The sequence below is a fragment of the uncultured Mobiluncus sp. genome, assembly GCF_902488535.1.
Lineage (GTDB): Bacteria > Actinomycetota > Actinomycetes > Actinomycetales > Actinomycetaceae > Mobiluncus.
In genome coordinates this window covers 1-57,671 of record NZ_CABTWO010000006.1, presented here as the reverse complement: position 1 = coordinate 57,671, position 57,671 = coordinate 1, and the positions used below count along the sequence as shown (strand labels likewise).

Here is a 57,671-nt window from a genome sequence, read left to right as displayed (position 1 = left end):
TCGCCAATGGACTGAGCAGCGATAATACCGACAGCCTCACCAATATCCACGCGCTTGCCGGTAGCCAGGGACCGCCCGTAGCAGGCGGCGCAGGTACCAATCGCCGCGTCACAGGTCAGCACGGAACGCACCTTAATCTGGGTGATACCGGCCTTCAAGAGTTTCTTAATCGCCACGTCACCGACATCTTGACCGGCTTCAAGCACCACGTTTCCGGCTTCGTCCACCGCGTCAACAGCCAGGGTCCGCGCAAAAGCGGTGGTCTCCACCAGCTCGTTGGGCTCGACTTGGCCATCGTCGTTGACCGAACCGATGGTGATGTTCAGGCCCTTGCGGGTGCCGCAGTCTTCCTCGCGGATAATGACGTCCTGAGACACGTCCACCAGACGACGGGTCAGGTAGCCGGATTCTGCGGTACGCAAAGCGGTATCCGCCAGACCCTTGCGGGCGCCGTGGGTCGCGATGAAGTATTCCAGCACGGACAGACCCTCGCGGTAGTTCGACTTAATCGGGCGCTCAATCAAGCGCTGCTTCGGGTCGGACACCAAACCGCGCATACCGGCAATCTGTTGAATCTGGGACCAGTTACCGCGCGCCCCGGACTTCACCATGCGGTACACATTGTTGCGTTCGGGGAAGTTATCGCGCATTTCTTCGGCCACTTCATTCGTGCATGCCCGCCACAGGTCAATCAAGGCGCTGTAGCGTTCTTCCTCGGTGATGGCACCCAGGTCGTAGTCGGCTTGCACGTCAGAAGCGAGGTTTTCGTACTTCTCCAAAATCGCGGGCTTGGTCGAGGGCGGCACCACGTCCGTGAAGGAAATCGTAATGCCAGACCAGGTCGACCAGTGGAAACCGAAGGACTTGAGCGCGTCCAGGGACACCTCAATATCGGCCTTTTGGTACAGTTCCGCCAGGTCATTGACGATTTTCCCGAGTTTCTTTTTCTCTACCACGTAGTTCACGAACGGGTAATCGCGGGGCAGCGAGTCATTAAAGATAACCCGCCCCAGCGAGGTTTCCAACTCAAAGCGGTCTCCCGGCTGCCACCCCTCGGGCATTGTCATGTCCTCCGGCGGTAAGTCGCCGGGTTCCATGCGGATTACGCAGGTTTCCTGCAAGGCCAGGTCATCGTTGTCATAAGCCAGGCGGGCTTCGGCGGGGCTGGAGTAGTACTTCAACACCCGATTGCCGTCAGGATCAAACCGCGGGTTATGCACCATTTCCGGATCTTCGTCCGAGGTCAGGTGATAGATACCGATAATCATGTCCTGGGAGGGCATGGTCACCGGACGGCCGTCCGAGGGCTTCAGAATGTTGTTAGACGACAGCATCAGCACGCGCGCCTCAGCTTGGGCCTCGGCAGACAGCGGAACGTGGACAGCCATTTGGTCGCCGTCAAAGTCCGCGTTGAACGCGCCACACACCAGCGGGTGCAGCTGAATAGCTTTACCTTCCACCAGCAACGGCTCGAAAGCCTGGATACCCAAACGGTGCAGGGTTGGCGCCCGGTTCAGCAACACCGGGTGGTTGGTGATGACCTCGTCCAAAACGTCCCAGACCTGGGGGTTTTGCCGCTCCACCATCCGCTTGGCTGCTTTGACGTTCTTCGCGTCTCCGTTTTCCACCAACACCTTCATCACGAAAGGCTTGAACAGTTCCAGAGCCATCGTCTTGGGCAAACCGCACTGGTGCAGCTTCAACTGCGGACCGACCACGATGACGGAACGACCCGAGTAATCCACGCGCTTGCCCAGCAAGTTCTGACGGAAACGTCCCTGCTTGCCCTTGAGCATATCGGACAGGGACTTCAACGGACGGTTGCCCGGACCCGTCACCGGCCGACCACGCCGACCGTTGTCAAACAAGGCGTCCACGGCCTCTTGCAGCATCCGCTTCTCGTTGTTGACGATGATGTCCGGAGCGTTCAAATCCTGCAAGCGGCGCAGACGGTTGTTACGGTTGATGACGCGACGGTACAGGTCGTTCAGGTCAGAAGTCGCGAAACGTCCGCCGTCCAGCTGCACCATCGGGCGCAGGTCCGGGGGAATGACCGGAATCGAGTCCAACACCATCGCCGAGGCCGGTTTGCCGGTCTGGAGGAAAGCGTTAATGACTTTCAAACGCTTAAGGGCGCGGGTTTTCTGTTGACCGGACTTGCTCTCCACGACCTCTTTCAAGGCCTCGGCTTCAGCTTCCAGGTCGAACGATTCCAGACGATCCTTCACCGCCTGGGCGCCCATGCCGCCCTTGAAATAGGTGCCGTACAGGGCATACATTTCGCGGTACACCAGCTCGTTGCCCTCCAGGTCGCCGACCTTCAGGCTCTTAAACCGTTCCCAAACTTCGTCATGCAGTTTCAGGTCAGATTCGGCCTGGTGGCGAATGGCGCGCATTTCCTTTTCGCCGTTGCGCTTGACCTTGTCGATTTCGGATTTCTCGGCGCCGTCCTTTTCCAGCGCCGCCATATCCTGTTCCATCTTTTGGGCGCGCTTTTCGACGTCCAGGTCGCGGTTCTTTTCGAGTTGTTCACGAGCCAGGTCGGATTCCTTTTGCATATCGGCAAGGTCCTTGTGGCGACGTTCCTCGTCAACCTCGGTAATCATGTAAGCCGCGAAGTAAATGACCTTTTCCAGGTCCTTCGGAGCGATATTCAGCAGGTAACCGAGCCGGGAGGGCACGCCCTTGAAGTACCAAATATGCGTCACCGGGGCAGCCAGCTTGATGTGGCCCATCCGCTCGCGGCGCACCTTGGAACGTGTGACTTCCACCCCGCAGCGTTCGCAGACAATGCCCTTGTAACGCACGCGCTTGTACTTGCCGCAGGCGCATTCCCAATCGCGGGTCGGCCCGAAAATCCGTTCGTCGAACAAGCCGTCCTTTTCCGGCTTCAACGTCCGGTAGTTGATGGTTTCCGGCTTTTTAACTTCGCCGTGGGACCAGCCGTTGATGTCGTCCTCGGTCGCTAAACCGATGTGCAACTTGTCAAACTTGTTTGCATCCAACATTTGTGTTCTTTCCTCTTCTTCCGGTCCGTCTTAGGCGTTGATGAATTCTTCGGTTGTCAATAGGCCGGGGGCGTTAGGCCGTTTGCCCAAGTCGAAGCCGAGGCTGTTGGGTCCGCGGCCGGCTTCGTCGTCATCGTCACGCAAGTCGATGGCGTTGCCGGCAGCGTCCAAGGCCTCAACGTTCAGGCACAGCGAACGCATTTCCTGCATCAACACGCGGAAAGATTCCGGAATGCCCGGCTGGGGCAGGTCCTCGCCGCGCACGATAGATTCGTAAACTCGCACACGTCCTTGCACGTCATCGGATTTCACCGTCAACAGTTCCTGGAGGGCGTAGGCGGCGCCGTACGCCTCCATAGCCCACACCTCCATCTCTCCGAAACGCTGGCCGCCGAACTGAGCCTTACCACCCAGAGGCTGCTGGGTGATCATGGAGTACGGGCCGGTAGAACGGGCGTGAATCTTGTCGTCAACCAAGTGGTGCAGTTTCAGCATGTACTTGTAGCCGATAGCAATCGGGTACGGGAAAGGTTCCCCGGAACGGCCGTCATACAGTTTGGCCTTGCCCATTTCGTCGATGAGCGGGCGGTCGAAGTCGTCGCGGACGCGAGTGTTGCGCAGCAGGCCGGTAATCTCGTCTGCCTCCGCACCGTCGAACACGGGGGTCGCCACGTGCTGTCCCGGTTCGCAAACCTCCAACGGAACCTCCTGAGCCCACTTTTCACCGGCCTTGCGAGCTTCGCTGATGTCCCAGCCCTCGTGAGCCAGCCAACCCAAGTGGAACTCGAGTACCTGACCCAGGTTCATACGACCGGGCACACCCATCGGGTTCAAGATAATGTCTACCGGGGTACCGTCCTCGAGGAACGGCATGTCCTCCACCGGCAGAATCTTAGAGACACAGCCCTTGTTGCCGTGACGTCCAGCCATCTTATCGCCGACCGTCATCTTGCGGCGCTGGGCGATAAAGACGCGAACCATGTGGTTTACGCCGGGTCCCAGTGCGGCGTCTTCGCAGTCACCGGCCACGAATTCCTTGACGCCGATAACGATGCCGGATTCCCCGTGGGGCACCCGCAGCGAAGTGTCGCGAGCCTCCCGCGCTTTTTCGCCCAAGATGGCCCGCAGCAGGCGTTCCTCACTGGTCAGTTCGGTTTCGCCCTTCGGGGTCACCTTGCCGACCAGGATGTCGCCCGCGCTGACTTCGGCGCCGACACGGATAATGCCGCGTTCGTCCAGGTCTTTGCGGGCAGCTTCGGAAACGTTGGGAATGTCCCGCGTGATTTCTTCCTCACCGAGTTTCGTGTCCCGAGCATCGATTTCGTGTTCCTCAATGTGAATCGATGTCAGCAAATCTTCGGAAACGACGCGTTGGCTCAAAATGATGGCGTCCTCGTAGTTCAGCCCTTCCCAGGACATGTACGCCACCAGCAGGTTCTTGCCCAAAGCCATTTCTCCGCCGTCAGTAGCGGGACCGTCAGCCAGAACGTCGCCGGCTTCGACCCGGTCGCCCTCGTCGACAATAACCTGCTGGTTATAGCAGTTGCCTTGGTTGGAACGCTTGAACTTTTCCACCGCGTAAATGCGGGTTTCGCCGTCGTCTTCCTGGACTCGTACCAAATCGGCGCTGACCTCGGTGACGACGCCACCCTTCTTCGCTACGACCACGTCGCCGGCGTCAATTGCGGCGCGTTTCTCGATGCCGGTGCCGACCAGCGGAGCCTCGGTCTTCAGCAGCGGCACTGCCTGACGCTGCATGTTGGCCCCCATCAGGGCGCGGTTCGCGTCGTCGTGTTCCAAGAACGGAATCATCGCGGTCGCGACCGACACCATCTGGCGAGCCGAAACGTCCATCAAGTCGACTTCTTCGGGGCTGACCAACACGGGGTCGCCGCCGGTAGAGCGGCATAGCACCGCAGATTCCACGAAGTGTCCGTCTTTCGTGAGCTGCGCGGAAGCCTGGGCGATGTTCTTGCCTTCTTCATCGTCCGCGGTGATGTAGTGGATTTCGTCGGTGACGACGCCTTTCTTAACCACGCGATAGGGGGTTTCTACAAACCCGTAAGGGTTAATCCGCGCGAAAGTCGCCAGCGAACCAATCAAACCAATGTTCGGGCCTTCGGGAGTTTCCACCGGGCACATCCGCCCGTAGTGCGAGGGGTGCACGTCACGGACTTCCATACCCGCCCGGTCACGGGACAGGCCGCCCGGACCCAAAGCCGACAGACGGCGCTTGTGCGTCAGACCCGCCAACGGGTTGTTTTGGTCCATGAACTGCGACAGCTGAGAGGTGCCAAAGAACTCTTTGATGGCCGCCACGACGGGACGAATGTTAATGAGCGAGTTCGGGGTGATGGCTTCGACGTCCTGAGTGGACATGCGTTCTTTCACCGTGCGCTCCATGCGGGACATACCCGTGCGCACCTGCATCTGAATGAGCTCGCCGACCGGACGAACCCGGCGGTTGCCGAAGTGGTCGATGTCGTCGGTCTTGATGTGCAGTTCGGTTTCTTTGCCGGCCGCGTCTTTGACTTTGACCGTGTCGTCCCCGGCACGCAGCGCCAACAGGTAGCGGAACGCGGCGACAATGTCGGTCAGGTCCAGGGTACGCTCGCCCATTTCCCGCTCGACACCGAGTTTCTTATTGATTTTGTAGCGTCCCACCTCGGCTAGGTCGTAACGCTTGGGGTTGGTGTAAAAGTTATGCAGCAGGTTACGTCCGGCCTCCACGCTGGGCGGCTCGCCGGGACGAATCTTGCGGTAGATATCCTCTAGGGCCTGATCCTGGGTTTCAATCGCGCCGTCTTTTTCCAGGGTTTCCAGCATCAACGGGAAATCTTTGAAGGCCTCGCGGATCTCGCCGATGCTCATGCCCAGCGCCTTGAGGAAGATGGTGGCGGACTGCTTGCGCTTGCGGTCGATACGCACCCCGACCGTGTCCTTCTTATCAATCTCGAACTCGAGCCAAGCGCCGCGGGAAGGAATGACCTTGCCCAGGTAAATGTCCCGGTCCGAGGTCTTGTCAGCGGTCTTTTCAAAGTACACGCCGGGGGAACGCACCAGCTGGGACACGACCACCCGCTCGGTGCCGTTGACGATGAAAGTCCCGCGCGGGGTCATCAACGGGAATTCTCCCAGGAACACGGTTTGGGTCTTAATTTCGCCGGTTTCGTAGGTAATGAATTCGGCCGTCACGTACATCGGCGCATTGTAGGTCAGGTCCTTGTCCTTGCATTCGTCGATGGTGTAGTGCGGGCTTTCCAACGTGTAGTCCTTAAAGGACAGGCTCATAGTGCCGCCGTTGTCCTCAATCGGGCTCATTTCGTTCAGGATTTCCTGCAGGCCCGAAGTGCGGGGAACGTGCTTATCACCGGTTTTGTCGGCTTCCTTGACGCGTTCCTGCCAGGCTTCATTCCCCAGGAACCAGTCAAAAGATTCGGTCTGGAGCGCCAACAGATTCGGCGGTGCCATGGGTTCATCAATTTGGGCAAAAGACACCCGGAAAGGGTGAGTGGAGGATTCTTTGGATTTCGTAGCCAAGATTTCCGTTTCCTTTATGTTGTATGGATGGTCGAGAATTCAGGGCGGGCTCGACCGCGCACACTACCGCGGCAATCAGCCTTGAAAATCTCGATGCGCTCCGGCGTTTGAACATCTCGCCCCTCGCTGACCTGCCCTGATATTGCCGGCGCATACTTACGCAATATCAACGGTTTTAGGTCGCCTCGGACAAAGAACACGCAAATATCCACTCTATAACTTTTCCCACCCTCACGCAATTTTCCACTGTTAAAACCTGGCAAAGTGGTGGCTGCTCACGAACGCGCCGCATTGAGGGCTCGTAGCCCGAAAGTGAAGGAACGCGATTCTCCTGACGCGAGTACCAACAAATCCTGGTTGCGGTTCAGGGCGTTGGGCGGGCAGGTCATCGGCTCGACGGCCAGGGCGCGCCCGTCACGAACGCCGGGGAAAGCCTCCTGGTGAGCAGGGTCGGCGCTATAAATCTGGAGCCACCGACACCACGGTCCGGCACTGAGTTCAGTCCCTAGACCATCGGCACGGCACAAGGCGGCCCGGACTCGCCCGTCTGGCTCGGGTTGCGTCCGAAACGCGTGGTCAAGCCACAGTCCGTGCAGCGCTACCGGCCGCGCTTGACCCAAAACGGTGTCCGCGGGTCGCTCCAGACCGGTCGGCAGGTTGCGCACCGGGTCCAGCACCAGGTTGTTGCCTACCGAGATACTCAGGGTGCATTCGTCCAGGCTCGCGCCCCCCGCACTTAAATATGGATGCCACCCGAAGCCAAACGGGCAGGGCGCAGCGCTGAGGTTGGACACCCGCAGTTCGCCGCGCAGCCCTTGGGTCGCATCAACACTCCAGTTCATCACGTATTTGAGTCCCCACGGCCAGCCTAGTTGCGGTTCCATTTCCAGCGTGAGGCGTACCGCCGCGTTGTTGTCGGACGTTTCGGGATCGAGTTCCCAAGGCCGTTCCCTGACGAAACCGTGAATGGCGTTGCGGCGGTCGGGTTCGTTGATTTCGATCTGATACGTTTCGCCTTGAAAGGTGAAATTCCCGCCGTCTACCCGGTTGGGCCACGGCGCCAGCAGACATCCCGCCGCAAACGGAACCGGGGACACTCGTGACAACCCCTGGTGCGGCACAGGAGGGGTCACCACCAGCGGCTTTCCCGCACAAGTCAGCGACCACAAACCCCCACCGAAAGGGGAAATCTGGGCGCGGTATTGACCGGCACAAAGTTCTATAAAGTCATTGCTCGAGGTCATACGCCGATTTTAGCAAGGGTGGGGTCACCAGGGCGGGTCATCGTGTAGCGGTCGGCGCTCAGACTACGCGGTGGCTAATTTCTGTACCAGTTCACAGATTTGTTCCGCTTTATCTTTCGACACGTCGGTCGGTAGCCCCAGACTGCGCTTGGTCAAGGACACGGTGTGCGGGTAGGACTCCAGGGATCCGACCCCGTAAGGCTCGAGGCTGTCCACCCCGGGGAAGAGTATCGAGTTGTACCAGCGACGCGAATAAACGTGAGACTCCCGAAGTTTAGCGTGTACCTCGTTTACTGCTTGCGTATCCCGTAGCAGAATCGGGAAGATGAGCAGGGGTTGGGGTGCAGCGCAGGCTATCTGCGCTGGAATTTGCAGGTATTCCAACCCGCTCAGCCGGTCTTGATAGATAGCGACCGCCTGCCGGCGCTGCTCCTGATTCAACTCGAGACCATCCAAAGCTTCGCCCGCTTTATTTGCGATGAAGGGGCTCATTCCATAGTTGGGGTACTCGAGCGCGCCTTGCCGCTCCGCAGGGGCGATAGCCGGTTCGAACAGGCGCATCCGGCGCAGCACCCGTTTCAGCGCGCTCGCCAGCGCCTGGGGAAGCCTGGAAAATACGCGAATCTGATTGAGATACAGCCGCGCCGACAGGTCCTGGAGCCACGGCAACCTGCCTACGTTTTCAAGTGCGGACTTGATGGCTGCATAGAGCGGGGAATCGGTGGTTTCGAGGCGAGGGTTTACCCAGATGAGACCGCCGAATCTGGTGGCGGTCAAGATTTTTTCCACCCCAAAAGAATGCACGGAAACGTCCGCTAACGGCTCGCCCTGGGAGTCTCGCGCCATACGACCTACACAGTGAGCGGAATCCTCGACATAGAGCAGCTTGCGGGCGGTGGCGAAGTCTCGCGCCGCGAGCGTGTCGGCGTCAGAAATAAACCCGAAAGTGTTTTGCATCACCAGCCCTACCAGCTGGCTTTGCTCCGTTTCACCGCCAGTCTGCACCTGCGCCGTGAGGGAATCGGGGTTGACATCGGCATATACGCCCCTCAGTCCCGCCGTCAGAATCGGATCCACCGCGGTGCAGCAGGTATAGAGCTGGGTGAGGACACCGGGTTGGCGCTGACCCTCAACGGTCGAAGCTAGGCTTGCTAGAGCGCTGAAAACCGCGTGCATACCGTAGCGGGCTTTATAAACCGGGAACCAATCCTCAGCGCAGGTTCCGGTCGCCTGCGCCATTTTCTGTCTCAGGTTCACAAGGGCGGTCGTGTTTTGCGGGTTAGCCAAGATTGAGTCCTCGTCGGGTGGCGTAATACACTGAAAGAGTATCAGTTTATTCGGTTCGTAAGCATCTTTCCTCAGCGCTCCTAACGCTGTTAACCACTGCGGAAAACGTTTCTGAGTCAAGGATATTGAACCGTCACGACCGCCTAGAAAGATTACCCAGTGCCTATCCTCACCAATCAATCCCCAGCCTCGGAGCTGGCAGAATACGAACACTTCGTTGCGACCAGTCCCCACGGACACATGATGCAGTCGGTGAACTGGTCCCAGGTTAAGAGCAACTGGGGAGCGGACTTTGTCTATCTGCGCGCCGCGGACGGGTCTATCAAAGCGGCGCTCTCGATTCTCTCCATTGCCAACGACGGGCAGCACTCGTTTCTCTATGCTCCGCGCGGTCCCGTGTGCGACCTAGCGGACGTTGAACTCGTCAGCGCCCTCATCAAAGAGGCTCAGCCGGTCATCGAGAAACACCACGGATTCTTGCTGCGTATGGATCCGGAAGTGACTTATAGTCCAGGCCTGGTCCAGATGTATGCCCAAGCCGGATTCGCCGTGCGGTCACACGAGATTGCAGATCCGCACGCGTTTTCCAATCCGCGCATCAATATGGTGGTCAATCTTTCGGGACGCACCGAGGAGAACCTATTCGAAACCTATCCGAGCAAAACGAAGAACAAGATTCGCAAACCGTACAAATCCGGGATTACGACCCGCTTGGTCTCTGTCGATGACGACAACTTTTTAAAGTCCCTGGACGAGTTCTATCACCTCACCGAGATCATGGCTGAGCGCCAGGGCATCACCTACCGTCCGAAGGAATATTTCATCCGACTGCTGCACGCTTTTGAGGACGCTAAACTCTTTGTCACCTCTTGCGATGCCGACGGGGAGAGAGAAGTCCTCTCCAGCTGCATAGTGGTTTCCTACAATCGGAAATCTTTTTATATGTACGCCGCGTCATCAAACGAGAAACGCAACCTGCGACCCAATGACCAAATGAATTTTGAAGCGATCAAGTATGCCATCTCGCGGGGGATGAGCGAATACGACATGGGTGGGGTTTACAGCACAGAAACCGATGACGGTCTATACAACTTTAAACACCAGTTTGCCGGCGATGAGGGGATTCGCGAAATGCTCGGAGAAATTGATCTCGTGATTGACGAGGCCCGCTACCGAGATTTCGTGGCGAATCACTGAAGCGCGCGTTTTAATGGCTCAGCGAGAAAAGAAACTCGTGAATAGGGATTGCGGTTTGCGTTTGTCTTCTGGGCAGGTACACCACTGATCGGCCGGGACGCTGGCCTTGACCGCCTCAATGTGTTGGCCACACCCTGTCCAAGTGGTCTTTCCGCAGTTCGCGCACTTTACTGGAGAGCACATATTTTTCCCTTTCCTACAATCCGGGTTCATAATCGGCAGCGGCGCTACATTTCCAGCACCGCGCCGGGGTTATCAAAGTAGTAGGCGAAAACCGTATTGACGCCGCCGGATAATACTTTAGCATGAATCCCTGCGGGTTCCAGAATTCGCTGGGCCAGCCAGGCGTTAGCCCCGCTGTCGTCGCTCAAGTACACGGTTTTCCCGTCGGCCCAAGTCCGCACCTCATCGAGCCGCGAACGCAGTTCCGTCAAGGGGATGCACCTGGCACCTCGCAAATGTCCGGCATTGAACTCGGGGACGGGGCGCACATCAAGGATTGGGGTGGCGGGGTCTAGGTGAGCCGCTTCCTCGGCGTACCACAGTTTCAGTCGGTCGCGCAGCACATTTTCCGCCACGTAGCCCAGGAAATTCACCGGATCCTTCGCTGCGGAATACGGGGGCGCATACGCCAAATCCAAGTCAATCAAATCGGGGGCGCACAGCCCGGCCTTGAGAGCTGTGGCAATAACATCGATACGCTTATCCACCCCGTTGCCCCCAATTCCTTGAGCGCCGAGAATTTTTCCGTCCGCGGCCGCGAAATGCAGCATCAGCTGCATCGGTTGGGCGCCGGGCAGGAAAGTGCCGTGGTCGGTGGGGTGGGTGTGAATCGTGCGGTAGGCGATGCCCCTCGCATCCAGTTCGGCTCGGTTGGCTCCGGTCTGGGCCACAGTCATGGGTCCCACCCGGAAAATTGAGGTAGAGATGGGTTTGGTCAGGGGCCGAGCCGTTTCTGGGTCAGCAATAAAGTCCGCGATAAGCCGGGCCGCACGGTTGGTCGGACCGGCCAACGCAACCGGCCGCGCTTGTCCAGTCACTCCGGTCTGCTGCGTAACGGCGTCACCGCAGGCGAACACGTCAGGCAAACTGGTACGTCCGTGCTGATCAATTACCATAAAACCCCGCTCATCAGCCTTGACCCCGGCTGCCACGAAAGGCTCCGTAGCGGGGGTAACGCCCGCAGCCAGCACAATCAGCCCCACCTCCAGGCGCTGCCCGTCTGACAGTTCCGCCAGGTCGTGAGCGGGGAAATGTTGAATCTTGGTGACGCGAGTTTTCGCGATGACGTTAATATTGAGCGATTGCAGGGCTCCGGTCACCAGGTGAGCCATCTCCAGGTCCAGCGGGGGCATGACATGGTCACTACCCTCGACGATTGTTGTGTTGATGCCGCGGCGAGCCAGGGCTTCCGCCGCTTCGATACCGATGAATCCCCCGCCGATAACCAGCGCTGATTTCGCGGATTCAGCTAGGTCCACAATCCGCTGCGCATCATCCACCGTGCGCAGCGTTTGAACCCGCGGGGAATCCAAGCCCTCAATCGGGGGACGCGCAGCCCTCGCTCCGGGAGAAAGCATCAGCTTGTCGTAGCGTTCCTCGAATTCTTGCCCGTCCGCGCCGCGCACCTGCACGGTTTTCGCGTCCGCGTCCAGGCCGATGACCTCGTGGTTCACCCGCACATCCAGATTCAGTTTCGCTTTCAGGCCCTGGGGCGTGTTCAGCAGCAGGCTTTCCCGCGTGGGAATCTCCTGGCCGACATAAAAAGGCAAGCCGCAGTTAGAGAACGAGGGGTAGGGCCCCTTTTCAAACACCACGATTTCAGCTGATTCGTCCAACCTGCGCATCCGCGCCGCAAAAGACAGGCCGCCCGCAACTCCGCCGACCACTACCAGTTTCATGTTTTACCCTCTTTTGCCGTTGTAATCAGAAGGTTCTCCGGGGGCTTTCCCGGTGAACCTCAGAATACCATTAACATAGCACGGGATGGTGCGCTGAGGTAAACCGACCACCGACACCCGAGGCAAGTTGCCGCCCACCCGCGCTTGTGCGCGATTCTGAAAAACCGGCGAAAATGGCTAGAGCAGTGCAAACAGCAGACCGAGCAAGCCGCCATAAGCCAGGGTGAGGAAACCGGTGTTGCGCAAAGCCACAATCAGAGCCTTGCCGGTCAGGTGTGTGCGCACCGGACGCATCGTCAGCAAAGCCCCTAGCCACAGCAACAACTGCACCACGAAACCGCCGGTCCACTGGACAAAACCGCCGGGGAAGATTTCCGGCCACGGCACAAACAGCACCGCCAGCGACAACAGTAGAGCGACATAGATGAAAAGCTGATAAATACGTCGTGACCAGGCATCTCCCAAACGAACGGCCAGGGTAACTTTGCCGGATTTCTGATCCGTGGGAATGTCGCGCAGGTTATTGACCATCAGCAGTGCGCAGGACAGCAACCCCAGGCCGCTGGCCAGCGCCCAGGACTGCCACGGCAGGGCTTGGGCCTGGACCCACAAGGTTCCCTGCACCGCCATCAGCCCGAAAAAGACAAAAACCAGCAGCTCAGACAGGCCTATCCCGGCATAGCCATAGGGGTGCTTGCCCCCGGTATAGAACCAGGCAGCCGCGACTGCCGCCACTCCGGCGCCGATGAGCCACCATGACTGGGAGACGATGGCGACGCTCAAGCCCACGATGCTGGCCAAAGCGAAACAGCTCAGCGCCACCGCCAAGACTTTGCGCGGATTTTCCCCGCCTCCGACCAGGCGCGGCGGACCGACGCGGTATTCATCTGTGCCCCGAATCCCGTCGGAATAGTCATTAGAGAAATTCACCCCGATTTGCAGCAGCAGCGCCACCGCCAAGCAACCCAAGGCCAACCAGGGATCCATCTTGCCCAGTCCAGCGGCGATGCCGGTGCCGAGCAGGACGGGTGCCGCCGAAGCCGGGAGAGTACGCAGCCGCGCTCCTTCGATCCAGGCTTGAGCGGTGGCCATCGGGGTTCCTTTCTTTGCGTTGCAATCGTTGCGGCACCGGGTGTGAGGTTTCGCGCTTTCACAAGGTTCTGGGGTCGCCCAGCGGGTTCCGGCCGCAAATTGCCTTAAAAGTCTAACGCGGTTTTAACCTGAAATTAACCAGTTAATTTGTGACCCCGGGTGTGGGGTTTCGAAGTGTGCGTTGATTAAAGGTGAAAATAGGGTCGTAGCTGCCAATAATGGCAGCTACGACCTAAATCCCACCTTATAACCGCAACCCAGCAAGTATCCCTATGATTATCCCGTCCTGTTATCCATCGTTTTTTAGGCGTTTTCCAGGTATTGTTTGGTTGATTTGGTGCGGGGCGTTCGCCCCGGTATAGGGATTCATCGCGCAGTGCTCGGGTTTCAAAACTCGCGATTTTTCACATCCGGGGGTTGTGAGACGATGGAGTCATGGCGAAAGAAAAAACGGTTTACGTGTGCTCCAACTGCGGGGAAGAATGGCCCAAATGGGCTGGCCAATGCCGCGGTTGCGGCCAGTGGGGCACCCTGGAAGAAAACGTGGTCCTGGCGAAAAGTTCCGCTCGGGCGGCGGGGGGAACCGCGGTGCGCAGTTCCGGCGGATACGGGCGCCCGGCGTCCCCAGCCAAACCTATTGGCCAGTACTCCACCGAACGGGCGGTGCGCCTACCGACCGGAGTGGGCGAATTCGATCGAGTCCTCAGCGGCGGTATTGTCCCCGGTGCGGTCATCTTGCTGGCTGGTGAGCCGGGAATCGGGAAGTCAACGCTGCTGTTAGAGGTCGCCGCCCGGATTGCCCAAGGCGCGGCCCCGCACTCCCCCGGTGCCAGTGAGAAAAAATCCGGGCTACGCTTGGTTTCCCCCGATTCACCTGCCCCCGCCGCTGCGGATACTGAGGGCAAAACTGTCCTGTACCTCACCGGCGAGGAAACTGCCGAAGCGGTGCTGTCCCGCGCAAATCGTATCGGTGGAGTAGCGGAAAACCTCTATCTGGCAGCGGAAACCCAAGTCTCGCAGGCCTTGGCCCAAATCGATACTATCGGCCCGGATTTAACCATCATTGACTCCATTCAGACCCTGACTGATCCCACTATGGACACCTCTATCGGCGGCCCGGCTCAGGTTCGCGAAGTCGCGGCCCGGCTCATTGACGCGGCAAAAAGTCGCCACATGGCACTGATCTTGGTGGGGCATGTTACCAAGGACGGGGCGGTGGCCGGCCCGCGTACCCTGGAACACCTGGTGGACGTGGTCTGCCAGTTCGAGGGCGAACGAACTGGGGAACTGCGGCTGTTGCGCGCAGTGAAAAACCGCTACGGGCCTACGGACGCAGTCGGTTTCTTTCAAATGGTCGAATCCGGCATCGAAGGCATCGAGGATCCCAGCGGCCTGTTCCTCAGCAAAACGGCCGAGCCGGTGCCCGGAGCCTGCGTCACCATGTCGCTGGAAGGCCGGCGCGCCCTGCCTATAGAGATAGAAGCCCTGGCCACCCCCATTGCGGGCGGTTCACCGCGGCGCACCGTTTCCGGCTTGGATTATTCCCGCACCGCCATGATGCTGGCCGTCCTGCAAGCTCGGCTGAAACTGCCTTTTGGCACCTTGGACGCTTACGTCTCTACAGTGGGCGGGGCCAGAGCGGTCGAGCCGGCAGTAGACTTGGCGGTTGCGCTCGCGGCGGCTTCAGCCGTAACAGGTCAGGTCATCGACCCTGGTCTGGTGGCTTTTGGGGAAGTCTCGCTGACCGGAGAAATCCGTTCCTGTACCTCGGTGTCTCGCCGGGTGGCGGAAGCGGCTCGACTGGGATTCACCGGCGCTATTGTGCCTGCCGCCGCCGCGGGGGGCCTGAAGGCTCCGCGAGGATTCAAAATTCAGGCTGCCGCAAACCTGCGCGAAGCGATGAGCCTAGCTCTGCGCCGCGTGCCGGCCTCCCCCAAAGACCACGAAATCTGAGTTACCCCGAAACGGAACTTTTCGTATGCCCGGTATGTCACAATAAATACACCCCGACTACCGAAAGGACCTGATATGAACCGGAAACATTTCATTGTCGCGGTTTGTGCTCTTGCTTTGACTGGCGCGTCTACCATCACCTGCGCCGCTGCTAACGCTGAGGGTTTCAACCAGCTCGCGGGCTCTAACCGTTACGAAACTTCCGTGGCGATTTCACGCCACGCTTATCCCTCCTCCGCGGAAAATGTTTACTTGGCACGCGGCGACGTTTTAGCCGATGCTCTCTCAGCAGGGTCCCTGCCGGGAGGCCCGATTGTTTTGGTCAACCCAAACGGCAACAATAATGCTGCCGCCCAGTATGTGTCCGGCTTGAAAGTCAGCGGTAAAGTCATCGCTCTAGGTGGACCGGGGGTGGTTTCCGACGCTACTTTAGCCCGAGTAGCTGGGAATAAGCCTACCGCCCGAATCTTCGGAGCCACCCGCTATGAAACCTCAGCAAAGATCGCCGCTACCGCCTTCCCCAGCGGCGCAACCGTGACTTATATCGCCAGTGGCGCCGGGGACGGCTCCCCCGACGCGGTAGCTGGTGGGGTTCTCACTGACGGTCCGGTCATTTTGGTCAATCCCAACGGAAATAATGCTTTCGCCGCCAATACCATTAAGGCGCTTGGAGTCCACAAGGTCATCGCCTTGGGCGGGCCGGGGGCCGTGTCCGCCGCGGTGCTTGGCGAAGTTTCCCAAGGGATAGCCACTGACCGTCTGCAGGGAGAGAACCGCTACGTCACCTCCCTGGCTATTGCCAACCACGCTTTCCCCGGTCACAAGGGAACCTTCTACGTGGCTCGCGGTGACGTGCTGGCTGATTCTGTTTCCGGGGGAGCGCTCCAGGACGGCCCCATCATCCTGTCCTCTATCTCGCCGAGCTCCGGGATAAATATCGCCGCAGGTTACACGCATAATAATACGGCTTCCCCCATTTTCTTGGGTGGCAGCATCTGGAATCCGCAGGTCATGCAGATGATTGCCAGCGGTACCGAATTTACTCCGCCGGCCCAACCGGCCAAACCAGCCCAACCGAATAATCCCAGCAATACGGCAGCCTCGATGGAGCAAGCCGCCGCCCAAGAGGAAGCGGCTATCCATGCCGGGATTAATGCACGACGAGCCCAGGACGGTATCGCTCCCCTGACTCGCAACCCCACCATGGATGCCATGGCTCGCGCCTGGTCAAAACATATGGCTGAAACCGGAGAATTCGAGCATTCCGACGGAGCCCCAAACGGCATCAACTCTATCTTTGGCCATCCTTGCCGCATGATAGGTGAAAACATTGACTGGCACATGGGCTTCTTCCCCGCTGGCCAGGGCGGCGCCAAGCACGTCACCAACTGGATTCACTCACCGGGGCACTTCGCGAACCTGATGGAATCCGGCTTCACCACCACCGGTATCGGGGTGTGGTTCGACGGGCCGAATTCGTCCTACGCGACCCAGATGTTTTGCCGGTAAAGGGTTCTTAAACAGGCAAAACACCCAACTGAATAAACTTTTCCTAACTTAATAAACTTTTTGGGGCTGGCGTGTGCCAGCCCCAAAAAGCATTAATCCAAAAAACAGCGCCAAACTGGCGGATTCTCAGTCTGAGAACTCGATGGCTGTACCACCGCGAGACACGGCCTCGACACGACCCGTCTGCGAGTTGCGGCGGAACACGGCGTGGGAAACTCCTGCCAGCTCCTCAGCCAACATCGTCTTTGGCTCGATAAAGAACCCGGTATCACCAGGCATAACACCGCCGGAAGGCATGTAGTAAACCTTGGTGTCGCTGTTCAAATACAAGCCGCCTTCAACAACGCAGTCGTCTCCCAGCGGAATCGCCAAACCGGAGTTCGCCCCCATGTGACACTTCTTACCCAGGGACACGCGCTTGTGCGCTCCCACCGCCAAAGTACCCGCGGTAGAAGCTCCACCAGCCAAAGTCGTGCCTTCGTCCACAGTCACGCCCTGCGACAGCCGCCCCTCAATCCGGGCCGCTCCGAGGGTCCCTGCGTTGTAGTTCACGAATCCGGTATAGCCAATCTCGGTGCCTGGATGCAGGTAAGCCCCCAACCGCACGTTTTCAGTATTGGCAATCCGCACCCCGTCCGGAGTCACATAGGTGGTCATCCGGGGAATCCGATCCACACAACGGATATTGGCGCCGATGCCGTACTTGGTCATCAGGCGCAGACGGGTTTCCTCGAAGTTCTCGTAATCACAAGCTCCGCGGCTGGTCCACGCCACCAGGTTTAGTTTGTCGAACAGGCCTTCCAAACTCAACGTGTTGGGTTTCACTATGCGCCACGACAGGGCGTGCAAACGCAAGTACCCATCAGGAGCGCTCTGGACATCGTCCTCCAAATCGGCGGTCACGGTAATGACCTTGTTAACGATCAGGCGAGCATCGTCCTTGCCCTCCAGGTGCGCCAGCTTCGCGGTCAGCTCTTTCGCCTTCGCCTCGTCCACGTCGCCCTCGAAAATGTAAGGGTACCAGGTGTCCAGCGACTTTCCGCTCTCAGTTTCGGCCGTCAGGCCGACACCCCAAACTTTCTTAACCATGTTTTTCCTTCTCTCTAAAATAATGTCAACAATTTTGCCTCGCCTCACCGCCTGCGCCGGAGCGCATTACGCGCCGCCGGTAAACAGGCGGGGCAGGGAGACACAAAAAGCCGCTTACCTGGCAGAACGGGAACGCAGGTTCTCGTAGTGACGCTCGGTGTGTCCGATGTAAACCTGACGCGGGCGAGCAATCTTGGTGGCCGGATCGGCAACCATTTCGCGATACTGGGCAATCCAGCCCGGCAGACGGCCCACCGCAAACAACGGGGTAAACATCTTCATCGGGAAGCCCATCGCGCGGTAAATCAAGCCAGTGTAGAAGTCCACGTTCGGGTAGAGGTTACGGGAAACGAAGTAGTCGTCGCTCAGCGCGATGCCCTCCAGCTCCAGCGCCAAGTCCAGCAGCTTGTCGGCCTTGCCCAAACGGCTCAAGACTTCGTGGGCGGATTCCTTCACTAGGGCGGCGCGCGGGTCGTAAGCCTTGTACACACGGTGACCAAAGCCCATCAGCTTGATACCGTCTTCCTTGTTCTTAACCTTTTCGACGAAAGTCTTAACCGTCATATCCGTGTCCCGCAGCTGAATCAGCATTCGCAGCACTGCCTCGTTAGCCCCGCCGTGCAGCGGACCGGCCAACGCGCCCACCCCGGATGCCACCGAAGTGTAAAGGTTCGCATGAGAGGAGCCCACGAAACGCACCGTCGAGGTCGAGCAGTTCTGTTCGTGGTCGGCGTGCAGAATGAACAGGCGGTCCAAAGCGCGAACCATCGCCGGATCGATATCGAAGGACTGGTAGGGCAGCCCGAAACACATCCGGATAAAGTCCTCGGTCAGGTCACGAGACGCATCCGGGTACAGCTGAGGCAGACCGGCGGCACGCTTCGCGATGGTCGCGACCATGACGGAGAGCTTGGCAATCAGCTGAATCGTGGCTTCTTCGAGCTGTTCGGGGTCGAGGGGGTTCAAAGTGTCCTCATAGTAGGTCGCCAGACCGGCAACGCCCGCCTGGAGCATTGACATGGGGTGACCGTTAGAGGGGAAGGCCGTAAAGAAGGCCTTGAAGTCTTCGGGCAACAGGCGGTTGCGCTTGATTTTATGGGTGAAAGTTTCCAGGGACTTCGCGTTGGGCAGGTCACCATAAATCAAGAGGTAAGCGACCTCCACGAAACTGGATTCACGAGCCAGTTCCTCAATCGGGTAACCGCGGTAACGCAGCACCCCTTTGGCGCCGTCAATGTAAGTCACCTTGGATTCACAGTTGGCAGTGTTGCCAAAACCGTAGTCCAAAGTGACGTTGCCAGTGGTACTCAGCAGTTTGTTGATTTCAAGACCGCTGTTGCCTTGCGTGGCTTGGTGGAAAGGGGTATCCAATCGCTTCTGGTCAGATTGAATAAAGTACTCTCCGTTTTTCTCACCCATGAGATTCCTCCTCGATCATTTTGATTTTCATATAAGCGCTGGTCCGGCAGCATTGCCAGGCTTGGGAGCTTTGGGACTTAAGTCCTTAGAAATATAGTACTCCCCTACCCGTGTTTCGTCCAATGGTTTTACCATCAATAATTTATATGGAAATCACAAGAGCGATGCCGTTGCGATTCGCACCGTCTCGTACGTTGAGGGGGCGTTCTGTCAGCCGAGGGAAAATACACCGAACGGTACAGAAATCAACCCTGGGGAGGTAGCGCGGCGACCATCGGGTCGTCCTTGTCGACCTTGCCCACTACCGAGGCCCCTCCGGGAGTCGGGTTTTCAAAGTCGGCGAAAAAGTCCCGGTTTGCCCGCAAGAAGTCCGTCCACGGCGCGGGCAAGTCGTCTTCATAATAGATTGCCTGCGGCGGGCACACCGGCTCGCAAGCTCCGCAATCCACACACTCCAGCGGATTGATGTACAGGGTGCGTTCACCTTCATAAATGCAGTCCACCGGGCACTCGTCAACGCAAGCCTTATCTTTCACATCTACACAAGGTTGAGCTATCACGTAAGTCATAGGTCTATCCTACCCCGTGTCGTCTCAGGTTCACCTGTCGGCTAGTCGTCTGTGTCTTGGGACGGGGCTGCGTCTTCACTAGCTTGTTGAGCGGCTAAATCCTTCGCGCACACTACCGCATTATCCGGCGCGTAGGTGTGAGTGTAAGTTTTGGAATCTACCTTTTTGCCGTTCAGGTAGCGGGTCCGCGTGTTGCTGATAGTAAAACCGGGCTGACCTGCTCCGGAGGGCACACACTTGGACCAATTGTTGACAGTAGTCTTGGGCTGTACATAGTTCGTCCGGGGACTTTGCGTTGACTCCACGGTGTAATACTTGGTGCCCCAGATACGCATATGCAACTGGCCTCCGCCAGTCCACCCTTGCAGCACAACAGGAGTCGGGTTCGGGTTTTTCCACTTCAAATCCAGGGAACCGGTCCACAAGGTACATTCCCGCCCGGCCGGGTACCTGGTGAAGTAAACTCCGTGAGGATTGAACTCAATCAAATCCATACCCGCGAACCAAGCCGCATTCAGGGTCGTGACACACATCTGCGACAAGCCACCGCCGAGGGCTTGGGTGTGCACGCCGTTTTCAAAAACCCCGGAGTAATGCCATCCATTCTCGGCCGTAATCGGACCTAAGTCTCGCTCTAAGGAAAAGTCCTTATTCGGCAAGTAAACTTTCCCCGTCAAAATTTGGGCGGCTTTGGTCAAGTTGCCGGTTCTGATGCCATCAGGAGTCAGCGGGGTGGCGAACTCGCCAATAATCTCTGTCACCCCGGCTTTATTCGCATCATCGGTGCTAAACGCCGGAGGAATCGGGGTCAAATCCACGATCACCTCACGGTTTTCCTCCGAAGTCGCTCCCAAGGTTACGCGGTCGGCCAATTTTTTCGGATCAAGTTTTGTCCCGTCGTGAGACGCCACTACCTGCGGGGATCCGGACGCAAAGCTGAAACTAGCGTCAACCGGCTCGGTTTCTAAGCCTTTGGTGTTCTCCAAGGTGAACTTCTTTAGTTTCTCTCCGTCTAAACTGGCCTTCAGTTCATCATCGCGCAGGGACCAAGTTACGTCCTGACACAGTTCCGCAGTAGGAATGTCCAGGCTTTGCCCGCCCACGTTGAGCTTCACCGGGGCGCTCATCAGGGTTTTCGCCTCGCCCTTAGTGGCTTCGTCCAGATGCGCCTGGGTCGACTTCGGCGCACTAGATTTGCCGGGAAGTTCCAGGGGGTCTCCTTGCTTCCACCACGAGGTTTGCAGCAGGGCGGTTGCGGCTTTCAGGTCCAGATCCCGCCCCGGACCGGGCTTGACCGGTTTCAGCTGACCCGCCTGGCAATTAAAACCAGCTTCCTGCGGCGGGGCCTTTAAATCCGCGGCCGCCGCGGAAACGGCTTTGTCCAGCGCTTTCTCGTCAATTTTCGATTTCAAGTCCAGCGCTCCGGCACCCCCGAGATGAGCGATAATCTTCACCGGATTCAAGGAGAAATCGGCGACCTCATGCACGGAAGAGGCGAAATCGGGCTGCAGCCCCGCCACGGCCGGATCGATGTTCGCTGTCTTGGCGCCCAGTTTCACCGGGAAAGGTTGCTTCAGCTTGTCCCCCAACTCGGAATCGAGCTTCTTGATGGCGGCATCGGGGGTCATCTCACCAACAGAAACCCCCGCAAAAGACGATCCTCGGGGCATACTGCCCGACACGGCTAGTGCCAATCCGACGTAGGCCAAGGCCAAAACCCCAATAACCACGCCGATGGCCACCGGAACCTTGCCGCTACGTTTCTTGTCTTGTGCGAAACCAGGGAACATTTCGGCGGCGTTGGCAGCTCGCACCCCGCCCGGCGCTTTTCCTGCCGGCTTTGCGGGGCGGGAAACGGGTCGGGAAACAAATTTGGGCCGAGCGGGACGCGACCCCTTGGGGGAGGCACCCGGCCCCGCACCGTTATTCACGTCTGGTTTACCCATCGATTCCCCTCGAGGTATACGCTCTTGGTTTTTCCGCCGAGTTACTGCTCGCGGCGACGACGCGCCGCATCTTTGTAGCGTGTTTCCGTATCTAAGATTACCTTACGAATCCGCACGGCTTCGGGAGTTACCTCCACACATTCATCATTTCCGGCAAATTCCAGGCTTTCCTCTAAGGTGAAGTTCATCGGCGGGGTCAGGCCTTCAAAAGCGTCCTGGGTGGAGGAACGCATGTTGGTCTGCTGTTTTTCCTTGGTAATGTTGACAATCATGTCCTCGCCGCGTGGGTTCTCGCCCACGACCTGGCCTTCATAAACCTGCGAGCCGGGCTGGATGATGAAGTTGCCGCGCTCCTGCAGTTTAATCATGGCGTAAGGACTGGCTTTCCCGGCGCGGTCCGCGATGAGCGAGCCGGTCGCGCGCCCTTCGATGTCGCCCTGCCACGGCGCCCACCCGGAACTGACCGAGGAGGCAATCCCGGTGCCGCGCGTCTCGGTCAAAAACCGGGTCCGAAAACCAATCAAACCGCGGCTCGGCACGGTAAATTCCAGACGCACCCAGCCGGTTCCGTGGTTGGTCATTGTCTTCATCTGACCTTTGCGCGCCGCCAGCAGCTGTGTCACCGTTCCCAAGTGTTCCTCCGGGACGTCCACGGTCAGGGCCTCCATCGGCTCCATCAGTTTGCCGTTTTCCGTTTTCGTCACGACCTGCGGTTTTCCGGCGGTCAGTTCGTAGCCTTCCCGGCGCATCTGTTCGACCAAGATTGCCAGAGCCAACTCGCCGCGCCCCTGTACCTCCCAGGCGTCCGGTCGCCCAATATCCACAATTCGCAAGGACACGTTACCCACCAGTTCTCGCTCCAAACGATCCTTGACCTGGCGAGCGGTAACTTTTGCGTCTTTCACCCGCCCAGCAAACGGCGAAGTGTTGATACCAATCGTCATGGAAATTGCCGGTTCGTCCACCCGAATCAGCGGCAGGGGACGCGGGTCGTCCACGTCAACCAAGGACTCTCCGATAGTGATGTCCTCGATGCCGGCCACCGCCACAATATCCCCGTATTTTGCCGACTCGGCGGGGACCCGTTCCAGGCCGTGCGTGGCCAGCAACTGGGTAATCTTAACGGTTTCTACCATGCCGTCCTGACGAGCCCAACCCACTGTCTGACCTTGCCGGATGGTTCCGTTGTGAATCCGCAGCAGTGCTAGGCGGCCCAGGAATTGAGAGGCATCGAGGTTTGTGACGTGCGCCTGCAGGGGGGCTTCCGGATCATAGGTGGGTCCCGGAATATGTTGCAAAATGGCCTCAAACAGGCACTCCAGGTCGCCGTCAGGGACGTTGCCGTTGCCGGGATTTGTCAGTGAGGCCGCCCCGACCTTGGCCGAAGCGTAGATAATCGGCAGATCCAGCAGCTGGTCCAGGTCCAAACCTTCCTCACCGAGTTCCCCGCTGGCTTCCAAGTCAGTGGCCAACGTCAACAACAGGTCGGTCGCCTCGGAAACAACTTCATCGATACGCGCATCGGGGCGGTCGACCTTATTGATGACCAACACGACCGGCAGACGCGCCGCCAACGCCTTGCGCAACACGAAACGAGTCTGGGGCAGGGGACCTTCTGACGCGTCCACCAGTAGCACGACCCCGTCCACCATCGACAGGCCGCGCTCAACCTCTCCTCCGAAATCAGCGTGACCAGGGGTATCGACCACGTTAATGGTGACGCCCTGGGGACATCCGCTATCCACAGCTGCCGGACCGGAATACTTGACCGCCGTGTTTTTAGCCAGGATAGTGATGCCTTTTTCACGCTCCAAGTCGCCCGAATCCATGACCCGTTCCGGGCCGTCCGCCCGGAGTCCCTCGGCATGAGCCTGTTTCAACATGGCGTCGACCAGGGTCGTTTTCCCGTGATCGACGTGCGCGACGATGGCGACATTTCGGATATCTTGACGCTGTGCCATAAACCCTTTTCTGTAGTTACCGGTTTTCCAAAAACAACGCCCTATTGTAACGCCGCTTACTCGCCGGTGAACAACGGAATCTTGGCGCCGGGAATCGCGTCAATCAGATCCCTGGTGTAAGCCTCGGTCGGGTGATCAAAGATTTCGTCAGTCAAACCGGTTTCCATGACCCGGCCTTCCTGCATCACCACCACGTCATCAGCCATCTGACGCACTACCGCCAGGTCGTGGGTGATGAACAGGTAACTGATGTGTTCCCGGTGCTGAATCTCAGCCAACAGTTGCAAAATCTGTTCCTGCACCAACACGTCCAGGGCAGAAACGGCCTCGTCCAAAACGATAATCTCGGGATGTAACGCCAACGCTCGGGCAATCGCGACGCGCTGACGCTGACCGCCGGACAGCTCTCCGGGGTAGCGGCGCATCGCCGAACGCGGCAGGGCTACCGCGTCCAACAGCTGGGCCACGCGCTCTTCACGAGCCTTCCGGTCGCCCTTTCGATGCACCAGCAACGGTTCCTCGATACAGCGGTACACACTGAACATGGGGTCGAGTGATCCGTAGGGGTTTTGGAAGACGACCTGCATTTTCGCCCGCATATCGAACAGTTCGCGTTTGTTCAGGGTCGACAGGTCGGTGCCTTCGTAATAAACCTTGCCCGAAGTGGGGTCGAGCAGGTTCAAAATAATGTTTGCCACCGTGGATTTCCCGGAACCGGATTCGCCCACCAGCGCCAAAGTCGTGCCTTTGCGCAGGCCAAAGGACACATCGTCGACCGCCTTGAGCTTCTTGGCCGCGCCTTTTGCCCCGCGCACGTCGAAAATCTTGGTCAGGTTTTCGACCCGGATGATTTCGTCCTTGTATTCCTCCCGGCTGGCTCCGAAAGTCAGCAGCTCGTCAGAAACTTCGCCGCGTTGCTTAGCCGCTTGGATGCGGTGCGAAGCCAGGGACGGCGCGGCACTGACCAGGCGCTTCGTGTAGGGGTGCTGCGGCTGTTTCAAAATATCCAAGGCCGGGCCAGATTCCACCACGCGCCCCCGGTGCATGACGACCAGGTGCGAAGCCCGTTCCGCGGCCAGACCCAAGTCGTGCGTGATAAACAATACCGAAGTCCCGCGCTCGTGCGTCTGATTCTGCAGGTGGTCGAGGATACGCCGCTGCACCGTGACGTCCAGGGCGGAAGTCGGTTCATCGGCAATCAACAGCCGCGGATCGGCAGCCAAACCAATGGCGATAAGGGCACGCTGGCGCATTCCACCGGAAAATTCGTGGGGGTATTGTTTCGCGCGCCGTTTCGCGTCCGGCAGTCCCGCTTCCTCCAGCAGTTCCACCACGCGCTCGTCCTCGCGACCCTTGGCTTTACCGTTGGCCCGCAGGGCTTCGCGCACCTGGAAACCGATTTTCCACACCGGGTTCAGGTTCGACATGGGGTCTTGGGGCACCATGCCGATATGCGAACCGCGCAGCTCAACGTATTGGCGCCGACCCAACTTGGTGATGTCGTGACCCTGGAACAGAATCTTGCCGCCCACGACCTTGCCCGTACCGGGAAGCAACCCGATGATGGCGGAGGCCGCCGTAGACTTACCTGACCCGGACTCGCCCACAATAGCGATGGTCTGGCCGGGATAGACACAGAAGTTGGCTTTGCGTACGGCGGGAACCATGCCGGTGGAGGACTGGAAAGCGACTTCCAAATCGACGACTTCCAGCAGGGGCACGGTCGAGCCCGCTTTCACGGCGGCGTAAGATGCCGAACGCAGAATCAGCTCATCTTTAGTCGCTTCCATCTCGGCGGCGGTAGCCGGCTGATCAGCGCCTTCCAGCTCCTGAGTTAAAACCGGCATCCCCGAGGCTTCGGCTGCGGCCTCGCTGAGGTTCTTTGCACTGTCACTCAACGTTACTTCCTCGCTTTCGGATCGAGGGCATCGCGAACCACGTCACCCATCATGATGAAGCTCAAAACGGTCATGGCCAGCGCGCCAGCCGGATAGAACAGAACTGACGGGTTTTGACGCAGCGCGGACTGAGCGCGGGAAATATCTCCGCCCCAGCTGACCACGTCAGAAGGCAAGCCGACACCCAGGAAGGACAGCGTCGCTTCTGACACAATGAACGTCCCCAGGGCCACGGTGGCGTAAACAATCATCGGAGCGGTCGCGTTAGGCACGATGTGGCGCAGGATGATACGGACCTTACTTTCGCCCAACGCCTTGGCGGCATTGACGAATTCTTCGTTCTTGGTTTGCATCACGGCTCCGCGGGTAATACGCGCGATTTGCGGCCACCCGAACACCGCCAACACCAAAACTACCGTAAAGATGGTGCGGTTTTCCCTGAACATCTGCATCACCACGATGGCTGCCAGCAGGAATGGTACCGCGAAAATAATGTCAGTGATACGGGAAAGGACCGAGTCCAACCAGCCGCCAAAGAAACCCGCCAAGGTTCCAAACGTGCCGCCAATGAGCACCACCACCACGGTGGTCAAGATTCCCACAATCACGGAGGCGCGCGCCCCGTAAACGGTACGCGCCATAATGTCGCAGCCCTGCCGGTCAAATCCGAACGGGTGTCCGGCACCGGGTTGACCGTAAGAGTTCTTTAGTTCGCAAAACTTCGGATCCACGCTGGTGAACAGGCTGGGAAAAGCCGCCAGCATGACAGCGAACAAGATAATGGCAGCCGCCACCCAAAACAGGGGACGTTTGCGGAGGTACTTCCACGCCTCTCCCCACATGGAGGAAGGAGCGCGGTCGTCAGCTACGGCATCTACCGCCCCCAGACCGGTTTCGTCGATTTCCGAAACGTAGTGGGACTGTCCGGGCAAAGTTTTCGTTTCCACAGTGTTCTCGTTTTCGTTTGCCATGTTCCCCCTCCTTTACTCGTAGCGAATCCGCGGGTCCAGGAGGGCGTACATCAGGTCGACGATGAGGTTCGCCAAGATGTAGACCATCACCAGTACGGTGGTAAAGGAGACGACTGTGGCAGGTTCGCCTTTGATAATGGCTTGGTAAATATTGCCGCCCACCCCGTTGATGGCAAAAATACCCTCGGTCACGATGGCTCCACCCATCAGCGCTCCCAGGTCAGCCCCCAGGAAGGTCGCAACCGGAATCAGCGAGTTACGCAGGATGTGAACCCGGATAACTCGTCCGGGACGCAACCCCTTGGCGTAAGCGGTACGCACATGGTCCGCCGACACGGTCTCGGACACGGACTGGCGGGTCAAACGCAGCACATATGCGAAGGACACCGCCCCCAACACGATGGCAGGCATCAGTAGCCTTTCGAAGGACGTGTTTGCCCCAACGGTAGTGGGTAGCCACCCGAGCTTCACCCCTATGAGGAACTGCATCACAAAACCAATGACGAAGGTCGGCACGGCAATGACGAACAGCGAAACTACCAAAACCGTGGCATCAAAAATACCCCCGCGCTTCAGACCCGCAATCGTCCCGAACACAATCCCAAAGATTGCTTCGAACGCCAAAGCCATCAAAGCCAGCTTAATCGTCACGGGGAAAGCCGAAGCCATAACTTCGGTAACTTCGCGCCCTGAGAACGTCAGCCCGAAGTCCAGGGTAAAGATGCCTTTCAAATAGAGCAGATATTGAACGATGAATGGCTGATCCAAGTGGTAACGCCGGCGCATGGCGGCGGCGGCAGCCTCGCTCAAACCACGATCGCCGCCCAGGGCTTGAATCGGATCGCCTGGCATCAGGAACACCAGCGCGTAGATGAGCAGCGTCGCACCCAACATCACTGGAATAATCTGCAGGAGCCTGCGGCCGAGATATCGTCCCACGGCGCCTCCTTGTCAAAATCGAAATAACCCAATGATTCTACCCCGATAAGGTAGTGAAAACGTAACTGCGGCCTGGGAGTGATATTTCCCACCCAGGCCGCAGTCGTTCAATTTTCAGGCTTTTATGGCGGTCTTTCGACGCGTCAAGTCAAGCTCAAATTATCGCCAAATTACTTGGTGATGTCGAAGTACAGCGGCTTGGAGTGCCAGTCGAACTGGACGCCCTGCACGCCTTCTGCCCAACCGCCGTTGACGTTGGAGTACCACAGCGGAATCGTCGGCAATTCCTTCATCAGGATTTCCTGAGCCTGATCGTAAATCTTAAAGGCTTCCTTCTGATCAGAGGTGTTCAGAGCCTGTTTGAGCAGATTGTCGAAATCCGGGTTGGAGTAATCGCCGTCATTGGAAGAACCACCGGTGCCGTAGAGAGGTCCGAGGAAGTTGAAAGGCGAGGGGTAGTCCGCCTGCCAACCGGTACGGAACGCCGTCTTAATGGTGCGGTTGGTGACTTCGTTACGAATGGACTTAAAGTCGGGGTAAGGAGCACCCTTGGCTTCAATACCCAAAGTGTTCTTAATGGAGTTCATAACAGCATCAACCCAGGCCTGGTGTCCACCATCAGAGTTGTATGCCAGTTGCAAATCGCCAGTCCACGGTGCAATCGCGTCAGCCTGCTTCCACAGTTCCTTAGCCTTTTTCGGGTTGAACTTCAGAACCTCGTTGCCCTTCAACGAATCGTTGTGACCGGGGATAACCGGGGCAATGAAGTCGGTAGCGGGGGTACGAGTACCCTGGAAGATGGTCTTGCAAATCTCTGCACGGTTAATCGCCATCGAGATAGCCTGCAAGCGCAAGGCTCCGGCCTCGCCCTGGAAACGGGCGTCAGACTTCGGGAAGGTGAAGGACTGGAAGATAGCGGAAGGCTCGTTGACGGAGCGGTCGCCCAACTCATCCTGGTAGGTTCCGAACGCGGAGTCCGGAATAGCGTCCAACACGTCCAAAGCGCCCGACTGCAAATCGTTGTAAGCCGCATCCTGGGTGGAGTAGAACTTGAAAGTCACCCCGCCGTTCTTCGGCATGCGGTCACCCTTGTAATCCGGGTTCGGGATCAGCTCAATCTGTTCATTGTGCTTCCAGGAATCCTTTTTCACCAGGTAAGGACCGTTGGTAATGGGGTTTGCACCGTAGGCCTTGACCTTGGCTCGGTCGCCGATACCAGCCTCAGGCAGCGGGTAGAACGCCGAGTAGCCTAAACGCAGCGGGAAGTCAGATTCCGGCTGGTTCAAAGCCACGGTGAAGGTGGTGTCATCCACTACCTTCAGGCCGCTCATATCCATGTCGCCAACCCCATTCTCTTTGTCAGCTTCAATGGCGGCTTCCGCAACTTTCAGCGCTTCGTCATAGCCCTGAATGGACTCAAAGAAGCTGGCGTTGAGCATGCTTTGCTTCACAGACTGGTTCCAGGCGTCCACGAAAGACTTGGAAGTCACCGGAGTGCCATCCGAGAACTTGGTATCGCCCTTAATCTTAATGGTCCAGTTCTGGTTGTCTTCAGACTCAATAGATTCAGCAACTTCCATCTGAGGGTTGCCTTTGACATCGTAGTATTCCAGGCCAGCAAAAATGTGGTCCAGAATCAAGCCGCCACCGGTCTCATTAGTGTCAGCCGGAACCAGCGGGCGTTGAGGCTCGGAATTATTACCAACGATTACCGCGTTGGGATCAGTTTTGCCATCAGCGCTGCCGCCGTCCGAGCCAGAGCTGCAAGCAGTCATCGTCAATGCCAGGGCTGCCGCAGCAGCGATGGCAGTTAGTTGCTTCTTCACGAGGTTAGCCTCCAAAGATATCCTCAGCTTGGCGCCATCAGCACCATTGCTGAACTTTCTGGTTATACCACTTTTGTGGCACGAGGCTAGTTTACAGGCAAAACCTAAATATAACTAAAAACATACCCATCTTTTACCTTTGATGCGGCTTTGGTGCGGCTTTGATTCAGCTCTGATCCGGCTCTGTTTCGCGCTGATAGTGCGTTAAACCTATTTAAATGGGTCGGTGTGCCATATATGGCATACCGGAACGTTTAAATAGGTTTTATTTGGGATTTTTTTGGAAATTGGGCTTTCGGAACCGGTCCCCCTGGCGATTTGGTCGGCGGTTTGTTGGTGAGTTTCGGGGTGCGCGTATTTGTAAGGTGGGATATGGGCTGCAGCTGCCATTATTGGCAGCTGCAGCCCAAATCCCACTAGTTATCCGCAACCAACCGAGTATCCCCTGATTTCCGCCAACGTTTGCAAGTTGCTGTTTGGCTAGGCGCGGGGTGAAAAACACAGGGGGGCGACAGATTCCCCACGCGAAACCGCTGGCCGTCGAGGGTCTCCACCGACCTTGTGCAAATGAAAATGACGCCCGGCACAAGCCGGACATCACCACCAGCGGAGGATGGGGGATTCGAACCCCCGAGGGCTTGCACCCAACACGCTTTCCAAGCGTGCGCCATAGGCCACTAGGCGAATCCTCCAGGTATTTGGTTATTCTGCAAAAAGCAGCGCCTACCATTCTACATATTTCCCCGCCGAGCGAAAAATTTAACGGACAGGATTTTGCTCTAGGCGATACTCCGCAGACAGCCCGCGTATGCTCGGATAGAATCAAGCCGTCGGGTCAATCCGGATCTGACTGCAACAGTTAGGAACAAAACATGGCGGTTTACACCCTCCCCGAACTCCCCTACGATTACGCTGCTCTCGAGCCACATATCTCCGGCAAAATCATGCAGCTGCACCACGACAAGCACCACGCCAACTATGTGAACGGCGCAAACACGGCTTTGGAAAAGCTCGAAGAAGCCCGCGCGACCGGCAACTTTGCCACGGTCAACCAGCTCGAAAAGGATCTCGCTTTCAACCTGGGCGGACACGCGAACCACTCCGCTTTTTGGAAGATGATGGGTCCAGCTAACGCCACCCCCGACCGGCCCAGCGGCGAGCTCGCTGCAGCGATTGATGAATACTTCGGTTCTTTTGAAGCCTTCCAAAAGCACTTCACCGCGGCCGCTACCGGACTGCAAGGCTCCGGCTGGGCGGTACTGGCTTGGGACAGCGTGGCGGGTCGCCCCGTCATCTTCCAGCTGTTCGACCAGCAGTCGAACATTCCGATTGCTCAGATTCCGCTGCTCATGCTGGATATGTGGGAGCACGCTTTTTACTTGGATTACTTGAATGTCAAGGCTGACTATGTCAAGGCCTGGTGGAACGTGGTGAACTGGACGGAGGTCGAAGGCCGCTTCGAGTCCGCCGCCAAACATCACGGCGTGCTCTGAGTCTCTAAGCTCCATATTTCTCGCGGTGGCGACGCAAGGCGTCGTCGCCGCCGCGTTTTTTACACCATCAGCTCCGGATTGGGCCCGCCTCTCCCAATTTCGGGACAGCCAGATACTGCCCCAGCCGCGGCTGTAATAAAAGTTAGAGCCAGTCCGCACCTTCCGCGCTCCGGTTTCCACTGTTGATGCAACTCAATCATTCGATTTGCTATTACATTTCCAGAACTATTGATGCTGATGCAGATACAATTTGTCCTGTAAGAATGCGGATTTTCATTGGTTGGATTAGACAGGTGATTTACTTTGTTTCGCGGCACACACTCACCGCGTGCTTTAGCTAGCACATTAACCTGCTTCGCCGTTGCTGCCAGTTTGATAGCTGCCACAGCGCCCGCTTACGCAGACGAAGACACTACTGACCCGTCCCCAGCCCCGCAGGAAACGCCCATCACTGAGGAGCCAGTCAGCCCCGACCCGCTAACCGACAGTTCACCAACCCCGCAGAGTAACACTCCCGATATTACGGGTGCTTCCAGCCCAGATTCCCCGGCCTCACCCGACAGCTCAGTTCCCGTCAATGGACTGAGTTTGGTTCCCACCCTTGCTGGCACGGCTCCCGCGGCCCGCCCAGATGTGTCCAGGTTGGCGGGGCCTAGCAGGTTCGAGACTGCCATCACCATCGCCCGGCAGGCTTTCCCCACTCCCCCAAAGACTGTCTATCTGGCAGAAGGGTGGAAACTCGCCGACGCGATGGCGGCCGGTTCGCTTCAGGATGGTCCCGTCGTTCTCACTGCCAGCCAAAACTTACACGAGGCCGTCAAAGCCTATTTAAATGAAATCAAGCCCGAGAAAGTTGTCGCGCTGGGAGGCACGGGGGCGATTCCGCAGGAGGTCCTGGAACAGGCCAAAGTCTCCGAGACGACCGAGCTGGGACGGATAGCGGGAGCTGACCGTTTTGAGACTGCTAACGAGATTGCCAAATACGCCTTCCCTTACGGTTCGGACATAGTCTACGTTACTGATGGCACTGGTGCACAAGGCGTTATTGGGCCAGATTCCCTTGCCGGTGCGTCTATGCGTAACGGCCCGATTCTGTTCGGTTCGCGCGAATATGGGCTCTCTGACGCCACCATGGATGTCATCTCGAGTTTGGGCGCCAAGGAAATCGTCCAACTCGGCTACAACCAGTTGGGAACCTACAAACCCACCAAGTATCTAGCGGGTCCGAATCGTTTCGCGACCGCGGTGGAAGTTTCCAAACAGGTTATGAACAACCGCCCTGATGTACATATTGCCTACCTGACCAATGGTTTCGTTTTGGCCGACAGCGTGGCCGCGGGAGGCCGTCTCGATGATGGCAGCTTGCTGTTTACCGAACGGGATTGGTTGCCTTACGCCGTGTGCGAACATATCCGCACCAGCGCCATCAACAAAGTCATTGCGCTGGGGGGCGACGGCGCTGTTAGCACCGACATTCTCAACGCAGCCAATGAATATGCGCAAAACCCTGCCAAGCCCTGCCCGCAGACACGACCCATCGTGCGGGGATGGGTCGCTCCTGGCTCCTTCCTGCAGGCCGTGGAGCGGATTACTCCCCCGCCAGGTACCGTGGTACCTCAAGCGGGATGGAACGGCACCAAGGTGCGTGAAGTTCGCGCTCGTCTAGGGGTTGGGGTTCCACTGACTGCCAGTATGACTTTTGATGGCAGAACCAGGAATGCCGTCATGCGCTTTCAACGTCGCATCGGGTTGCCCGCCTCGGGCGTGGTGGACTATGGAACCTGGGTCAGGCTGACCACACGCCCTTGGGATATGGATAATTTCCAGATGCAACCGCTGCCGCTAACAGCAAACCGTGACCAGCGAGTGAACGCCATGCTTTCCTTTGCCCGCAGTCAGGTTGGCAGCCCCTACACGTGGGGTGGAGCCGGCAGTTACGGAGATGGATACGATTGTTCAGGGTTGGCTTTGCAAGCCCTCTATGCTGCTGGCATTGACCCGCAGCCGATCAATGTCATCGCCCACGCGGCGCCCACCTATCGCAGTTCCAAACAACTTTACGCACACCCCGGTTTACAGAAACTTCCATTCGCCTACAGAAGTCCTGGTGACCTGGTATTTTGGCAGGGACGCGGCGGTATCTATCACGTCGCGATATATCTGGGATCAAACCAAATTATTGAGTCCAACTATGGCTACGCCAGACAACGAGCCCTCTATAACTGGCGCAGTATCGCTCCTTATGTGGTTCGCCCTCTGGCTACTTAGTCGGGCGCTCCGCAGGATAAACCTTAGGCAAGGCAGGTGGGTTCAGTGTCATTTCGGGTTAACCGCACGAGCGGTTTCGTGATTCTAATCGTTGCCATACTGGCTTTGGCACTAGTGGCAGGAGGGTGGCTGTGGCGGTCACGTTCCGCCGGGGACGGCGAGCCGAGCCCGGCTGGTCCGACAGTGAAATCTTCGGCCGGGCCCAACACCAAGCTGCCACCGGTGAAGGCCGGCTCTCAAGGCTGCGCAGCCATGGATGCGGTGTTGAGCGACCTCCTGGAGCAGACCCCCCAAGGAAAAACGTTTACGCAACGAGTAGCTCAGATTCAATCCCAACAGACCGACCCGAATTCGGGAACTGTCAACGCAGCTCCCGAATGGGCGCAGTTCTTGCAGATTCTTCCCAAGCACTATGAAGAATTTGCCACAGCTGCCGGAACTGATAAAGCCGCGAAAGAGGCGTTGGATAATCTGCACCGGATTGTAAAGATAGAACCACAGTTGATATCCGGCGAAATCCCGGAGTACACGGACCTGGAGGCCGCGCAACGTCTCCTGGAAGAGGGCACACCCCCGGCACAGAACCCGAAGTACGTTGAAAGCCGCACCCAGCTCGATAAGGCCCTAGACCAAGTGACCTGGTGTATGCCGACCTGGCCGGTTATTTTCGGCTAGCGAACCCGCCTGCGGTCGTCGCAGCGCGGTGCGCCCCGGCAAGGTATCGCGCCTCGCCAAAAGTGCGGGCCTAAAAATAGTTTTGGCGGAGGAATGTGATTCCTCCGCCAAAACTAGGGTCAAAACCTCACAGGTTCTTGATGATTTCCTCCACGGAGGCCTTGGCGTCACCGAAGAGCATGTCCGAGTTCTCGTTAAAGAACAGCGGGTTTTGCACCCCGGCGTAGCCGGTCGCCATCGAACGCTTGAAGATAATCACGCGCCCCGCCTCCCAGACGTGGAGCACCGGCATCCCCGCAATTGGGGAGCCCGGCTCGTAGGCGTCGGGGTTCACGGTGTCGTTCGCGCCTATGACCAGGACCACGTCCGTGTCCGGGAAGTCGTCGTTAATCTCGTCCATCTCCAGCACGATGTCATAAGGCACTTTGGCCTCAGCCAACAGCACGTTCATGTGACCGGGCAGACGGCCCGCCACCGGGTGAATCCCGAAGCGAACCTCGACGCCCGCTTCACGCAGCTTCTTGGTCAAGTCCGCGACCGCAAACTGCGCGCCGGCGGTAGCCATGCCGTAGCCGGGAGTGATGATGACGGACTTGGCGCCCTTCAAAATCTCTGCGGCTTCGGGAGCCTTGATTTCGGTGTGTTCGCCGTAATCCTTGGCTTCCTGCTTCGGGCCCGCACCCTCGCCGAAACCGCCGAGGATAACGGAGATAAACGAGCGGCCCATGCCTTTACACATGATGTAGGACAGGAACGCACCGGAAGAACCGACCAGGGCGCCGACGATGATCAACAGCGGGTTGGACAGCATAAAGCCCGCCGCCGCCGCCGCCCAGCCGGAGTACGAGTTCAGCATGGACACGACCACCGGCATATCTCCGCCGCCAATAGCGGCCACCAGGTGCAAACCGAGCACCAGGGAAATCGCGGTCAGAACGCCCAAAGCAATCCACTGCTGCTGGAGCAGGGCGGCATCGGCACCGGCCGGATCAGTGCGCTTGGCCACAATCATCCACACAATCATGGCGATAACCGCCAAAATCATCAGGATATTGAGGAAGTTACGCGCCGGCAGCATCAACGGCTTACCTTTAATCTTTGCCGACAGCTTCAGGTAGGCAATGATGGATCCGGTGAAGGTCACCGCGCCGATAAAGATGCCAATCCCGACTTCGCCGAGGTGGAAACCCATGTCGCGCACGGTTTCCGCGTTGTCGGTGGCCGAAAGTTCCATGAAGGTGTTGAACCCGACCAGCACCGCCGCCAGACCCACAAACGAGTGCAGCAGGGCGATGAGTTCGGGCATTCCCGTCATCTTCACGTTCTTGGCTTTCCACAAGCCGATAATCGCCCCCAGCAGCATACATCCTGCCAGGATAGAGGCGGTTTGACCGACGTGGGTCACGGCGTTTGCCGGGGGGGTGGCCGTCAGGGCGACAAAGATAATCGACACGAGCGCGATGCTCATGCCGGCGATACCGAACTTGTTGCCGCGCAGGGCAGTGGTCTGGTTAGACAGACCCGCCAAGGCCATGATGAACAGCAGGGCAGCAATGAGGTAAGCGAAGTATTCGACGTGATCGCTCCAGTAGGCGAGGGTGGTCATGTCGGCGTGGTCAGTCGCGTTAGCGGCAAAATTCACAAGTGTGTGCAACATGGCTTAGTCCTCCTTCTGGAACATCTTGAGCATTCGGTGGGTCACAAAGAAACCGCCGAAAATGTTGATGGAAGCGATGAGGATGGCCAGGCCCGCCAGACCCGTCACAATCCACGAGGTCGATTGGGCCAGCGACAGAATCGCGCCGACCAAGATGATGCCCGAAATCGCGTTCGTTTCACTCATCAGCGGGGTGTGCAACGAGTGCGTCACGTTGGTAATGACGTAGAACCCGGCCACAATCGCCAACGCCAAAATGATGTAGTAGGGCAGCATCGAGAACGGTGTCACCGCGACCAAGGCAATGCCCAGCACGGCGGCCACGAAAATCCAGAAGTTCCGCATGGCGTGGGACTTTGGCTTTTCCGGCTCCGGCGCTGCGGGCGCCGACGCGCCGGGGGCGGGCTTGGCCGGGGCCGCCGAGACAGAAATGGGCGGCGGGGGCCACAGTACGTCCTTTTCGTGGGCAATCGTGATGGCCCGCACGACCTCGTCCTCCAGGTTAAAGACGATGGTGCCGTCCTTTTCCGGGGTCATGAGTTTCATAAGGTTCACAATGTTTTGCCCGTAGAGCTGGGAGGCCTGGCCGGGCAGGCGGTTGGCGAGGTCAGTGAAACCGATGATGGTCACGCCGTTGTCGGTGACGATGACTTCCCCGGCCTTGGTCAGTTCGCAGTTGCCGCCAGCCATGTCCACGATGACAGAACCGGGCTTCATGCCCCCCACCGCTTCTGCAGTGAGCAGCAACGGGGCGGGACGACCCGGAATCTGGGCGGTAGTAATGACGATGTCAGAAGCGGCCGCCTGCTCGGTATAAAGTTTCAGGGCCGCTTTGGCCTGATCCTCGTTCATTTCCTTGGCGTAGCCGTCGGAGGATTCCTGGGCTGGCGCCGGGATCTCCACGAACTCGGCTCCCATAGACTCCACCTGTTCGGCAGCGGCGGCACGCACGTCGGTGGCCTGGACGATAGCACCCATCGAGTTTGCGGTACCAATCGCCGCCAAACCGGCGACACCAGCGCCGATAACGTAAACCTTAGCCGGAGGCATCTTGCCGGCGGCGGTAACTTGACCGGTGAACAAGCGCCCGAAAGCGTTGGCAGCTTCGATAACCGCGCGGTAACCAGCGATGTTTGCCATTGAGGACAGCACGTCCATCGCCTGAGCGCGGGTAATCCTGGGTACGGCGTCCATCGAAATCGCGGTCACGTTGCGTTTAGCGAACACTTCGGCGATTTCGGGGTGGATGCGCACCCCGAGGCGTGAAATCAGCACGGTATCTTCACGCAGCTGGTCAATTTTGTCTTCCGGCGGGGTGTCCAAAGTCGTGACAATGTCTGCCTGCCAAACTTCCTGCGGTCCCACCACTTCGGCACCGGCATCGCGATAAAGCTGGTCAGGGTACGATGCATCGGAGCCTGCTCCGGCTTCGACGATTACCTCATAGCCCAACTTAATCAGTTTGCCTACGGTGTCAGGTGTGGCGGATACCAGTTTTTGCCCTTCAGTGGGCTCTTTCGGTATTCCTATACGCACGTATAACTCCTGAATGTCAACAGTTTCCGGCCCTCGAACGGGCCGGGGCGGGATGGTCCCCGTGACGGGTTTATCCTATCAGTAACCGAGGCTTATCCCTTTTCGTGGGCAGCTTCGATTTTTTCAGTAGCTTCCAAAATCTTGGTGCTGTTTTCAGCCACGCGAATCAGCGCGACAATGCTCTCTAGCGTGACGCGCCACAGAAGTACATTGAGGAACAGCACCAGAGCTACCGGAATTCCCACCAAGAACGCAAAAACACCTGGTGTACCCATGCCGACCAACGCGCTTGCGAGGCTCCCCCAAACAAACAACGCGGTGAGACCAGCGACTAATAAGCCAACGGCATAGACGATTCCCAACAAAGGAATGGTGATGAATTTGTTGAATCTCAGATCAAAAAGGCCCTCGAACGGATTACTGCGTTTTACCGCGGGACCGGGCTGCTGATATTGGGCATAAGGCCCAGCGTTTCCGGTCGGTGCCCCTTGGGGAGGGTAGGGCTGAGCCCCTGGCATCTGTTGGTAGGGCTGAGGTGCCGGTGTCTGTGCAGGTATTGCCCCGGTGGGTGTTCCGGCCTGAAGGGGGGTGAAGCCGGGTTGCATCGGTTGGCTAGGCTGCGCCGGAGCGGGGGGTTGAGCCGGGGCAAAACCGGGCTGTTCCGGCTGGCTAGGCTGAGCGGCGGGCTGCACGGGAGGTTGCGGCTGCGCGGGAGGAACCGCGGGCTGGGTAGGCGGCATCGCAGGCTGTGCACTAGGGTAAACCACTGGGTTTACGGGAGCGGGCGGCAGAGAATCATTTTCGGGGGGTGGAGGCAGGCTCACGGTTTTTCCTTTCAAAATCACACGATTTTACAGAAAAACCATATCACTTCGAAGCCCGCGTGCACACGCGCAATAACCAAAGCAAAGAGGAAGATTTTGCCTTAAATTTACCTGGAATTACCGCCGCGTCCCTCACCCGTGATGAGCGAAACTTTCCGAGAAACGGTTATGCAAGCGGCGCAGCGGGCGCGGCGCCCACCAGTTCACCCGCCCAAATAGAGCCATCACGGAGGGCACCAGCACCATCCGGACAATCGTGGCGTCAAAGGCGACCGCCAACGCCAAGATAAACCCGACCTGCTTCAACACAATCATGTGTCCGGTCACGAACGCGAGGAACACAAAGACCAGAATGGTTGCAGCGGAAGTAACAATCCGAGCCGACCGCGACAAACCTTGAATGACCGATAGACGGGCCGACCCGGTCTCGTCCCACACTTCTTTCATCCGCGAAAGCAAGAACAGCTCGTAATCCATCGACAGCCCGAAGCCGAAACACATCAGCATAACGACCACGTAAGATTCCAAGCCCGGCAGCTTTTGGGCCCCCAACAGCTCCACCCCGAAACCATCAACAAAAATCAAGGTGGAGATCCCCAAGGTCGCCATCAGCGACAACGTGTTTATCACCAGGGCTTGCAGCGGTATCACTATCGAGCCGGTCATCAGGAACAGCAGGATAATGGTGATTATCACCAGCACGCTGAGCACCCAAGGCAGACCTTGAGCCAACGATGAGATGAAGTCGATTTGGTTCGCCGCCTGGCCGATGACATAGCGTTGGAAATCGTGGGGTTTATCCCGGATTTCCTTCACGATTCTCTCGGCTTGGGGCGAACCGATATCTTTCGTCTCCAAATCCACTATCGCTACGGAGTCTGACGTATCGCCCAGCTTGGACGCGGCGAAGACTTCGGCGATTCCTTTGATATCGCTGAGGTTTGCTTCGGTCCAGGCGTCAAGTTCTTCGGGCGTGGTGTCCTCGGCGACGATTCGCACCGGAGGCAGTCCGGTGCGTGGCACTTGGACGGACAAATCTTCGTATAGAAGCCGTTGTTCGTTGTGGACCGGCAGCATATCGAACAGCGAGTTGCGCAGGTTCAAGGTCGCCAGCGGCAAGCACGCCGCCACCAAAACCGCGGCCGAGACAATGAAAGACAGCCAGGGCTTGCGGGTTACCGCAATGGAAATCCGATAAAAGAACGTGTTTTCTGTTTCCGAGTCAACTTCCGGCGTGTCCTGCGGATCTTTGCTCTGCTGCACCCGGTGCTTCACATGCGCCGGCTCGGCATTACCCATGAAACGACGCAAGAGCGGAATCTTGGTCAGGATGGAGGGCTTTTCCAGACGGGCAGAGGCCATAAACATGAGGGCAGACACCAAAGTCAGCGCCGCAATCATCGCCAACAGCACGGTGGAGGAACCCGCGATACCTAGGGACTTCAACAGTTCCGGCCGGAAGAAAATCATGCCGGAGGACGCAATCGCCACCGTCAGGGCACTAAAGAACGTGGTTCGCCCTGCTGTTGCCAGGGTAATTTCCAAAGCCCGCAGATAGCGCGGGTTCAACGCTTCCAGTCGTTCGCGGGTCTTGGGTTTTTTCACCCCGGAGAAGTCCGGTTTCCATTCGTCTTCCGGCAGGCTACGTAAGCGCACAAGTTCCTCGTGGTAACGCGACACTATCAGCAAACCGTAGTCGATGGACAGCCCCAGCCCCAGCACCGAAATCACGTTGACAGCGAAAGACTGCTGTTCAAACAGATAAGTCATCCCCAACATGATGGCCAAGGCGGTGGAAATCGCCACCATAGCCCCCGACAGCGGCAGCAAAGCGGCCAAAAATCCTCCGAACACGACTGCCATAATCAGGAAGGACAGCGGTATCCCAATCGATTCGGAACGCACCAGGTCGTTCTTTAGGGTTTGGATTCCGGCCTCGTTTACCAGACCCATGTCCGTGACCCGCACCCGAAAATCGGGCTGCACAGCATCTTTGGGCAGGGCTGTCCGCAGCGTTGACTCCAAGCTGCTCAAGGCTTTCTCTACGTTCTTAACGTCAGGCTCGAACTGTTTCGGCGGGGTCTTTTGAGCTTTCCCGTTCACCCGCAAATCCATGGTGGCCACGATGACAAACCCATGGCCGTCTTTCGCCACCAGTTCCCGCGCTTGGGGATCGAGCATGGCGTTATATTCCACGAAAGGATAAGTCACCTTATCTACGTGAGGCATCCCTTCCAGCTTCGTTTCAAACTTTTTCAGCTCGGTGTGCAGGACTTTCGAGACGGGCCAGTCGGGTTCGGACAGCGCTTTGGCTTGGTCGCCCAGCGCTTTTGCCGAATCACCCAGCGCTTGGGCTCGGTCAGCCAGGTCTTTGGCAATGTCGCCCTTGTCTTTCGCCTGATCGCCCAGGTCCTGAGCCTTGTCGCCCTTATCTTTGGCTTGGTCGCCCAGTCGGCGGGCTTGCGCCGCGAGACTCTGAGCCCGGTTTCCGCTGGCAAGAGCCTGATCCCCGGCTGCCTGGGCTTGGGCGCCGATTTCTTGGGCTCGAGCGGCCTCGGTCTGGGCTTCGGTTCCTGCCGCCTGGGCTTGGGCCCCGAGCTGTTGGGCGAGGGCGCCCTGTTCCTGGGCTTCGGCACCGGCCTGTTGAGCTTGGGCGCCGAGCTGTTCAGCTTGCCCTTTCGCCGCCCCGGCTCCCGCCATATCGCCACTAGCGGCGAGCTGCTGGGCTTTTGCCCCGGCCGCCTCCGCCTGAGACTTCAAATCCTGCGCTTTCGCCCCCGCCGCCTGAGCCCGCGCCCCAGCCGCCTCCGCCTGAGACTTCAAATCCTGCGCCTTCGCCCCCGCCGCCTGAGCCCGCGCCCCAGCCGCCTCCGCCTGAGACTTCAAATCCTGCGCTTTCGCCCCCGCGACCTGCGCTTCGTGTCCCAGAGCTTTGGCTTGATTCCCCAGGCTGGTGGCACGATTCCCCAGCTCGGTGGCTTTCGCCCCGAGGGCTCGCGCCTCATCAGCTAAAGCCTGCGCCGGATCTCCAGCCGCTTTCGCTTCATCACCGAGTTTTTTGGCTTTATCCCCCTGATCCTCGGCCTGAGCCTTCATCTCATCCAACTGACTGGCCAGCTTCGGTGCCTGTTCCAGCTCTGAGTGCAAATCGACCCCAGAAACGTAGGCCATCACGGAATAGGCCGCGGTCAGGTGACTTTCCACCATGACTTGACCGGTGTGAGACTCCGAAGGGGTCGCCTGGGGAACGTCAGAAATGAGACGGTTCCACAGGGGGTTTCCAAAGCCAGTAATCGCGCTGAGCGCAGTGGCGATAACCACCAAAATCCAAAATGCCAGAACCCGCTTCGGTCTGAGGGCTAAAAATCTAGCGAGCTTGACATACATACATCTAATGTACCTAGACCGTGATAAATCCGCACCCGGAATAGAGCTCTGTTTTTGTCCTGTCACGAAACCGCTATGGTTGGATAAATCCACGTCAAGGGTTGATAATTAACTTTATGGTCCCTGGTTTCACGCTGCGCCGCGCCCTGTGGGTTCCGGCACTCTTTATGTTGGTTTTCGCTCTCGTTGGCATCGGTCCGGTCGCGCCTGCGCGTGCCGGAACCGGCGACACTCCGTCGGGTTACCCGCCAACCGAGGTTCACCAGCTTCTCCCGCCCACCCCTGCTGACCAGCCAGACCGCGCGACACCGCTTGTGAACTCCCCAGAAACTGGCTCTACGCAGGCCGGACAGCTTCCTGATCCGCATCAGGCCACCGTCCAGCTGGTTATCGGACCGGGTCCGGACGGGATGGCGTCCCTGTGTTCTGGAGTTTGGGTCGCGCCCAACATGGTGCTGACCGCGGCTCACTGCTTTAAGAGCTTGCCCCAAGGACCGGCGCGGATTTATTCAACAAACTCTCACGTTCCGGGAGCCTCGCCCCTCGCCACCGGAGTGACCTGGGAAACGACCACACAAAGCGATGTGGCGCTGGTTGTGACCACCCCGGCGAATCACCCCATCGCCCCGGTCAGCGCGGTGGTTCAGCCCCCCAGCACTCCCCTGTATATTTGCGGGCAAAACTACATCATTAAGGAATCCGCCACCATCGACAGTGTCTCCCAGATGATTGGCGGCAAAGGAAACTATTGCGCCAACGTCAATACTTTGGACGCCCGCACTGCCCAGCGTTTCCAGATTCCCGCTGGTGGCAACATCCTCGCCACCGTGCCGATGGCGGTAGATAAAGGCGACTCCGGGGGTCCCCTGTACAACGCTGCCGGCGAGGTGGTCGGCATCACCAGCTCGAAATCCCATACAGCTTTCACCGACAGCACCGAACAGTTACTGTTCAACGCCGCTTCGCCGATGTCGCGTTTCGGCTCTTGGCTGGCGAGTTTAGGGGTGCCGGTGCGCGGTTTGAGTGGCGCCGATTTGCCCTTTAAACAGCTCCCGCCCAACATTATGCGGGTCAGCGGTGCCGACCGGATGGAGACTTCAGGGATGATTGCCGAGGCCTCACCCAACGTGGAGACGCTGATTCTCGCCACCGGGTTGATAGCCGCTGACGGTCTGGCCGCAACCCAGCTGTCCGGAGTCACCAGCTCCACGCTAGTTTTGTCGAACTCCCGCGACCACCTGGACTCCCAAGCCGTGAAAGCCCTGAGTAAATTTGGGCTGCACCGGGTGGTGCGCGTGGGCGGAACCGTGGGGCTGAGTGCTGCCGACCGGGCGACGATTGCGGCCAAAGGTCTGGAATTGGTCGAGCTCATCGGCGCGAATCGTTTTGAAACAGCCCTGAAAGTCGCGCAATACCGCGATTCCCTGGGAGGCGCACCCAGCGCAGTCTTGGTGGCTGACGGCATCAACTTCCCCGACGCCCTAGCTGCGGGAGCCGCGGCCGGAGCGATGCGGGCCTCCCTGGTGCTCTCCAGCGGCGCCAACCTGCCCCCCGCTACACAAAGCTACCTGACCCCCCTTCTGAACAGCACTAAAATCATCACTGTTGGCGGTCCGGCGCAATCTGCCGTCGCCTCGGCGGGTATCAATCCCGGCACGACTTACACAGGAGCGGACCGCTACGAAACCGCCCGCAGCCTCGCCACCAGCCTTGACCTGGGACGCAGCGTAAACGGCCTGGTGATGGTGTCGGGACGAAACTTCCCCGACGCCCTGTCAGCCGGAGCCTACACGGTCAAGCAGGGCGCGAAACTTGTGCTGGTGCCCCCGGCCGGGTCGAAACCCGCCTTTTTGAAGGGCTTATGGACCTCCGCCGGCTCCCACGGTGTAGTCGTGGGCGGCACCGGCGCGCTGCCCGACCAGGACGTGGCGTGGGCGCTGCAATAACCTCCCGTTCGCTCTTGAGGTCTGAATCCTCAACTATCGGTATTAATTAAGATTGGAATCATGGTTTTCACTGCAAATTTGCTGGATTGGCTGAAGGATCCCGGCGCCCTGTTGGAACACCTCATCTCGGCTTACGGGGTGTGGATGGTGGCCATCATCGCCCTCATCGTGTTCATCGAGTCAGGAGTGCTGTTCCCGGTGCTTCCCGGCGATTCGCTGCTATTCGCGTTGGGGCTGCTCCAAGACCGGATGCCAGTGAACCTCGCCGTGGTTCTGTTCGTGCTGATTCTGGCGGCGATAGCCGGCGCCCAGGTCGGCTACTGGTTCGGGCTGCTGTTCGGTGAACGGTTCTTTAAACCCGATGCGCGCGTGCTGAAAACCGAATATTTGCAGACTGCCCAAGTGTTTTTTCGCAAGTGGGGTGGACCGGCGGTGGTATTGGGACGTTTCGTTCCTTTCGTGCGCACTTTCGTGCCTATCGCGGCCGGAATAGGGCGCTACGGCTGGGCACACTTCACCCTGTGGAACGTCATCGGCAGTATTGCCTGGACCGGTGTGTTCATCGTCGCCGGTATTTCGCTCGGAGGGGTGCCCTTTATCCGCAACAACGTGGAGCTCATCGCCGTCATCATCATCGCGGTTTCAGTCATTCCTATCGGCTTGGGGATTTTGAAAAAGGCCCTGAGTAAACCCACGGATAGCCAGGAGACCGGGAAAAGTAACATACACTAGGGCCATGGTGAAATACCTCCAAGACCCCCTGAACCGGGCCATTTACGCATCGGACGCCTCAAACTATCGCATTGTGCCCGACCGGATCGCCCAACCGGAAAACCTTGACCAGCTACACGACACGATTTTGGAAGCCCTGTCCGCTGGCGTGCCCCTGACGATGCGCGGGCGGGGAACCTCATGTTCCGGCAACTCCATCGGGCCCGGCCTGGTCATTGATACATCTCACCACTGCAACCGGATTTTGTCCCTGGACCCTTCCGCGCGCCAGATTACGGTAGAACCGGGGGTGGTGCTCGCCTCTATTCAGGAGGCCGGAGCGCCCTTTGGTCTGCGATTCGGGCCCGACCCGTCCACCTGGACGCGGGCCACCGTTGGGGGTTCGATCGGTAATAATGCCTGCGGCCCGCACGCCCAAGCCTGGGGGCGCGTGGCCGACAATGTCATTTCGATGGATGTTATCGACGGATTCGGGCGGGAATTTCACGCCGTTTCGGGCGAAGGTGCGTTGGATGTGGTGCCGGGTTTGCAGCGTTTAGTTGATGAAAACCTAGCCGTGATTCGCACGGAATGCGGGCGTTTTCACCGGCAAGTTTCGGGCTATTCCCTGGAACACCTGCTGCCGGAAAATGGGCGTGACCTGGCGAAATTCTTGGTGGGTAGCGAGGGAACTTTGGTCAGCGTGCTGCGCGCCACCCTGCGCTTGGTGCCGGTACCGGCCGCACCGGTACTGGTGGTGCTGGGCTACCCCGACATAATTGCCGCCGCCACCGACGTGCCGCTGATTAACGACTTTTCGCCCCTCGCGGTGGAGGGCATGGATTCGCGTCTGGTTTACACTTTGGCGCACAAGCCGGGGGTTGGCGAGCTGCCCGAACTGCCAGAGGGCAACGCTTGGCTGCTGGTAGAGATGGGCAGCGCCACCGAGGACCTGGAAACAACCCTGGCTCGGGCCCAGGACCTAGCCCAAGCCGCCAACACTCGCGCCACCCTCGTGCTGCCCCCCTCCACGCAAGCCACGAAACTTTGGCGGATTCGCGCTGATGGGGCCGGGTTAGGCGGGCGTACCCCCTTGAACCCGGACGGCACCGGCAACGACCCGGCCTGGCCGGGCTGGGAGGACGCGGCGGTTCCGCCCCAAAATCTGGCCGCTTATCTGCGAGATTTCACTGATTTGATGCGCGAAATGGACGTGGACGGGATGCTTTATGGGCACCTCGGAGACGGCTGCCTGCACGTGCGGTTGAACCTACCGTTGGGAGCGGAGGCTGACCAAGGACGTTCTCGGGAGTTCCTGGAGCGCGCCGCAGACTTGGTGGGGAAGCATCACGGTTCACTTTCGGGCGAGCACGGGGATGGCCGGGCCCGCTCCGAATTGTTGCCGCGGATGTATTCCCCCGCACTGATTCGTTTGTTTAAACAGGTCAAAGCCCTGTTTGACCCGCGGGGTTTGATGAATCCGGGGGTCTTGGTGGATCCCGATCCGCTGGATGCGAACCTGCGTCTGGCGGGGGCCGAGGTCATTCCCGCCCTGCCCGGTCAAGGCTTTACTTTTCCGAAAGACACGGACTTTACCGCGGCCGTGCATCGCTGCACCGGCGTCGGCAAATGTTTGGCAATGGACCACCTCACCGGCGCTTGGATGTGTCCCAGCTACCTGGCTACCGGCCAGGAGCAGGACGCCACGCGCGGGCGCGCCCGGGTGCTGCAAGAGGTCACGAACGGCTCGCTCATTCGGGATTTTCGCGACCCAAACCTGTTGCGGGCTCTCGACTTGTGTTTAGCGTGTAAGGCCTGTTCTGCGGCCTGCCCGACCGGGATTGACATGGCGGCGTACAAGTCCGAGTCGCTGTACCGGGCCTATCGTCGGAGTTTGCGGCCGCGTTCGCATTACCTGTTGGGTCGCCTGCCTGGCTGGCTGCGTTTGGCGCGCCGGATACCCGGCGGGGCGAGCCTGGCTAACAGCGTTTTCGGGGTGGCGTGGATTCGCCGTCTGGTGTTTCGGATGTTCGGGCTCGATCCACGCCGTCAGATGGCGCATTTCCACCCTGAATCATTCCGGGCTTGGGCGCGGGGCCACGGAGGAAACGCTGCCGAACCGGAAATCGGCACGAACGGGCTTGTGACCCCCAATACGGAACAGCCGCTAGCGACTACGGGGCAGGTCAATGCCGTCGCCTCGACGGCGAGCGCGGACAGCCAGCCCGCTCCCGAAGCTAAACCGTGGGTGGCGGTGTGGGCGGATTCTTTCTCGGAGGGGATTGCCCCCGATGGTGCCGAAGCGGTGGTGGAGCTGCTGGAAACGGCGGGGTACCAGGTGTATGTACCGCCCCAAGCCTGCTGCGGGCTGACTTACGTTACGACCGGCCAGCTGGACAAGGCTCGGCGCAATATGCGGCGCTTGTGCCAGATCCTGGGGCCGCTGGCGGTCAACGGGATTCCGATTGTCGGCGTGGAGCCGTCCTGTACCGCGACCCTGCGCGATGACCTGGAACGTTTGCTGCCCGACGACCCGCGCGCCCACGCGATTGCCCAGGCCACGCGCACTTTAGCGGAGCTGCTCAGCGACCCGGACACCGCGCCTAACCCGGACGTGTGGCAGCTGCCGGATTTGCGAGGCGTGCAGGTTGTCGCCCAGCCGCATTGCCACCACTACAGCGTCCTGGGTTGGGAAACCGACCGCAAGTTGTTGGCGACCACCGGGGCGGATGTTGTGGAACTGGCGGGCTGCTGCGGAATGGCAGGCAATTTTGGCATGGAGCGGGGGCACGTCGAGGTGTCGAAACGCATTGCCGAACACGCTTTGCTGCCGGCCCTGCGCGCACACCCGAACGCGATTTTCCTGGCTGACGGCTTCAGCTGCCGCACCCAAGCGGAACAGCTGGCCGGCAGCCACGGGATTCACCTGGCGCGGCTGCTGCTGGGCCCCAGCGCCCGCGTCGAAGCCTAGCCCCCTGCGCAGTCCGCGCAGAATCAGCCAAGAGGCACCGGGAAAACACCCGGAAAATCCAGGATTGCCCGCTCCCAAAAATCAAGAGATACTCGCTGGGTTGCGGATATAAGGTGGGATTTGGGCAGTAGCTGCCATTATTGGCAGCTACTGCCCTATTTTCACCTTTAATCCACGCACACCCCGATACCGAGGCAGGTTTCACACCTGAATAGCGCTGGAATTCTGGTTATATACACAGGAATTCGAGTGGTATTGCGGGGCAGGGAGCGTTGGGGGCGACCACCCCGCAGAACTAAAACCCAAATTAATAGGATTAACGCCCGGGCTTCACCGGGATTATTGGAATGGGATTTAGCGGTTGCGCTCGATTTCAGCGTTGATTTCAGCTTGAGCTTCGGCGAGGGTCGGGCCATCGATGAAGCCCAAGTGCCAGAACTCCCAGCCATCGACCTCTTGGCCGAGCACCCGAGCCGCCTCGCTGGGATTATCGAATTCGCGGCCTTCCAGGATAATGACCCCGCGCTCCGCCAGGGTAGCGTCGACTTCGGCCGCACTTCCGTCAAAGTTCACCAGGGCAATGAGTGGCGTATCCTCGCCGGTCACCTGGGCAATCACCCCAAGACCGGCGGCGTCACGGTTCAGCAGGTCGCTTGCCTCCGACTGATCCGCGCCGAGCGTCTCCGGGGTTTCCAGCGTTTCTAGGGTTTCCGGTGTTCCCCAAGTCTCCGCACTAGCGTTTGCCGCACCAACGGACTCGGCGGACTGCTCCATTTGCTCAGGTTCCCCGGGTTCCTCGAGTTGCGTCGGCTCATTCTCGGCCTGTGCCTGCGCTTCGGCCTCCAGAGTCTGTTCACTGGCGGCAGCCCGATGCGAGTGATGAGCCGTCTGGAATTCTCCGGTATCGGTGCCGGAAATAATGTCCGCAAAGGACGGGGCGTCTTTCTCCGCGACGCTGCCGTGATGAGTGGTAAACAGCGACTCCACAGGCTCCTCGTCCTCCCCTGCAGCCAGCGGAGACACCGCGGAAGACCGGGCGGCCTCCATAATGGAGTGGCGTGAAATCGACCCGGTTTGCAGCGCGGGTTCATCAACTGGAGCCGGACTTTCCGCCGCGGTCTCAAGGTCGGATGCCGCAGGTTCCGGGGTTGGCTCCGGTTCCGGGGCAGGCGCTGCGGGCGCCGGACCGACAGTCACGTTATCGGGCGCAGCCGCCTCAGAAACCTGACCGGAAGCCATCGGGGTCGCCAGGTCGGCGAAGCCCACGCTCGGCACCTCGTCCGAACTGGGTGCCACCTCGGGCACCACGGATTCCGCGTTTTGCATATCCGCATCGGTGGCGGAGGTGATCGCCGGGATGCGGGCTCCCCGACCCGCCAACAAGTTCGTATCGTGACTGAACAGCGAGGATGCGACCCGCTGCACATCCAGGAAGCGGCGCCCGTTGGACATCTCGCGCACACTGACGTGATGGACTTCCAGTCCAGAGGGGGTCAAAGCATCCAGGGCCGGGCGCACATCGGGGTCAATCTCGGTGGCGACCAAAATCAGGCGCGGCCCCGCCGCCAAGTTCGGGGGCATAGCATCACGAAACTGAGTCCAACCAGAACGAAAAGCGCTGACCCCGCCGGGATAGGCGGCAGCCAAATCGTTCCACCCCAGGTTCGACACTGCCCCCAGCCGAGCCAAAGCCGCAATCAAACTACTGGAATCCAGCCGGTTCACCACTTCGACCAGCACGACCTGACCGGAACCGTCCAAAGCGGTCAAACGCGGGGACTCTTGGGGAAAACCAGAATCCGTCCCGTCCGCGTCGGGGACCCCCGACCCTTGTGACGCCCCAGGTTCCGCAAATTCTCCGGGCATCCCGGACACCGGAGACACAGTCATATCGTTCCAGGTCACGGGAAAAAGCGGGCGAGCAATGACTTCGAGAACCTGACGGCGGACAGAATCCAGAATCTCCCCTTGGGCTTCCGGGCCTACGGGATGGCCAAACTGGGCCGGAATCAGGTGACCTTGGTCATACTCAAACAGCGACATTGCAACCTCAATCGTCGGGACGTTTGCGAGCCCAGCCTGCCAGGCTCAACTTCCCCTATCATCTCACGTTTTTACTCCTGTTACGTACAGGCATGGGAAAGCATTTAAAAAGGCAGCGAATTTTCACCGCCGTTTTCCGCGCGGGGCTGGTGCGGTTGCGGGGTGAGGGCGAGGTTACGGGAGGGGTTTTTCGGGAAAAGCCGGGTTGTCGGGGTTTGCTGCGGAGGGGTCACCAGTCTGGGTGGCCGGGCCACCTGCGTCAGCCCGGTCGTCACCAGCCGGGGTGTCCGACGAGGCCGGAGGGTCACCAGCCTGGTCGGGCGAGCCGTACGTCGGGGACAAAGCCGCTGCACTGGCCTGTTGCCGGGAAAGTTCCTGAGACTCCATAACTTTCGCGGTGTCTTTCTTAGAGCCGCCGATATAGGATGCGGCCACCTGGGCGTGAACTGTCCCGGGGGCTCCGCCGATGCGGTCGTGGCGGGTAGCCAGCTCCGGCATCGAATCGTGCCCGGTCAGGTACAGGAACACGGTATTAAAGAACGCAATGACCGGTACCACCAGCAATGCTCCGATGATTCCAGCCAGGAAGGTTCCTGCCGTCACGCCCAGCAGCACCGCCAGCGGATGCAGGCTGACCGCATTGGACATCAGCATCGGCTGCAGCACGTTGGACTCAATCTGTTGCACCGCCAAAATCACGATCAGCATGATGACAGCCGCCATGAAACCTTTATCCAACAGCAGAATCAGCACGGCGATAGCCCCGGTGGTGACCGCACCAACAATCGGCACAAAAGAACCGATGAAAATGAGCAAAGCCAGCGGGATAGTCATAGATCCCGCGCCCAGAACCGCCGCACCGATGGAAATGAACACGGAGTCCACCAAAGCCACTAGCGCCTGCGCCCTGATGTAGCCATTCAAGGTGGTCCAGCCGCGAATCGCCGCCTCGTGAACCGGCTCGCGGGCAGGAACCGGCAGCATCCGAATCAACCAAATCCAGATCTGGCGACCGTCCTTGAGGAAAAAGAACAGGCAGAACAGAGAAATTAAGATGGTGGTGACCACGCTGGCGACCGAGGAAGTCACCGACAGCGCCGAGGACGCAATCGAGGAAGAATACTTGGTGGCAAAGGCTGTGAGCTGGGTGGTCAACTCGTTAATATATTTATCGATTTGCGCCTGATCCAATGCCAGAGGGCCTTCGCTCAACCAGGCCAAAGCCTTGTCGAAGCCGCCTCCGGCTTTCGCCAACAGGGCGGGCGCACCGTGAGCCAGCTGGGAGGTTGCAATCCAAATCATCGCCACAACCAGCCCTACACCCACCACCAGGGAAATGACCGCAGACAGGGTCTTGGGAACATGCCACTTCTGCAGCCGGAAATGCATCGGCTCCAGCAGCAGCGTCAACAGCAACGCCACCGCGAGGGGAATGAAGATGATAGAAACTTTTGTAATTCCGTACAGAATCAGTCCCAGCGCCGCGACGATAACCAGGAAACGCCACGCCCAACTGGCCGCCACCCGAATCCGCCACGATACTGCATAAGCTGAGTTCGGGCCGTTTTCCACCTCGGGCGGAGCGGTCGGTTCCAGTCCGTCGAAGTCCGGAACCCGACTTTGCATGTCCCGCCGGGAAATGACCTCGCGCCACCACCCGCGTCTAAATTCGGCTCCGGCGTTCAATAACGGTTTTTTCTCCATCGCACTTCCGTTTTCGGTTGTTTGTTTTCTGAGGTTTTCACAGTCTGGTCGCGGTCCTGCCAGGAACGTCGCGGCGGGGCGAACGGGGGCCTGGGGAAAAGAAAAAATTTCAGCGCACCATCCGGTTCAAGGTCAGCCCGTAGTTGACCTCACGACCGGTCATCGCCCCGTCCGAGAGGAACCCGGCCCGGCGATAAAACCGGTGGGCCCGCTTTTCTCCTGGATACCCCGAAGGCAGCCACAGTTGGGCTGGCTCCTGCGGGCCGACCACGTATTCCAGCAAGCGTCGCCCCAAGCCTTGGCCCTGATATTCAGGCATTAGGTAGTGCATGGACACTTCCCGTTCCCGAGCGGGCGGAGCCACATGCTCGTTGCGTACCGTCTGCACCGTCATGGCGATACCGACCACCCGACCGTGTTCGACCGCAATAGCGATGCGGCGGCCTGCCGGATCTGAGGTCAACAGGTTGTGCCATTGACCGACCAAAGTTGGCTCGTCAAAGCGGTAGCGGTATTTTTCGTCAATAAATTCGCCATAGTTCGCCAACCACATACGGGCGTGAGCCACCCCCATGCCGGCGGCATCCTGAACCTCGGGCGGGCGAATGTTGACAGTCATTACTCTCGATTCCGTGAGTCGTTTTCTCTAAGTCTAGCTTCTGAGGGCGGGCCAGGAGAACCCTCCCCCGCGGGAAACGCGAAACCGCTTCGTGCCCGGGCCGGGAACTCCGGAAACTCCGGGACACGAACCTAGTTATCGGACGCAAAGTAGGCGAAAATCCGCAGGAACTCAATGTAGAGCCAGACCAGGGTCACCATCAAGCCAAAAGCGGCCGTCCAGGCGGTCTCCTGGGGCGCCCCGTTATCGACCGCAGTAACGATGTAGTCAAAGTCTGTGACCAGCGAAAACGCCGCTAAACCGATCGCGATGAGGCTGACGATAATCCACAGGGGGAAGCCGCCGATGGTCGGGGCATTCGGACCGTAGAAAGACCAAGCCGGGTTGATGAGGCTGACCACCAGATTGCCCAGGTAGAACACAAAAATCGAGAACATACCGACCATGACGACCCGCATCAAAGTCGGGGAGTTGCGCACCACCTTGGTCTTGAACAGCACCAGCATCACCAGGGTGGTAACCAGGGTCGCCGCGATAGCTTTCATCACCACGCCGTCGTAAAGTGCGGCGAACAGGCTGGAAATGCCGCCCAGCATGAGGCCTTCAAAAGCGGCGTAACCCAAAATCAGAACCGGGGAAGGACGACGCTTAAAGGAGTTCACCAGCCCCAACACCAAGGCCACAATCATCGAGGTAAACGCCACGTTCATGCCCAGACCCGGATTGGAGGCAGTCAACATCCAAGCCCCAGCCCCGAAAAGCAGGAGGGTCCCGAAGGTCAGCACTGTCTTAATCAGAACGTCGTCCATAGTGACGGGACGGCCGGCAGAGACCGTGCCGTACTGTTCCTGGCCTTGCGGGGTGGGGAACTGCTGGGGTTGTTCCGGCGCGTAGCTCACGTGAGGAGCATCGCTGGGATAGGTTTGGGTCGCCCCGCCGCCGACCTGGTAGCCGGGCATAGTCGGGTAACCTCCCGGAGTGCGCTCGGTAAAAACTTTGTTGCGGGTAAACACTGGGTTGCTCATGTCGCTCCTTATTGTCTCAACAGTTTCATCGTAGCGGATTTCCGCGGTTTTGCCACGGCGCAGCCCTCCTGCTGCGGGGTGATTTTCCGGGGCGCAGCCCTGTCCGCGGAGCCGACAAAAACCAGCTGTGTCACAATAGGTTGGTGACTGAAAGCCAGAAACACAGCAACCCCGGCGGCAAAACCGACCCCGCCCGGCGCCAAACCCTGCGCGGTCTGGTATCAAACGTGCTGCTGCTGGTCACGTTCGTGGTGCTGTTCGGGGTGGGCATTTTGGTGGTGGTACAGGTGGGTTTCCTGGAACCGCAGGGAAACCTGGCTGCTCGCAGCATGATGGCACTGGTAATCACCCTGCTGATGGTGGTGGCGGTGATGTTGGCGCGTATTGTCCAGCTGGGACGAGACCGGGTGGACGAGTTGACGTTGCGCAACCGGCAGTTGGAGCTGGAACGCGAGCAATCCGAACAGATTGCGGTGGCTGACGAACGCGCCCGGATTGCTCGGGAAATGCACGATATTGTGGCCCATTCGCTGACGGTGTTGATTGCGATGAGTGACGGCGCTACCGCCGCGATTGACAAAAATCCCGAGCTCGCCAAAGAAGCCTTGCGCAATATGAGCGAAACCGGACGGGCGGCGCTGGCGGATACCCGCCGCCTGGTGGGAGTACTACGCCAACCCACCGAAGTGCCCCAGAACCTTGACCCCAACGCCTCCCTGGACGCCCAAACGTCCTCGCTCGAGGAAGTCCGCTTCACCCCTTCCCCGGATTTGGCGGAAATGGATGGACTTATTGCCCAGTTCCGGGCAGCCGGCCTGCCGATTACCTACCGTTACACCGGGGACGAAGTACCATCTGACGGTCCGCTGCAACTGACGATTTATCGGATCGTGCAAGAGTCTTTGACTAACATTTTGCGTCACGCTCCCGCTTCCACCGCAGTTGAGGTCGATTTACAAGTGCGGGACAACGGCATACGTATCGTCGTGTTCAACGCTACTTCCTTGGCGGGGATTAACCCCGGCGGTGGGAAAGGACTGATTGGTATGCGCGAGCGCGCTGCGGTCTATGACGGTCACGTGGAGGCTGGTCCCACCCCCGGAGGGTGGCGAGTGGAAGCGACCTTGCAGTGGCAGGCCGAAGCGCCGAAGTCCGAGGGTTGGGTTATGCCCGCATAAACAACTTTTAGGGGACAATGTAAACGTGAGTGAAAACGAAAACGAAAACGAAACTGGACAGACTGGACAGTCCGCGCCGTCCACGCCTAGTGAAGCCATCAAAGTGTTGCTGGTCGACGACCAATCCCTAATCCGCATGGGGTTTCGGATGGTGCTGGAGGTGGCGGACGACATCACGGTGGTGGGCGAAGCGGCAGACGGCAAAACCGCCCTACAGATGGTCAAAGCGACCGCGCCGAACGTGGTGCTGATGGACGTGCGGATGCCCAATATGAACGGTATTGAGGCGACCTCGGAAATTGTTGCTAGCAACCCGAATGTGAAAGTTCTCATCCTCACCACTTTTGACCTGGACGAATACGCTTTCGCGGCGTTGCGGGCCGGAGCCAGCGGATTCCTGTTGAAAGATGCCAAACCAGAGGAACTCATCGGCGCTATCCGCAATGTCGCCCATGGGGACGCCACGATTTCCCCGCGCGTGACGAAACGGATGCTGGAAATGTTTGCTCCCCAGCTGCCCGGCGACCAGGACGGCGACGTGGACGCGAATCTGGTCGATCAAGCCCTGCTGGCAAGCCTGACTGACCGGGAAACCGAAGTCCTCACCCTTATCGCCCAAGGGCTCACCAATCAGGAAATCGCCACGCAACTGTTCATTTCGATGACCACGGTGAAAACCCACGTGGGCAATATCTTAAACAAAATAGGTGCCCGCGACCGGGTACAAGCCGTCATTTTTGCCTACGAAAACGGCCTCGTTTCCGCGTAAACCCGCCGGACAGGCGAAAAAACTGTACCCCCGGTCGGATTCGAACCGACACTGAACTGATTTTAAGTCAGCTGCCTCTACCATTGGGCTACGGGGGCGCGCACATTTTTCAGTCTGGTTAATCATCTATTCATTTGGGGATTTACTCAAATCGACCCTACACTTTGAATATGGACAAAGAAGTGCCAAGCAACGATAAAGAAAACGGAAATCTCGACAAGGGCCTTTTCGGAGAGTCGGACCTAGCCGGTCCTTCCCCGGAAGATTACGACGCGGCTGTTCAAGCTGGTGAAGAACGGCTCAGCGCGCAGCAACGGTTCGCCCGGTTTGTTTCCGACGACATCGTCGGGGGCATGATTCTGATTATTGCCGCCGTTATCGCCCTGGTTTTCGCCAACACCCCGTTCCGTGAGGGGTATCAGGCGGTGGCGCAGTTTGTGCCCGACCCCGGCTTGGCGCAGGCCGCCGCCACTGACACCCTGTCGGTGCTCCAAAAACTGCACCTGTCCATGCCTATTGAAGAGTGGGCGCGCGACGGTATCTTGGCGATTTTCTTTTTCACGGTTGGTTTGGAGCTAAAGGAAGAGTTCACTCACGGCGCCCTGCACGATCCGCGAACCGCGGCGATGCCGATCATCGCGGCCGCCTTTGGCATGGCCGGGCCTGCCTTTGTTTTCGTGGTGGTCACCGCCATTACCGGCTCCGGAGCGTGGCACGGCTGGGCCATTCCGACCGCTACAGATATTGCTTTCGCGGTCGCGATTTTGCAGATTTTTGGACGCGGCCTGCCCAACGGCGCCCGGACGTTCCTGTTGACCCTGGCGGTGGCCGACGACCTAGGCGGGATTATCGTCATCGCCGTGTTCTATGGTTCTAACCTGAATCTCGTTTTCCTGCTGCCGATGGCGGCTTGTGCCGCCCTGTTCGGATTCCTCTGTCACAAGCGGAAAGGTCACTGGTACTTCCTGATTCCCCTGGGGATACTGACCTGGTACTTCATGCTGGTTTCGGGTATCCACGCCACTATCGCCGGAGTAGTTTTGGGCATGGTGGTGCCCGCCGACAAGCGCGATTGGGAAGTCCACAACCTAGTGGAACAGATTTCTATGAAAGTGAACCCGGTTTCGGCCGCGTTTGCGGTACCGTTCTTTGCTTTCTTTGCCGCTGGCGTGGACATCGTGGACACCCCCGGCGGGGCGCTCAATATGCTGGCCAACCCCGTGGCTGTGGCGGTCATGTTGGCGTTGCCTTTCGGGAAATTGCTGGGAATCTCCGGTTCCGTGTTCGTGATGGAAAAGTTCACTCCCCTGCACTTGGAAAAGGGCGTGACCATGGGTGATATGGTTCCGATTTCGCTGGTGGCGGGGATTGGTTTCACGGTGGCGTTGCTGATTTCGCACCTGTCTTTCCGTGGCGACGATTTGCTGACCCAAGCCGGTTCCATCGGCGTGGTCATGGGCACCGCGCTGTCCATTGTCCTCGGCGCTATCGCTTTGCAGCTGCGCCTGGCTTTCCGCCGGTCGCACGCCCACGAGTGAGGACAGTCCACCCCGCCCTCGTGCATCCACCCGACCCTGCGGACTTGGGAAAGAAAATAACCCAAAAGGGTATGTTCGGCATCGAGCGAATCTGATATTTTCGAGGTGAGGAATCGGCGTTGGGTCGTTTCCCGGAAACCTAGAAAGGCGAACAAATGCGGAGTTTGCGCAAGAAAAGCCTGGTGGCGGGCATCGCGGCAATCGCGCTGGTAGCGTTGAGCGGCTGCGAAATGGACGTCAAACTGAAAGTCGTGGATGAGAAAACCATTGAGCCTTCGGTTATCGTCGCGATGAGCGAAGCCGAAAAGGACATGCTTTCCTCCATGGGCGACGGCGAGGAAGTGACCTGCCAGGATCTCGCGGATATGGAAAATGAAGACGGGGCCACGGTCAAAGATTTGAGTACCGGCGGGGATATGAAATGCGAGATTATTATGCCCCAGGAACAGAGTCTCAATTCAAGCGAGAACCTGAAAAAAGAGGGCGATGACCTGGTTCTGACCCTGCCCAAAGAGGACGTCGACAAGCTGAAATCAGAACTGAGCGATGCTGGTGATATGAGCGAGTACGGTATGGATTCAATCACCATGAACCTGATTATCCAGATGCCCAACGGCATCAAAACAGCCACCGTGGACGGGCAACCCGTCGATTTCAAGGGCGATACCGTGACGCTGGATCTGACCGATCTCGGCAGCGAGGTTAAGGTTGTGTCCTCGCCTGGGATTCCTGGCGGAAATGCCGGTGATAAGGCTGATTCCGAATACTCACCAGACAGTGACCTCACCGATGCCGGGAAATCTGTGGCGGAAGGAATCGGCAAGTTTCTTGTGGGGATGGCTATTTTTGGGATTTTGATAATTGCCGGCATCGTCATTCTCATCGTGGTGCTGGTGAAAAAGAGCAAGGCCAAGACTGTTCCGGCCAACCAATTCGGACAGCCGATGAGCTACGGACAACCGGGGCAGCCTGTACCTGGCCAGCCGCAGCCTTACGCTCAACCTGGCCAGCCGCAGCCTGGTGTGGGACAGCCAGTTCAGCCAGGGCAGCCCCAGTTCGGACAGCCCGGTCAACCCGGGCAACCGCAGCCTTACGCTCAGCCCGGACAGCCACAGCCGGGGCAACCGGGACAGCCGGTTCAGTCCAACCCCTTTGCCCAGCCGGACACCCCGACCCAGCCGATTCAACCAAATCAGCCTGGACAGCCGGTTCAAACCCAGTTTGGACAGCAGAATCAGCCTGGCCAGACCCAGTTTGGTCAACCGCAGTCCTTCGGGCCGAATATCCCCGACCAATCTGATCCGTCCCCTGAGCCGACCGACCCCACCCAGAATCCAAATCCGCAAAACTAACCTCAACAAACTGCCCGAGATTTGAGATACCTGCCTGGGTTGCGAATATAAGGTGGGATTTGGGTCGTAGCTGCCATTATTGGCAGCTACGACCCTATTTTCACCTTTAAACCACGCACGCCCCGAAACCCGTCAACAAACAGCCTCTAGATTCCCCTGCAACCTGTCTGTCTTGCATGAACGACCGATTTCACTCCGATAAGTGCCAGCTCTACGCAACTAGAATCTTGCCTAACTGCAGGTTCGGAAAACCAACACTCAGCAGGGACACCAATTCTGGGTTGAAATCGGTCGTTAGTGCAACTATTCCTGAAAAACCAAGGGGGTTTCACTCCCAAACAAGGCAGAAATCCGGAGCATAGACACCGGATTTCGGGCGAGAAGATACTGGGCTACTTGCTGGGTTGCGGATATAAGGTGCGATTTGGGCAGTAGCTGCCATTATTGGCAGCTACTGCCCTATTCTCACCTTTAAATCACGCCCGCCCCGATACCCCGGTAGGTTTCACGCCTGAATAGCGCTGAATTCAGGTTATAGACACCGGAATTCAGCGGAGCTGGCGGGGCGGGGAGCGTTGGGGGCGACTCAGCGAGAGGCTGGGGGGTGAGCGTTTTGCGACAATAGT

Annotated in this window: 36 protein-coding genes and 2 tRNA genes (1 of these 38 running past the window's edge); 13 read left to right on the top strand and 25 right to left on the bottom strand. The window is 58.7% G+C overall.

Features of this window, described 5'->3' with window-relative positions; all coding sequences use genetic code 11:
* The 4 genes from RDL66_RS03355 to RDL66_RS03340 form a co-directional block, all read right to left on the bottom strand.
* Nucleotides 1-3,008: the 5' portion of a DNA-directed RNA polymerase subunit beta' gene (locus RDL66_RS03355; RefSeq protein ID WP_308535181.1), read on the bottom strand. 895 nt of this gene lie to the left of the window's left edge; 3,008 of the gene's 3,903 nt are visible here — the first part of the coding sequence; it begins with the start codon at nt 3,006-3,008; the stop codon falls past the left edge of the window.
* Nucleotides 3,009-3,038: 30 nt separating this feature from the next.
* Nucleotides 3,039-6,548, bottom strand: a complete 3,510-nt coding sequence (locus tag RDL66_RS03350; protein ID WP_308535179.1) for a DNA-directed RNA polymerase subunit beta — start codon at nt 6,546-6,548, stop codon at nt 3,039-3,041.
* 275 nt (nt 6,549-6,823) lie between these two features.
* On the bottom strand, nt 6,824-7,792 hold the full coding sequence (locus tag RDL66_RS03345; RefSeq protein ID WP_308535178.1) for an aldose 1-epimerase family protein: 969 nt from the start codon (nt 7,790-7,792) through the stop codon (nt 6,824-6,826).
* A 63-nt stretch (nt 7,793-7,855) separates the two neighbouring features.
* The gene (locus tag RDL66_RS03340) at nt 7,856-9,079 is read right to left on the bottom strand and encodes a DegT/DnrJ/EryC1/StrS family aminotransferase (protein WP_308535177.1); all 1,224 of its coding nucleotides are present in this window, start codon (nt 9,077-9,079) and stop codon (nt 7,856-7,858) included.
* Between the two features lie 159 nt (nt 9,080-9,238).
* On the opposite strand from RDL66_RS03340, the gene RDL66_RS03335 reads away from it, so the two are divergent.
* A complete protein-coding gene (locus tag RDL66_RS03335; protein ID WP_308535175.1) occupies nt 9,239-10,276 on the top strand; it encodes a peptidoglycan bridge formation glycyltransferase FemA/FemB family protein in 1,038 nt (345 codons plus the stop codon).
* Nucleotides 10,277-10,503: 227 nt separating this feature from the next.
* Here the strand turns inward: RDL66_RS03335 and RDL66_RS03330 are convergent, their stop codons facing one another.
* Entirely contained in the window at nt 10,504-12,177 is a 1,674-nt protein-coding gene (locus RDL66_RS03330) for an FAD-dependent oxidoreductase (RefSeq protein WP_308535174.1), read from the bottom strand.
* Between the two features lie 177 nt (nt 12,178-12,354).
* Nucleotides 12,355-13,269: a 1,4-dihydroxy-2-naphthoate polyprenyltransferase gene (locus RDL66_RS03325; protein ID WP_308535173.1), complete on the bottom strand. Its 915-nt coding sequence runs from the start codon at nt 13,267-13,269 to the stop codon at nt 12,355-12,357.
* A gap of 435 nt (nt 13,270-13,704) precedes the next feature.
* On the opposite strand from RDL66_RS03325, the gene RDL66_RS03320 reads away from it, so the two are divergent.
* On the top strand, nt 13,705-15,222 hold the full coding sequence (locus tag RDL66_RS03320) for an AAA family ATPase (protein ID WP_308535171.1): 1,518 nt from the start codon (nt 13,705-13,707) through the stop codon (nt 15,220-15,222).
* A 75-nt stretch (nt 15,223-15,297) separates the two neighbouring features.
* Nucleotides 15,298-16,731 (top strand): cell wall-binding repeat-containing protein, encoded by a 1,434-nt coding sequence (locus RDL66_RS03315; protein ID WP_308535169.1) that lies wholly within the window; start codon nt 15,298-15,300, stop codon nt 16,729-16,731.
* A 126-nt stretch (nt 16,732-16,857) separates the two neighbouring features.
* On the opposite strand, the gene RDL66_RS03310 is transcribed toward RDL66_RS03315, so the two are convergent.
* The 10 genes from RDL66_RS03310 to RDL66_RS03265 form a co-directional block, all read right to left on the bottom strand.
* The gene (locus RDL66_RS03310; RefSeq protein ID WP_308535167.1) at nt 16,858-17,820 is read right to left on the bottom strand and encodes a DapH/DapD/GlmU-related protein; all 963 of its coding nucleotides are present in this window, start codon (nt 17,818-17,820) and stop codon (nt 16,858-16,860) included.
* Nucleotides 17,821-17,934: 114 nt separating this feature from the next.
* A complete protein-coding gene (locus RDL66_RS03305) occupies nt 17,935-19,239 on the bottom strand; it encodes a citrate synthase (protein WP_308535165.1) in 1,305 nt (434 codons plus the stop codon).
* Nucleotides 19,240-19,484: 245 nt separating this feature from the next.
* The gene (gene fdxA / locus RDL66_RS03300) at nt 19,485-19,808 is read right to left on the bottom strand and encodes a ferredoxin (RefSeq protein ID WP_299296381.1); all 324 of its coding nucleotides are present in this window, start codon (nt 19,806-19,808) and stop codon (nt 19,485-19,487) included.
* Nucleotides 19,809-19,849: 41 nt separating this feature from the next.
* Entirely contained in the window at nt 19,850-21,754 is a 1,905-nt protein-coding gene (locus RDL66_RS03295; RefSeq protein ID WP_308535162.1) for a VanW family protein, read from the bottom strand.
* A gap of 41 nt (nt 21,755-21,795) precedes the next feature.
* Nucleotides 21,796-23,715: a translational GTPase TypA gene (gene typA, locus RDL66_RS03290; protein WP_308535161.1), complete on the bottom strand. Its 1,920-nt coding sequence runs from the start codon at nt 23,713-23,715 to the stop codon at nt 21,796-21,798.
* A gap of 56 nt (nt 23,716-23,771) precedes the next feature.
* Entirely contained in the window at nt 23,772-25,613 is a 1,842-nt protein-coding gene (locus RDL66_RS03285; protein WP_308535160.1) for an ABC transporter ATP-binding protein, read from the bottom strand.
* Between the two features lie 2 nt (nt 25,614-25,615).
* The gene (locus RDL66_RS03280) at nt 25,616-26,584 is read right to left on the bottom strand and encodes an ABC transporter permease (protein ID WP_308535158.1); all 969 of its coding nucleotides are present in this window, start codon (nt 26,582-26,584) and stop codon (nt 25,616-25,618) included.
* 12 nt (nt 26,585-26,596) lie between these two features.
* A complete protein-coding gene (locus RDL66_RS03275) occupies nt 26,597-27,523 on the bottom strand; it encodes an ABC transporter permease (RefSeq protein ID WP_295027397.1) in 927 nt (308 codons plus the stop codon).
* A 170-nt stretch (nt 27,524-27,693) separates the two neighbouring features.
* Entirely contained in the window at nt 27,694-29,298 is a 1,605-nt protein-coding gene (locus RDL66_RS03270; protein WP_308535224.1) for an ABC transporter substrate-binding protein, read from the bottom strand.
* A 658-nt stretch (nt 29,299-29,956) separates the two neighbouring features.
* Nucleotides 29,957-30,041: transfer RNA gene (locus RDL66_RS03265), tRNA-Ser, on the bottom strand.
* A gap of 180 nt (nt 30,042-30,221) precedes the next feature.
* Here RDL66_RS03265 and RDL66_RS03260 point away from each other — a divergent pair.
* From RDL66_RS03260 to RDL66_RS03250, 3 genes are all read left to right on the top strand, one after another.
* Nucleotides 30,222-30,842 (top strand): superoxide dismutase, encoded by a 621-nt coding sequence (locus tag RDL66_RS03260; RefSeq protein ID WP_299296392.1) that lies wholly within the window; start codon nt 30,222-30,224, stop codon nt 30,840-30,842.
* Between the two features lie 372 nt (nt 30,843-31,214).
* Nucleotides 31,215-33,110 (top strand): cell wall-binding repeat-containing protein, encoded by a 1,896-nt coding sequence (locus RDL66_RS03255; protein ID WP_299296393.1) that lies wholly within the window; start codon nt 31,215-31,217, stop codon nt 33,108-33,110.
* A 78-nt stretch (nt 33,111-33,188) separates the two neighbouring features.
* The gene (locus RDL66_RS03250) at nt 33,189-33,785 is read left to right on the top strand and encodes a hypothetical protein (protein ID WP_299296394.1); all 597 of its coding nucleotides are present in this window, start codon (nt 33,189-33,191) and stop codon (nt 33,783-33,785) included.
* Between the two features lie 127 nt (nt 33,786-33,912).
* Here RDL66_RS03250 and RDL66_RS03245 read toward each other — a convergent pair whose 3' ends face one another.
* The 4 genes from RDL66_RS03245 to RDL66_RS03230 all read right to left on the bottom strand — a co-directional run bounded on the left by RDL66_RS03245 (nt 33,913) and on the right by RDL66_RS03230 (nt 41,189).
* Nucleotides 33,913-35,442 (bottom strand): NAD(P)(+) transhydrogenase (Re/Si-specific) subunit beta, encoded by a 1,530-nt coding sequence (locus tag RDL66_RS03245; RefSeq protein WP_299296395.1) that lies wholly within the window; start codon nt 35,440-35,442, stop codon nt 33,913-33,915.
* A 3-nt stretch (nt 35,443-35,445) separates the two neighbouring features.
* Nucleotides 35,446-36,978, bottom strand: a complete 1,533-nt coding sequence (locus RDL66_RS03240) for a Re/Si-specific NAD(P)(+) transhydrogenase subunit alpha (protein ID WP_299296396.1) — start codon at nt 36,976-36,978, stop codon at nt 35,446-35,448.
* Nucleotides 36,979-37,070: 92 nt separating this feature from the next.
* Entirely contained in the window at nt 37,071-37,823 is a 753-nt protein-coding gene (locus tag RDL66_RS03235; protein ID WP_308535152.1) for a DUF4282 domain-containing protein, read from the bottom strand.
* 111 nt (nt 37,824-37,934) lie between these two features.
* Nucleotides 37,935-41,189, bottom strand: coding sequence for an MMPL family transporter (locus RDL66_RS03230; protein ID WP_308535150.1), 3,255 nt, complete (start codon nt 41,187-41,189; stop codon nt 37,935-37,937).
* 116 nt (nt 41,190-41,305) lie between these two features.
* On the opposite strand from RDL66_RS03230, the gene RDL66_RS03225 reads away from it, so the two are divergent.
* The 3 genes from RDL66_RS03225 to RDL66_RS03215 are packed head-to-tail and all read left to right on the top strand — an operon-like array spanning nt 41,306 to nt 46,817.
* On the top strand, nt 41,306-43,135 hold the full coding sequence (locus RDL66_RS03225; RefSeq protein ID WP_308535149.1) for a cell wall-binding repeat-containing protein: 1,830 nt from the start codon (nt 41,306-41,308) through the stop codon (nt 43,133-43,135).
* A gap of 60 nt (nt 43,136-43,195) precedes the next feature.
* The gene (locus tag RDL66_RS03220; RefSeq protein ID WP_299293868.1) at nt 43,196-43,867 is read left to right on the top strand and encodes a VTT domain-containing protein; all 672 of its coding nucleotides are present in this window, start codon (nt 43,196-43,198) and stop codon (nt 43,865-43,867) included.
* A gap of 4 nt (nt 43,868-43,871) precedes the next feature.
* On the top strand, nt 43,872-46,817 hold the full coding sequence (locus RDL66_RS03215; RefSeq protein WP_308535146.1) for an FAD-binding and (Fe-S)-binding domain-containing protein: 2,946 nt from the start codon (nt 43,872-43,874) through the stop codon (nt 46,815-46,817).
* A gap of 354 nt (nt 46,818-47,171) precedes the next feature.
* Here the strand turns inward: RDL66_RS03215 and RDL66_RS03210 are convergent, their stop codons facing one another.
* The 4 genes from RDL66_RS03210 to RDL66_RS03195 all read right to left on the bottom strand — a co-directional run bounded on the left by RDL66_RS03210 (nt 47,172) and on the right by RDL66_RS03195 (nt 52,208).
* The gene (locus RDL66_RS03210) at nt 47,172-48,860 is read right to left on the bottom strand and encodes a cell surface protein (protein ID WP_308535144.1); all 1,689 of its coding nucleotides are present in this window, start codon (nt 48,858-48,860) and stop codon (nt 47,172-47,174) included.
* Nucleotides 48,861-49,034: 174 nt separating this feature from the next.
* A complete protein-coding gene (locus tag RDL66_RS03205; protein ID WP_308535142.1) occupies nt 49,035-50,564 on the bottom strand; it encodes an AI-2E family transporter in 1,530 nt (509 codons plus the stop codon).
* Between the two features lie 109 nt (nt 50,565-50,673).
* Nucleotides 50,674-51,183, bottom strand: coding sequence for a GNAT family N-acetyltransferase (locus RDL66_RS03200; protein WP_308535141.1), 510 nt, complete (start codon nt 51,181-51,183; stop codon nt 50,674-50,676).
* A 131-nt stretch (nt 51,184-51,314) separates the two neighbouring features.
* Nucleotides 51,315-52,208, bottom strand: coding sequence for a Bax inhibitor-1/YccA family protein (locus tag RDL66_RS03195; protein ID WP_308535139.1), 894 nt, complete (start codon nt 52,206-52,208; stop codon nt 51,315-51,317).
* Between the two features lie 215 nt (nt 52,209-52,423).
* Between RDL66_RS03195 and RDL66_RS03190 the strand changes: the two genes are divergently transcribed.
* Nucleotides 52,424-53,386, top strand: a complete 963-nt coding sequence (locus RDL66_RS03190) for a histidine kinase (protein ID WP_308535222.1) — start codon at nt 52,424-52,426, stop codon at nt 53,384-53,386.
* Between the two features lie 25 nt (nt 53,387-53,411).
* Entirely contained in the window at nt 53,412-54,155 is a 744-nt protein-coding gene (locus tag RDL66_RS03185; RefSeq protein WP_308535137.1) for a response regulator transcription factor, read from the top strand.
* 25 nt (nt 54,156-54,180) lie between these two features.
* Here the strand turns inward: RDL66_RS03185 and RDL66_RS03180 are convergent.
* Nucleotides 54,181-54,253 (bottom strand) — tRNA-Leu (locus RDL66_RS03180).
* Nucleotides 54,254-54,325: 72 nt separating this feature from the next.
* Here RDL66_RS03180 and RDL66_RS03175 point away from each other — a divergent pair.
* A complete protein-coding gene (locus RDL66_RS03175; RefSeq protein ID WP_308535136.1) occupies nt 54,326-55,693 on the top strand; it encodes a Na+/H+ antiporter NhaA in 1,368 nt (455 codons plus the stop codon).
* A 155-nt stretch (nt 55,694-55,848) separates the two neighbouring features.
* Nucleotides 55,849-57,045, top strand: a complete 1,197-nt coding sequence (locus RDL66_RS03170; protein WP_308535134.1) for a hypothetical protein — start codon at nt 55,849-55,851, stop codon at nt 57,043-57,045.
* Nucleotides 57,046-57,671 lie beyond the last annotated feature (626 nt).

What these genes read in the sequence shown, in the direction of transcription:
- RDL66_RS03345 (WP_308535178.1), bottom strand. Translation starts at nt 7,792, where the DNA reads ATGACCTCGAGCAATGACTTTATAGAACTTTGTGCCGGTCAATACCGC.
- RDL66_RS03330 (WP_308535174.1), bottom strand. Translation starts at nt 12,177, where the DNA reads ATGAAACTGGTAGTGGTCGGCGGAGTTGCGGGCGGCCTGTCTTTTGCG.
- RDL66_RS03325 (WP_308535173.1), bottom strand. Translation starts at nt 13,269, where the DNA reads ATGGCCACCGCTCAAGCCTGGATCGAAGGAGCGCGGCTGCGTACTCTC.
- RDL66_RS03320 (WP_308535171.1), top strand. Translation starts at nt 13,705, where the DNA reads ATGGCGAAAGAAAAAACGGTTTACGTGTGCTCCAACTGCGGGGAAGAA.
- RDL66_RS03315 (WP_308535169.1), top strand. Translation starts at nt 15,298, where the DNA reads ATGAACCGGAAACATTTCATTGTCGCGGTTTGTGCTCTTGCTTTGACT.
- RDL66_RS03310 (WP_308535167.1), bottom strand. Translation starts at nt 17,820, where the DNA reads ATGGTTAAGAAAGTTTGGGGTGTCGGCCTGACGGCCGAAACTGAGAGC.
- RDL66_RS03305 (WP_308535165.1), bottom strand. Translation starts at nt 19,239, where the DNA reads ATGGGTGAGAAAAACGGAGAGTACTTTATTCAATCTGACCAGAAGCGA.
- fdxA (WP_299296381.1), bottom strand. Translation starts at nt 19,808, where the DNA reads ATGACTTACGTGATAGCTCAACCTTGTGTAGATGTGAAAGATAAGGCT.
- RDL66_RS03295 (WP_308535162.1), bottom strand. Translation starts at nt 21,754, where the DNA reads ATGGGTAAACCAGACGTGAATAACGGTGCGGGGCCGGGTGCCTCCCCC.
- typA (WP_308535161.1), bottom strand. Translation starts at nt 23,715, where the DNA reads ATGGCACAGCGTCAAGATATCCGAAATGTCGCCATCGTCGCGCACGTC.
- RDL66_RS03280 (WP_308535158.1), bottom strand. Translation starts at nt 26,584, where the DNA reads ATGGCAAACGAAAACGAGAACACTGTGGAAACGAAAACTTTGCCCGGA.
- RDL66_RS03270 (WP_308535224.1), bottom strand. Translation starts at nt 29,298, where the DNA reads ATGACTGCTTGCAGCTCTGGCTCGGACGGCGGCAGCGCTGATGGCAAA.
- RDL66_RS03260 (WP_299296392.1), top strand. Translation starts at nt 30,222, where the DNA reads ATGGCGGTTTACACCCTCCCCGAACTCCCCTACGATTACGCTGCTCTC.
- RDL66_RS03245 (WP_299296395.1), bottom strand. Translation starts at nt 35,442, where the DNA reads ATGTTGCACACACTTGTGAATTTTGCCGCTAACGCGACTGACCACGCC.
- RDL66_RS03230 (WP_308535150.1), bottom strand. Translation starts at nt 41,189, where the DNA reads ATGTATGTCAAGCTCGCTAGATTTTTAGCCCTCAGACCGAAGCGGGTT.
- RDL66_RS03225 (WP_308535149.1), top strand. Translation starts at nt 41,306, where the DNA reads ATGGTCCCTGGTTTCACGCTGCGCCGCGCCCTGTGGGTTCCGGCACTC.
- RDL66_RS03220 (WP_299293868.1), top strand. Translation starts at nt 43,196, where the DNA reads ATGGTTTTCACTGCAAATTTGCTGGATTGGCTGAAGGATCCCGGCGCC.
- RDL66_RS03215 (WP_308535146.1), top strand. Translation starts at nt 43,872, where the DNA reads ATGGTGAAATACCTCCAAGACCCCCTGAACCGGGCCATTTACGCATCG.
- RDL66_RS03210 (WP_308535144.1), bottom strand. Translation starts at nt 48,860, where the DNA reads ATGTCGCTGTTTGAGTATGACCAAGGTCACCTGATTCCGGCCCAGTTT.
- RDL66_RS03205 (WP_308535142.1), bottom strand. Translation starts at nt 50,564, where the DNA reads ATGGAGAAAAAACCGTTATTGAACGCCGGAGCCGAATTTAGACGCGGG.
- RDL66_RS03200 (WP_308535141.1), bottom strand. Translation starts at nt 51,183, where the DNA reads ATGACTGTCAACATTCGCCCGCCCGAGGTTCAGGATGCCGCCGGCATG.
- RDL66_RS03195 (WP_308535139.1), bottom strand. Translation starts at nt 52,208, where the DNA reads ATGAGCAACCCAGTGTTTACCCGCAACAAAGTTTTTACCGAGCGCACT.
- RDL66_RS03175 (WP_308535136.1), top strand. Translation starts at nt 54,326, where the DNA reads ATGGACAAAGAAGTGCCAAGCAACGATAAAGAAAACGGAAATCTCGAC.
- RDL66_RS03170 (WP_308535134.1), top strand. Translation starts at nt 55,849, where the DNA reads ATGCGGAGTTTGCGCAAGAAAAGCCTGGTGGCGGGCATCGCGGCAATC.